The organism is Dactylosporangium sp. NPDC050588, assembly GCF_040654975.1.
GTDB lineage: Bacteria > Actinomycetota > Actinomycetes > Mycobacteriales > Micromonosporaceae > Dactylosporangium > Dactylosporangium maewongense.
The window spans coordinates 1-56,978 of the sequence record NZ_JBFAJA010000060.1 but is presented as its reverse complement, the minus strand read 5'-3'; the positions used below and the strand labels follow the sequence as shown (position 1 = coordinate 56,978).

The following is a 56,978-nucleotide window of genomic DNA, read 5'->3' as shown; positions in this document are numbered from 1 at the left end:
TAGGCGAGGGCCTGGCCGTGGTTGCCGGAGGAGTGGGTGACCACGCCGGCGCGGCGGTGGTCGAGGTCGAGGCGGTGCAGGGCGTTGGTGGCGCCGCGGAGCTTGAACGCGCCGATCGGCTGGAGGCTTTCGGGCTTCAGCCACAGTTCGTCGGCCCAGGGGCACGGCAGGAGCGGGGTGCGAACCACGAGGCCGGAGATCCGCGCGGCGGCGTCGCGGATGTCGTCCAGCCGGACGAGGTGTTGAGCGGTGGCGGTCACGGGGTCATCTTGACAGCCCACGGGCATGATCACCCTCCTCGCATCCGGCGAATGAGAGATCCATAACGTCGATGGTCAGCCGCTGCCGTAGAACCGCGCGGCGCCGGGGTGTAGCGGTACAGGATCGGTGGTCACAGCGCCCGCTTTGTCGTAATTGGCGCCCTCAGGATGTACGCGGCTCAACTCGACCTGATAGTCGAACAGGATCTTGGTGAGGTCGTACGCGAGCTGGTCGGGCATGTCGGGCGACACCAGCAGGAGGTTGCCGATGACGATCGTGTCGACGTCCACCGGCGTGTCGTAGGTGGACTTGGGGAGCTTGCCCGCCCCGTACACCGTGCCGTAGCGGAACGAGAGCGGCTTGAGCAGCTCGTCGAGCGGGAGCAGGGAGAACTGCCCGGGGGCGCTGGCCAGCAGGTCGGCGATGCCGGGCGTGGGCAGGCCACCGGTGAAGATCAGCGCGTCGGTGGTGCCGGCCAGCATGCCCTTGGTCGTCTCCGGCAGGGACAGGCGCTGACGGACGATGTCGGTGTCGGGGTTGATCCCGCCGGCGAAGAGCAGCCGGCCGGCGAAGACGTCGGCACCGGAGCCGGCGGAGCCGGTGGAGATCCGCTTGCCGCGCAGGTCGGCGAACTTCGTGACGCGCAGGTTGTTGCGGACCACGACCTGGGCGTAGCTGCGGTACAGCCGCCCCAGCGCCACGACCTTCTGCGGCCGGCCCTCGAAGGCGCCCTTGCCGGTCACGGCGTCGGCGGCGGTGTCGGCGATGCTGAACGCGACGTCCATGTCACCGGTCGCGACGCGCGTGATGTTCTCGCCGGAGGCGCCGGTCGCCTCGGCGCGCGCCTCGTAGCCGGGCACGTGCTTGGTGATGAGGTCGGCGTAGCCGCCGCCGAACTGGTAGTACACGCCGGTCGTGTTGCCGGTGGCGATGTAGATCCGCCCGCCGTGCCACAGGCCCGTGCCGGCGCGGGGTGGCGCCGTCGAGCCGCAGCCGGCCAGGAGGGCGCACACCAGCAGGACAGCCGCGAGCCGCCTCACCGGAGCATCGCATCCCGCGGGAGGGGGTCGAGCGCGTCGGCGACCCGGTGGACGAGCATGGCCGTCTCGTAGCCGACCTGGCCGAGGTCGCAGCCGGGGGCGGCGAGCACGCCGAGCAGTGCGCGGTCGCCGACGGCCATGACGATCATGACGCCGCCGTCCATGTCGACGATGGTCTGGCGGACCTGGCCGGCCTGCATCACGCGGGCGGCGCCGAAGGTGAGGCTGGCCAGCCCGCTGATGACGGCGGAGAGGTGGTCGGCCTGGTCCACCGGCAGGTCGGCGGAGCAGGCCAGGCGCAGCCCGTCGCCGGAGACGGTGATCGCGTGCGCGACATCGGGGACCTGCCGGGCGAAGCTGGCCATGAGCCAGTCGAGCTGGCCCGCGCCGGTCGGGTTCTGAGCGTCTGGCATCGCCATCATCGGTCCTTCTGTCCAAAGGTTGCGCTGTGGGTCGCGCTGTTGAGGCCGCCCGCGCTGGTTCGGCGGGCAGCGGCCGAGACACCTTCCGCGAACGCCGACAGCCGGGACCGGACGGCGTCCGGGTCGACCGCGTTGCTGCGGGTGGTTTGCGGCTCCGGGTCGGTCACTCCTGGTGCGAGCTGCGCTCCCGGGCGGCGGCGGGGCAGGCCGTCCCCGGTGGAGCCCGGGCCGCCGAGGGGGCTGGACGGGCCCCCCGGCCGTGGTGGCCAGGCACCCGGGGAAGGCGGTGGCGGGACGGACGGGACGGGTGGCCTGGGGGTGTCGCCACCGCTGCTGAGATAGGGGCGGAACCATGGTGCGGGCGCCCCGGACGGAGCCGGCTGGTGTTGCTGCGGTACGCGGGGCCGCCCCAGCGGCGCACCGACCGTCGAGGGCACGACGACCGGCGGCGGCCCGGGGCGGGGCGAGGCGGAGACGGGCACGCCCGAGATCGGCGCCGCCGACACCGGCGCAGGAGACACCGGCGCAGGAGACACCGGCGCGGGCACAGCGGACGAAACGGACGCGACGACGGCCGGCGCGGAGAAGACCGGCGAGACCGGTGGAAACGGCGGAAGTGCCGCAAGCGGCGGAGCCGGCGGAACGGCGGCGGGCGCGGACACGGCGGCGGCAGCGGCTGAGGAAGCGGCGGCCGGTGTCAGCGCCGGCATCCGCTCCAGGGCCCGGTGCGGCAGTGCCACGTAGGCGACGGTGCCGCTGCCGGTGGCGTGCAGCTCCACCCGGATCCGGTGCCGGGCGGCCAGGTGCGACACCACGTGCAGCCCCATCGTGCCGGCCGCCGCGCTGCTCAGCGTCGTCGGCGTCGCCAGCCGCGAGTTGATCTCCGCGAGCCGGCGCGGCGCGATGCCGATCCCGCTGTCGTGGACGCGGATGATGGCGCCGTCGACCGTGGGCCGGGCGTCGACCCGGACCTGCTGTGTCGGCGGCGAGAAGGTCGTGGCGTTTTCGAGCAGCTCCGCCAGGAGGTGGACGAGGTCACCGACGACCGGCCCCGTGATCGCCAGGTCGGTGGGCTGGACCTCGACCCGCTGGAAGTCCTCGATCTCCGACGCGGCGGCCGTGATGACCGCGCCGATGCCGACCGCCTGGGTCGCCGGCCGGCCCGGCTCGCCGCCGGAGAGGACCAGCAGGTTCTCGCCGTTGCGGCGCAGGCGGGCCGCGATGTGGTCGAGGGCGAAGAGGCGGGCGAGCACGTCAGGGTCGGTCTCGTCGCGCTCGAACTCGTCGAGGAGCCGCAGCTGGCGGGTGATGAGGGTGCGGATGCGCCGGGCCAGCACCTCGGCCATCCGTGACACGTCGACGCGCAGCTCGGCCTGCTCGCCGGCGAGGCGCAGCGCGGTGCGGTGGACGGTGGCGAACGCGTCGGCGACCTGGCCGATCTCGTCGTTGGTGGCGGCGATGCTCCGGGTGGCGGCGGCGGCCGAGGTGCCGGTCGGCATCGGTGCGCCGGCCGCGACGGAGTGGATCACGTCGGGCAGCTCCTGCCGGGCGACCGTCAGGGCCGCGGCACGCAGCCGCCGGAGGCGCCGGGCCGTCCGCACGGCCAGGGTGATCGCGATCGCGAGGGCGGCGAGACCGATCACGGCGGTGCCGACGAGGGTCGCCCACGCGCGCCGCTGGGCGGTGACGGCGATCTGCTCGGCGCGCCCGTCGAGCCGGTCCGACAGGTCGAGGCTGACGATGTTGAGCCGGCGGATGACGCCGGACTGCGCCACGAACCACGTGTCGGCGTCGACCTTCAGCCCGGCCGGGTCCTTCTCGGCGTCACGGGCGGCGGCGCTGAGCTTGTCGGCCTTGTCGACGTCGAGGCCGCGGATCTCCTGGTCGTACACGGTGCGCCCGGCGCTGGTCGCGGCCCGCTGGAACTCGGCGGCCCGCTGGGCGCGCGCGCCCCGCAGCTCCGACATGGCGCCCAGGTCGCCGGGCTCGACGGCGCCGCGGGAGAACACCGCGCGCAGCAGGTCCCGTTCGAGGGCGGCGTAGTGCTCGACGGCCGCGACGGCGGCGACGGCCCGGGCGGCGTTGGCGAGCTCGATGTCGGCGATCAGCGCCGGCACGGCGTCCGCGATCGCCAGCAGGGCCTCGGCGAGCGGCCGGTACACGGGGTCGGTCATCAGCGTGATCGCGGGGTTCGTGTCGGCGGCCTCACGGGTGGCGCCGAGGCGGCTGTAGATCTCGTTGACGGCCCGGACGGACCGGTCGAGGTCGGGCACGGCCTTGACCGCCGCGCGACTGTCGGCGAGGTATCGGGCCGCGGCCTGGTCGGTCCGGCCGCGCTGGGCGACGACGAGCGCCATGCCGGCCTTGCCGCCTCGTTGCCGCAGTGCCGCGGTCTCGGCGACCTCGCGCTCCAGCTCGTGCACGAAGCTGACCGCGCTGGTCGCGGTGGATGCCAATGTACGAGCTCGCGCCGCGTCCCCGGCGGCGGACGTGGCGGTGGCGGCCTGGGCGGTGCTGAGGACGGCGAGCCCGATCATCGCGACGACGATGGGGGCGAGCAGCTGCGTGCGGACCGATCGCAACCGGCTGGGCCGGGTCGCGCCGCCGCGCCGGTGCCCGGCGACCGAGGTGTCAGGCGCGCCCGACCGGCGCTGCCGACCGCCGCCGCCGATCGCGCGGGGCGAGTCGGTGCCGGTCGCTCGGGAGGGGCTGCTGCCTGCCAACCGTCATCCCCTATCGGTGGCGGAGGAGCACGCTGTGGCCGGAAGCCTCGTTAAGGAACACGAAAGGGCACGCTACTGGAAAGGTGCTTCCCCGATAAGCCTTCATTCGCCGAACGGCGGCCGTCACAAGCCAAACGGCCCGCCGTTCGCGACTACGCGTGACGGCGCCGTCGCAGTACGAGGAAGGCGACCGCTCCGGCGATCACGACGACGACGCCGAGGCCGATCCACCCGGTCGACCGGCGGCTGGTCTCGGTGGTCGCGGCGGGGCTCGGGCTTGAGGTTGCGCTGACGCTCGGCGCGGGCTCCCCCGGCGTGCCGGCGGCGGCGGTCGCGGACGGCGCGATGGACCGGCCGGTCGGTTCGCGGAGCGTCGGCAGGTCGCTCAGCGCCGGCAGCGTCGAGGGCGGCGCGCCCGGCTCGATGACCGCCGGCGGCCCTGGCAGCGGCGGCCCGGGTGGCGGCGACGGCTTGCCGGTCGCCCCGGCCAGCAGCGCGACCAGCAGCAGCCCGGTGGCGGTGAACGCCCGATGATGCCTCACATCGGACAAAACGGCACCGACCGCCCAGCCTTGAGGCTTTTCGGTGATCCGGTAGACCCGCGCGAGGTCTACCGGATCATGGAAACGGTCAGGCAGGCCGGACGAAGACCGAGACGGTCCGGCCGGGGACGGTGAACGTGCCGTGGGCGCTGTCGAACGTGGCCTGGCGGGCGAGCGGGTCCGCCGAGGCGGCCTGCACCGGATGGAGCACGAACCGCCCACCCGCGTAGGCGCCGACCGTCTGCGTCACGGCGGCCGGGCCGGCGTTGAAGACCACCACGATCGTCTGGAACCGCGGGTCGAGGCCGCGGGCGTCCAGCGTCATCGTGATCACGCCGGGCGTCGCGGACGCGCCGGACAGCGGGAACGCCATCCGCTGCTGGACCTGCGCCGCGGTGCCCAGCGAGAACGCCGGCGAGCTCGCCCGGATCGTCAGCAGCTCCTGGAAGCGGGCGGCGGCGAGGTCGACGGCGGCGCAGTCGGGGACCAGCGCCGGGTTGGCCAGCAGCGGCTGGGCGTAGGTCCACTTGTCCTGGTTGTCGGCGGCGGGTGGCAGGCCGGCGCCGAAGCCGTTGCCGGCCGCGCAGTCCCAGCGGATCTGGTTGAACCAGTCGCCGGAGTTGAACGAGTTGCGGTCCAGGGACTTGGAGCGCAGCCGGTCGGAGCCGGTGGTGACGAACCCGGTCCCCTGGCCGAGGACGGTCGTGGACAGGGCGAGCACCTGCAGCCTCGCCCGCTGCTCGGCGGTCGTGCCGGTCGGCAGCTTGTAGGCGAGGGCGTCGTAGAGGATCTCGTTGTCGTGGGCGTCGACGTACGTGACCCCCTCGGCGGGCAGGCGCGTGTAGCCGGCGGGTGAGCCGTTGTAGTCGACCTGCGCGCCGGTGACCCGATGGCCGGTGGAGTCGACGAACTCGTAGGCGGCGAGGTTGCCGGTGAGCCCGACCTGGATCAGGTCCTGGTAGTGCAGGAGCCTGGCCCGCTGCTCGGCCGTGGTGCCGTTGGCCGGGTCGCCGTTGGGCGCGGTGTACAGGCCGGACGCGAACCCCTGGATGCGCGGGTCGCCGTCGAACGGGCCGCCGCCGCGGACCGCGTCGCGGAGCCGGTCGTTGAAGGTGCCGATGCCGGTGCCGGCCATGTTGGCCTGGGTCGCCTGGACGAACCGGGCGTTGTCGGCGACCTCGCCGAAGTTCCAGCCCTCGCCGTAGATGAGGATCTTCTTGCCGTCGACGCCGTCCTTGCCGAGGGTCAGCTGGTCCAGCGCGGCGCGCACGGCGAGGATGTTGGCCTTCGGGTGGTGGCCCATGAGGTCGAAGCGGAAGCCGTCGACCTTGTACTGCTTGGCCCACAGCACGACCGAGTCGACGACGAGCTTGCCCATCATCGCGTTCTCCGGCGCGGTGTTGGCGCAGCAGGTGGAGTTGGCGACGGTGCCGTCGTCGAGCAGCCGGTGGTAGTAGCCGGGCACGATCTGGTCGAGGACCGAGTGCGGGTCGGTGCCGGCGGCGGTGGTGTGGTTGTAGACGACGTCGACGACGACCCGCAGGCCGGCGCCGTTGAGCCCGGCGACCATCTGGCGGAACTGGCTGATCCGCGGGGTGCCCTGCGGGTCGGTCGCGTAGGAGCCTTCGGGCGTGGAGTAGTGGAACGGGTCGTAGCCCCAGTTGTAGCCGTCCTGCTCCGCGATCTGGGCGATGCACGCCTGCTGCTGGCTGGAGTCCGGCGGCAGCGTGGTCAGGTCGCACGGCGGCTGCTGCTGGTCGGCCCGCCGCTCGGGGATCGTGGAGATGTCGAAGACCGGCAGCAGGTGCACGTAGGACGTGCCTGCTTTGGCGAGGTCCCGCAGGTGGGTCATGCCGGCCGACTGGGCCTGGGCGAAGGCGAGGTACGTGCCGCGCTGCTGTGCCGGCACGGTGGTGTCGGCGATGGAGAAGTCGCGGACGTGCAGCTCCTGGATCTGCGGCCGGGCCGGCACCGGCGGCTTCTTGACCGCGGACCAGCCGGGCGGCTGCAGGGCGGCGTCGGACAGGTCGACGATCTGGCTGTGGGTGGAGTCGGCGGCGAGCGACACCGAGTAGGGGTCGGTCACCGACGCCGTCGTCACGCCCCGGACCGCGGGCTGCCAGGCGGTGACCCGGAACCGGTAGTAGCGGCCCTTCCAGCCGCGGTCGCCGGTCGCCGTCCAGACGCCGGTGTGCTCGTCGCGCTTCATCGCCGCCAGTACCGGCTGCGCTGACGGATCGTCGAAGAGCTCCAGCGCGACGTTCTGCGCGGTCGGCGCCCACACGCTGACCGAGACGCGCCCGCCCTCGAAGTGCGGGCCGAGCTTCGCGCCGACGGCGCCGACGTAGAGGTCGTCGAGCGCCCCGGCGACCTGCACGGCGCTGGCCTCGGTGACGGCGCCGGCGGCGTCGCGCTCGACGACGACGACCTGCCCGCGCAGCGCGGTGGCCACGGCGGCGCGGTCGCCGGTGACGTGGAACGCCTGATATGCCCACAGGTGCGGGAACTTCGCCCGCTGCGGCTCGGACAGGCCGCCGCTCGCGCGCATCGGCAGGGCCTTCGCGACGCCGACGACCTGCCCGCCGACCACCGACAGGCCGCCGTTGGGCGCGGACAGCAGCTCGTAGGAGTGCCCGTCGGTCGGCCCGGACCGCCACGCGATGGTGTCGTGGTCGACCCACACCGCCTTCGCCTTGGTCAGGTCCGTGTCGGGGGTGCCCTGCGGCGGGATCGGCAGCAGGTAGCGCTCCTGCCCGGACAGGATCCAGACCTCGTGCCCGACGGTGACGAGGTCGAGCGCCTGGTCGGCGGGCAGGTCCTTGGTGTCGCCGTTGTGCAGGATGTAGTTGAGCGTCGTGGCGTTGTCCGCCAGCGGCACCCGGAACCGCGCGCCGAACGCGTCGCTGCCCTCTGGGAGCAGCGGGGCGCCCCAGTCGGTGGGGGTCGCCGCGCCGGTCCAGACGTGCAGCCCCCAGCCGGTGTAGTCGCCGGCCGGGCGGCGGTAGTGCAGCACGGCGGTGTGCTCGGCGGCGGCGCGGGTCGGGTGGACGGTCGCCTCGCCGGAGCGGACCCAGGCCTCGCTCTGCCGGCTCGGCAGGACGGACTGGTCGACGCCGGGGTCCTTCACGTCGCCCTTGTGGACGATGAAGTTGACCGGCTTGCCCGGGTCGGTCACCGGCACGTGCCAGAAGGCGCCGTAGCTGTCGGTGCCGTCGGGCGGGCGCGGCGCGGACCAGTCGGTGCCGGTGCCGGGCGCGAGACCGTCGCCCCACAGGTGCAGGCCCCAGCCGGTGTAGTCGCCGTCGGGCCGCCCGTAGTGCACGGCGACGGTGCCGGTGGCCGCGGCCTGTGAGGTGTAGATGGTCGCGTCTCCTTGCTTGAGCCAGATCTCCGGCGTCTTCGTCGGGTCGAGCGAGCGGTCGGCGGCGACGTCCTTCACCCCGCTCGAGTCGACCACGAGGAAGCCGACGTTCGCCGCCCCCGGCTTCAGCTTGACCCATGCGAAGCGCCCGAACGAGTCCTCACCGGCGAACGGGGCGCCGGCCGGCCACGTCATCGGCGTCTCGATGTCGCCCCACGCGTAGAGGCTCCACGGCTCATAACCGCCGGTCGGGCGCTGGTAGTGCACGACCGCGTAGTCGGGCGCGGCGGCGCTCGGCGGCGTGCCGACCTTCGCGGTGATTCTCGTCTCCGCGGTGCGGCCGGAGCCGTCGCGCACGACCGCCTTGTACTCCAGCGCCGTGCCGGCGGGCAGCCCGTCGAGGTCGTGGGTGACGCTGTACGGCGCGGCGTGGTCGGTGCCGAGCAGCTTCCACGGGCCGTTGCCGACCTTCGCGGCGAACGTGACCGTGGCGAGGGGGTCGCCGGTGACCTCAGCCTTGACCTCGGCGGGCCCGGGGACGGGCTGCCCGGCGGCGGGCGCGACCAGCGTGACGGTGGGCTTCGCGGCCGGCTTCGCGATCGCGCCGCGGGCCTTGAACACCACGGTGCTCAGCGGCGGCACGTCCAGCTGCAGCCGGCCGTCCCCGGCGGAGGCGGCGATCGCGCCGGTGGACGGGTAGATCCGGTCGAAGGTGGTGCTCGCCATGGCCGTCGGGACGGTGACGGTCTGCGTGGTGGTGGCGTTGTTGGTGGCGACCAGGTACTCGACGCGCTGCTGAGGGTCGATCCGGGAGAACGCGAACACGCCCGCGCCCTGCGCCGCGTACCGGGTCACCTGCACGCCCTGCTTGAGCGCCGGATGTGCCTGCCGCAGCTGGGCCAGGCCGGCGATCGTGCGGTAGACCGGGTGGCTCTCGTCGTAGTGCGCGACCGCGTGGGTGGTGTCGGTGCCGAGCAGGTCGTCGTCGAGGTAGTCGGGGGTGACGCTCGGGAACATGTCCTGCCGGGCGTCCTTGTCGCCGCCGGCGCCGGTGAAGCCCTGCTCGTCGCCGGAGTAGACGACCGGCTGCCCGCGGGTCAGGAACATCAGCTCGTGGGCGAGCTGGTCGCGGCGCAGGTGCGTGGCGGGGTCGGTGCCGCCGCCGGCGACGAACATGCCGATGCGGCCCATGTCGTGGTTGCCCAGGAACGTCGGCAGGGTGCCCGCGGTGGTGCCGGCCGAGGTGTACAGGTCGTCCTGCGCGTACACGCCGGCGAGCCCGGCCGCGGAGCCGCCGCGGGCCACGTAGTCGGTCGCGGCCTGCTGGAACGGGAAGTCCAGGGTCGCCGGCAGCCGCCCCTTGCGCACGTAGGTCGAGTCGAACCGCGGGTCGGCGTCGTACACCTCGCCGAACATGAAGAAGTCCCGCTTGGCGACCTTGTCGACGCCCTCGACGAACTGCGGCCAGAACTCCATGTTGACGTGCTTGGTGGTGTCGATCCGGTAGCCGTCGATCCCGGTGTCCTTGACCCAGTCGGCGTAGATCTTCGTCATCCCGCGGACGACCTCCGGGCGCTCGGTCCACAGGTCGTCGAGGCCGAAGAAGTCGCCGTACTCGCTGTTCTCGCCGCTGAACGTGGAGTCGCCGCGGTTGTGGTACATGAGCGGGTCGTTGAGCCACGCCGGCTTCTTGGCGGTCTTGTCCGCCTCGCTGCCGAAGACCGGGGTGTACGGGAAGGACTGCGCGTTGACCGGCGGGAAGCCGCGCCGCCCGTCGGCGAAGGCGCGGTCGTCGAACCTGTTGCCGGAGGCGTCCTTGTACGGGTAGTCCGTCTTGCTCCGGTAGGAGTACTGGTCCTGCGCGTACCGGATGACGTCGGCGGTGTGGTTGGTGATGACGTCGAGGTAGACCTTGATGCCCCGGCGGTGCGCGAGGTCGACAAGTCGCTGCAGGTCGGCCTTCGTGCCGAAGTGGGGGTCGATCTGGGTGAAGTCGGTGGTCCAGTAGCCGTGGTAGCCGGCCGAGACGTCGGCGCCGCTGCCCTGCACCGGCCGGTTCTTCAACACGGGGGCGAGCCAGATCGCGGTGGTGCCGAGGTGCTCGATGTAGTCGAGCCGGTCGATGACGCCCTTGAGGTCGCCGCCGTGGTAGAAGCCCTTGTCGGTGGGGTCGTAGCCCGAACTCAGCCGGCCGCCGGACAGGCCGCCGGTGTTGTTGGACGGGTCGCCGTCGGCGAACCGGTCGGGCAGCACGAAGTAGAACTGTTCGGCGTGCTGCTGGGTGCCGCCGGCGAGGAGGCTGGCGATCGACGGCTCGTTCTCCCACTGGGGCACGCCGCCGGCGTAGCCGCTCGGTGTCCTCGCCTGCTCGGGCAGCGTCGGCACGCTGCCCTGCACCGCGGCCAGCGTGGCCACGGCGAAGGCCGCGGCGGCGATGGTTTGCGTGAGTTTCAGGCGCTTCATGGCGGGGCCCCCATCTCGCGGCAGGCCGTGAACGTATCGACACGCAATGATCGACACAAGGCGCAGTGCCCCGCCGGGGGTACTTCAGGGGGTTCCTTGAGGGCGTTACTTGAGGGCGTTTACTTGAGCGAGGCCGTGATCGCTTCGCTGATCTTGCGCAGCTGCTCCACCTGCTCCTCGGTGAGGGCGTCGAACAGGTGCTTGCGCACCGTCTCCACGTGACCGGGCGCGGCCGCCTCGATGGCGGCGAAGCCGACGTCGGTCAGGTCGGCGAACTGCCCGCGCTTGTCGTCGTCGCAGTCGCGCCGGCGGACCCAGCCGCGGGCCTCGAGCTTGGTGACGGCGTGGCTGAGCCGGCTGCGCGAGGACCGGGTGAGGTCGGCGAGCTCACTCATCCGCCGGGTGCGTCCCGGCGACTCCGACAGCACGACGAGGATCTCGTAGTAAGCGTGCGGCATGCCCGCGTCGTGCTGCAGCTCGCGGTCGAGCCGGTCGATCAGCTGCGTCGCGGCGGAGTAGAAAGCACGCCAGGCGAGTTGTTCCTCGGCGTCGAGCCAGCGGGTCGGTGCGCTCACATCGCTCCCTCCAGGACTGCGTGCCTGCTCGAAAAGTCTTACTGATCATGCTGGAGAGTGCCAGCTTTTCCGGACGGGGGCGCCTTGAACACCTACGATGGCCTGGTCAACGACTATCTCCACGCGGTCGAGCAGGCGCTGCAGAACGTGCCCGCCGGCCGCCGCGCCGAACTGCTCGCCGACCTGAGCGACCACATCGCCGGCAAGCTCGCCGAGACCCGGCCCGCCGAGCCGCACCCCGGGTCGGACGGCCGCCCCCACGCGCCCGAGGACGAGGTCCGCTCGATCCTGGACCTGCTCGGCGACCCGGCGGAGGTCGCGGCCGAGCTGGAGGCCGCCGAGCTCCCACCCGCCCGCATCGACATCAACCCCGGCCGCAAGCTAGGCGCCCTCATCTGGGTCCTCATCACCGTGGCCATGGTGTCCCTGCTCTGCATCGGCGTCGTCCTCGCCGGCGTCTTCCTCCTCTACACCGACCGCCACTGACCCCCGCACCCCTCCCCCGACCGCCACAACCCCGGGCATTGACCAACGCCTGCCCAGGCAAGGCCGCTCCGGGCAGGACCGCTCCGGACAGGACCGCTCTGGCCGGAACCGAAGACGCCACTTGACCGGACGCCGGAGCTGACCAACCCGCCGAACCGGCCGACCGCGACATCTTGCCAAAACGCCACGAACCCGGGCATTGACCAACATCTGCCCAGACGGCGCCGATCCAGACGAGGCCGTTCCGGGCGGGACCGCTCCAAGCAACGCTGCTCCAGCCCGGACCCGAAGAGGCCACTCGACCGGACGCCGGAATCGACCAACCCGCCGAACTGGCCGGACGCGACCCCCTCCCCCAAACGCCGCAGACCCGAGCATTGACCAACGTCAGTCGAGGAGGGTCGATCTGGCCAGCGTCGATCCAGACGGTGCCGATCCAGGCTGCGCTGATCCAGACGGTGCCGATCGGGGCCGATCCAGACGGTGCCGAACGGGCAGGCCGGTCCACGCCGGAACTGAAGACGGCATACCGCCGGGTGTTGAGCGGCGCGTGCGTGAGGCACAGAGCGTCGCCCCTGGTGCGGGGATCGACGGAAGTCGACCGGTGCGGGCGTCGTGAACCGAGCCGTGCAGCAGCGTCGGCCAGACGGTGGACGGTCGCGGGGTCCGGCGAGACCCCGCGACCGCGGCTTGTCACCGACGCCGCCGGGCGGGACGCGCATTGCTGCGCGATCCGCCCGGCAGACCACCCGTCTGCACCCTCCCCCTTGCTCCCCCAAGGCGAGGCAGACGTGCCGTTGGCTTCTGCTGGAACTGCCGGTGCGCGGCCACGCACCTGCTGCTCCAGACACCCCCCGTTGTAGCCTCTGGCCGGCGGGTCCAGATAAGCGTATCTAGACGTCTAGGTTCGCGCAATTGTTGATTCGAGGAAAAGTGGTCTAGATTTGCCGGGTGCGTGGCCGGCTTCTCCCAGTCGCCGATGGCTGGTATGAGTGGCGTCAGGAGCCGCCCCTGGCGCAGAGCGTCCGGGTGCGGGTCGGCGTCGCTGATGGTGGTCGGCTGGTGCTGACGGGGTTGCACATCGACGGCTCGCCGAGTGCGGACCTGCTCCGGGCGATCCCCGTCGGGCGGATCGAGGCCGCCGCCAACGCGCAGCTCGCGGTCGTCCACGAGGCGGTCGACACGCCGCCGGTGCTCAATCCGCGGGCGCGGCCGGTCGCGCCGCCCGTCGCCGGTGACACCGGTTGGGAGATGGTCGAGCCGGCGCTGGCGGTCGCCCGGACGTCGCCCGCCGCGGCGAACCCGTCACGGGGGCGGCCGGACGTCTTCTACCGCGAGGTCGCCGACGTCTACCTCGACTTCGCGCAGGACTCGCCCCGGCCCGCCTGCGACCTGGCCGACCGGCACGGGGTGCCGGTCAGCACCGCGCACCGCTGGGTCAAGGAGGCCCGCCGCCGCGGCTTCCTGCCCCCCGGGCGCCCCGGCAAGTCCGGGTGACCCCGGGTGACCGGGTGGCGCCGGGTGACCGGGTGACCGGGCGGTCATTCGATAGGGTGACAGGCGTGTCGATCGACGACGCCGTGCGCATCCGGGTGCACCGCCTGCTCACCGGCTATCTCGGCGGGCAGGCGGTGCCCGCCGACCTGAGCGCCACCCCGGCCGCGATCCGCAGCGGCACCGCCGTGGTCTACCTGCGCCTGATCGCCAACGATCCGCCGTTCGTGCGGGTCTTCTCGCCGCTGCTGCGCCGGCTGGAGTGCTCGCCGCGGCTGCTGACGGAGCTCAACGAGCTCAACGGCCGGCTCAACTTCGTCCGGCTGTTCTGGCGCGACGACTCGGTCATCGCGTCCTACGAGCTGATGGCCGAGACGCTCGACGCGACCGAGCTGAGCAACGCCTGCGACTGGGTGGCCGACGCCGCCGACTACTACGACGTCCGGCTGCACGACCAGTTCGGCGGCGAGCTCGCGTTCGCCCCGCCGCCCACGTCCCAGCACCCGGCCGACACACCCCACGGCACGGCCGACAGCACCGGCTGACCAAAGGCAGCCGAGAGACGAAGCACGGCAAGATGGGGGCATGAGCAGCCTCCTCGTCTCCACCGTCGGCGGCAGACCCCTCGACGCGCCCGGCGACGCCCGCTTCCGGTCCGTCGACCCAGCCCACCTCGACCAGGTCGTCGCCGAGGTCGCCCTCGCCGACGCCGACACGTTCGTCGCCGCCTGCCGCTCCGCCCGCCGTGCGCAGCGGGACTGGGCCGACGTGCCGGCCCCGGTCCGCGGCCGGGTGATCGCCAACCTCGGCCGGCTCGTCGAGGCCAACTTCGAGGCCCTCGCGGCGCTCGTGACGCGGGAGGTCGGCAAGACGACCGCCGAGGCCCGCGGCGAGGTCCAGGAGATCGTCGACACCTGCGACTTCTTCCTCGGCGAGGGCCGCCGCCTCTACGGGCAGACGGTGCCGAGCGAGATGCCCGACAAGCAGCTGTTCACGTTCCGCGTGCCGGTCGGGGTCGCCGCGATCATCACGGCCGGCAACTTCCCGGTCGCGGTCCCCAGCTGGTACCTGGTGCCGGCCCTGCTGTGCGGCAACGCCGTCGTGTGGAAGCCGGCCGAGTACTCCGCCGCCTGCGCCGACGCGTTCGCCCAGCTCATCCGGCGCTCGGGGGTGCCCGACGGGGTCTTCGACGTGGTGTTCGCCGACGGGGCGACCACGTTCGAGGGCCTGGACCGGGCGCTGGAGGCGGGGCTGGTCGACAAGGTCGGGTTCACCGGCTCGTCGGAGGTCGGCGCGCGGATCGGCGAGCTCGCCGGCCGGCACCTGCAGAGCGCCTGCCTGGAGCTCGGCGGCAAGAACCCGATGGTCGTCACCGAGGACGCCGACCTGGATCTCGCGGTGCACGGCGCGCTCTTCGCCGGGTTCGGCACGGCGGGCCAGCGCTGCACGTCGCTCGGCACGCTGATCGTGCAGGAGAGCGTCCTCGAACCGTTCACCGCGAGGCTGGAGGAGGCGATCGCCGGCGCGCGCGTCGGCGACCCCACCGACCCGTCGGTGCTCTACGGCCCGCTGATGACCGACCGCTTCGCCGCGCGCTTCGAGGAGTTCCTCGGCTGGATCGAGGACCACCACCGGCCGGCGGGCCCGACCGGCAGGATCAGCGCCGCCAACCCGCGCGAGGGCTTCGTCGGCGACCCGGAGCAGGGCCTGTTCTACCATCCGGCGCTGGTCCACGGTGTACGGCCGGAAGACAAGATCTTCCAGCAGGAGACCTTCGGTCCGCTGGTCGGTGTCACCTCCTACGGCACGCTGGACGAGGCGGTCGAGCTGGCCGACGCGCCCGGCTACGGGCTGTCCGCCGCGATCTACACCACCGACCCGCGCAAGGCGTTCACGTTCCGCCGCCGCACCCGCGCCGGGATGGTCAGCGTCAACAACTCCACCTCCGGCGCGGAGGCGCACCTGCCCTTCGGCGGCAACGGCAGGTCCGGCAACGGCAGCCGCCAGTCGGGCGTCTGGGTGCTCGACCAGTTCACCCGCTGGCAGTCGATGAACTGGGACTACTCCGGCCGGCTCCAGCGCGCCCAGATGGACACGCTGGAGATCACGCCCGACCTGGGCTTCCGTCTCTAAGCGGCAACCGCGACCGGCGCGGGCGTCACGACCCCGCGCCGGGCGCGCAACAGCAGCAGCGACAGGCCGGCCGCGGCGATCGACAGCCCACCCGCGACGTACCAGGCCAGGTCGTAGTTGCCGAGCCGGTCGCGCAGCAGGCCGGTGCCCGTCGCCGCGATCGCCGCGCCGAACTGGTGCGACGCGAAGACCCAGCCGAACACCACCGGGCCGGACGCGCCGAAGTACTCGCGGCACAGCGCGACCGTCGGCGGGACCGTCGCCACCCAGTCGAGGCCGTAGAAGAGGATGAAGACGACCATGCTCGGCCGCACCGTGGCGGCGAACAGCGCCGGGAGCACCAGCAGCGACGCGCCGCGCAGGGCGTAGTACCAGCCGAGCAGGACGCGGCTGTCCATCCGGTCGGTGAGCCAGCCGGACGCGATCGTGCCGACGATGTCGAACAGGCCGACCAGCGCCAGCAGCGACGCCGCGACCGGCTCGGTCATGCCGTGGTCGTGCGCGGCGGGGATGAAGTGGGTGCCGATCAGCCCGTTGGTGGTGGCGCCGCAGATCGCGAACCCGCCCGCGAGCAGCCAGAACGCGGGCACCCTGGCGGCACCGCGCAACGCGCCCAGGGCCCGCCGCGCCGCGCCGCCCGTCACCGGCGGTACCGGCGCCGCATCGGCATCGGTGGCGCCATAGGCCGTCACGCCCAGGTCCGCCGGGTGGTCGCGCAGCCGCCAGAGGACGAGGGGCACCACGACCAGCGCCGCACCGGCCACCGTCAGCGCGGCGGCGCGCCACCCGTGGCTGTCGACCAGGAGCGCGAGCAGCGGCAGGAACACCAGCTGGCCGGCCGCGCCGCCGGCGGTGAGCACGCCGGTGACCAGGCCGCGCCGCTTGACGAACCAGCGGCCGGTGACCGTCGCGACGAACGCGAGCGCCATCGAGCCGGTGCCGAGGCCGACGAGCACGCCCCACAGCGCGATGAGCTCCCAGCTGTGCCGCATGAAGACCGTCAGCCCGCTGCCGGCGGAGACGAGCAGCAGCGCGTACGCCACGACCCGCCGGATCCCGAAGCGCTCCATGAGCGCGGCGGCGAAGGGCGCGGTGAGGCCGAACAGGAGCAGGTTGATCGACACCGCGAGGGAGATGGTCCCCAGCGACCAGCCGAACTCCTCGTGCAGCGGGTGCAGCATGACGCCGGGGGTGGCCCGGAAGCCCGCCGCGCCGACCAGCGCGACGAACGCGACCGCGGCGACCAGCCAGGCAGGGTGGAATCGTTTCACGGTCATCATCCTTCTGGCTCCGGTACGCGCGGACGAGTGGCCCGGAAGCCATAGTGCGCAAGAATTGGGCCATGGGTAGGCATCTGGTGGCCGTCATCGCGCTCGACGGGGTCGTGGCGTTCGACCTCGGCACCCCGTCGCAGATCTTCGGCGCCGCCCGTGGTGACGACGGCCTCCGCAAGTACAAGATCCAGGTCTGCACGCCGGGTGGGCTGCCGGTGCGTAGCGCGGCCGGCTTCCAGGTGCTGCCCGAGCACGGGCTGGAGATCACCGAGCGGGCCGGCACCGTCGTCGTGGCCGGAATTCACCGCGGCGGGCCGGTCGAGGACGCCACCCTCGACCCGTCCGTCGCGGCGGCGCTGTTCGCCGCGCACGCCCGCGGGGCCCGGGTCATGTCGATCTGCACCGGGGCGTTCGTGCTCGCCGCCGCCGGCCTGCTCGACGACCGCCCGGCGACCACGCACTGGGGGTGGGCCGAGCAGTTCCGGGCGCTGTACCCGCAGGTCAAGCTCGACCCGGACGTGCTGTTCATCGACGACGGCGACGTGCTCACCTCCGCCGGGGTCGGCGCCGGGGTCGACCTGTGCCTGCACGTGGTGCGCACCGACTTCGGCAGCGAGGTCGCCAACCGGGCGGCGCGGCGCAGCGTCGTGCCGCCGTGGCGGGAGGGCGGGCAGGCGCAGTACATCGAGCGACCCCTGCCGCGGGTCACCGACACCACCACCGCACCCACCCGCGAGTGGGCGTTGCGGCGACTCGCCGAGCCGCTGACGCTGCAGGACATGGCCGCGTACGCCACGATGAGTGTGCGCACGTTCACCCGGCGTTTCCGCGAGGAGACCGGGGTGAGCCCGGCCCGGTGGTTGCTGCAGCAGCGGGTCGACCACGCCCGCGGGCTGCTGGAGAGCACCGACCTGGCGGTGGAGCAGATCGCCCGCCGGTCGGGGCTCGGCACGGCCGCGTCGCTGCGCCAGCACCTGCAGACCACGATCGGCGTCGCTCCGAGCGCGTACCGCCGCACGTTCCGGGTTGTGCCCGACGCCCAGGGGCGGTAGGCAGGAGGAGCGATCGCCGTCGATCCTCCGGGAGGCACCATGCGTAGGCTGCTGTTGATCCCCCTTCTCCTCGTGCCCCTGGTGGGCGGACCCGCGGCACCCACCCTTGCCTCGCCCACCGGCCCCACCGCGACCGGGTACGGCGGCGCGGTGACCTCGGTCGACCCGACGGCCACCGCGGTCGGGCTGGACGTGCTGCGCCGCGGCGGCAACGCGGTCGACGCCGCCGTCGCGGTCGCGGCGACCCTCGGCGTGACCGAGCCGTTCTCCGCGGGCATCGGCGGCGGCGGGTTCTTCGTGTACTACGACGCCCGCAGCGGCAAGGTGTCCACCCTCGACGGCCGCGAGACCGCGCCGCAGTCGATGACGTCCACGGCGTTCGTCGACCCGGCGACCGGCCAGCCGTACGCCTTCCAGGAGGCGCGGGTCAGCGGCATCTCCGCCGGCGTCCCCGGCACCCTCGCCACGTGGGACACCGCGCTGCGCCGGTGGGGCAAGCGGTCCCTCGCCACCAACCTGCGCCCCGCCGGCGAGGTCGCGCGCCGCGGCTTCACCGTCGACCAGACGTTCGCGACCCAGGTCAGCGACAACAAGGCGGCGTTCGCACAGTTCACGCCGACGGCGGCGCTGTTCCTGCCGGGCGGGCAGCCGCCGGCGGTCGGCAGCACGCTGCGCAACCCCGACCTCGCCGCGACCTACGACCTGGTCGCGCGCCGCGGCATCGACGCGTTCTACGGCGGCGAGGTGGGCCGCGACATCGTGGCGGCCGTCCAGCACCCGCCGGTCGCGGCGAACCCGTCGGTGCCGTGGCAGTACCAGATCCGCCCCGGCGGCATGACCCTCGCCGACCTGCGCGCCTACGAGGTCCGCCGCCCCGCGCCGACGCACATGGTGTACCGCGGCTACGACGTCTACGGCATGGCCACCCCCTCCTCGGGCGGCTCCACCGTCGGCGAGGCCCTGAACATCCTGGAGCGCTCCGACCTGGGCCGGCTCGACGGCACCCAGGCCCTGCACCGCTACCTGGAGGCCAGCGCGCTCGCCTTCGCCGACCGCAACCGCTACGTCGGTGACTACACCCCGCGCCCGCTGCTCGAGTCGCTGCTGACCAACGACTTCGCGGCCTCCCGCGCCTGCCGGATCGACCCGCTGCACGCCGCCACGAAGCCGGTGCCGCCCGGTGTACCGGGTGCCTCCTGCGCGACCACGGCGGGCGGAGCAACGGCGGACTTCGGCAAGTCGACGACCAACCTGACCGTCGCCGACAAGTGGGGCAACGTCGTGGAGTACACGCTCACGATCGAGCAGATCGGCGGCAACGGCATCGTCGTCCCCGGCCGCGGCTTCCTGCTCAACAACGAGCTGACCGACTTCAACTTCACCAACACCCAGGCGCCGGCCGACGACCCGAACCTCCCCGGCCCCGGCAAGCGCCCGCGCAGCTCGATGGCCCCGACGATCGTCCTGCAGCACGGCCGCCCGTTCCTGGCCCTCGGCTCCCCCGGCGGCTCGACCATCATCACCACCGTCCTGCAGATCCTGATCAACCGGATCGACCTGGGCATGACGCTCCCGCAGGCCCTGGCCGCGCCCCGCGCCACCCAGCGCAACACCGCGGCCGTGGTCGCCGAGCCCGCCTTCATCGCCGGCCCCGGCGTGCCGCTCGGCACCCTCGGCCACACGTTCACCCCCATGGCCGAGATCGGCGCCGCGACGGCGATCGAGTTCCTCCCCCGCGGCAAGCTCCTCGCCTGCGCGGAGCCCGTCCGCCGGGGCACCGGCTCCGCCGGCACCGTCCACTGAGTCCGCGACGGCGGCGCCGCCCTCATACGGGGCCCTCATACAGGGCGGCGCCGCCGTGGGATCGTTGTTCTCCGTGAGTGTCGGGGTCGAGGAGGAGCTGCGGCGGCTGGCGCCGCAGGTGCTCGGGGTGCTGGTCCGGCGGCACGGGCAGTTCGACGCCTGCGAGGACGCCGTGCAGGAGGCGTTGCTGGCGGCGGCGCTGCAGTGGCCCCGCGAGGGGGTGCCCGAGCAGCCGCGCGGGTGGCTGATCACGGTCGCCTCGCGGCGGCTGACCGATCAGTTCCGCAGCGAGGACGCGCGGCGCAGGCGTGAGTTGTCCATCGCCGTTTCACATGAAACATCGGACGCACCTGATATTTCCGACAAAGATGACACGTTGCTGCTGCTGTTCCTGTGCTGCCACCCGTCGCTGACGAGCGCGTCGCAGCTGGCGCTGACGCTGCGGGCCGTGGGCGGGCTGACGACCGCGCAGATCGCGCACGCGCTGTTCGTGCCGGAGGCGACGCTCGCGCAGCGCATCAGCCGGGCCAAGCAGAAGATCCGGGCCGCGGGTGCGCGGTTCAGCATGCCGCCGCCCGCCGAACGCGCGGGCCGCCTCCAGGTCGTGCTGCAGGTGCTCTACCTGATCTTCAACGAGGGGTACACCGCCAGCTCCGGCGACGACCTGCACCGGCCCGAGCTGACCACCGAGGCGATCCGCCTGACGCGGGAGGTGCACCGGCTCCTGCCAGACGACGGCGAGGTGGCCGGGCTGCTCGCGCTGATGCTGCTCACCGACGCCCGCCGGCCGGCGCGCGCCCTGCCGGACGGCACGCTGGTGCCGCTCGCCGAGCAGGACCGCGCGCTGTGGCACCGGCCCGCGGTGGCCGAAGGCGTCGAGCTGATCACGCGGACGCTGCCGAAGGGGCCACCCGGCCCGTACCAGCTGCAGGCCGCGATCGCCGCGATCCACGACGAGGCCGGGTCGGCGGCGGACACCGACTGGCCGCAGATCCTCGCCCTGTACCAGCTGCTGGAGCGGGTCGCGCCGAACCCGATGGTGACGCTCAACCGGGCCGTGGCGGTGGCGATGGTGCAGGGGCCGGGTGCGGGGCTGCGCCTGCTGGAGTCGCTCGACGCCGACGAGCGCCTCGCGAGGCATCACCGGCTCGCCGCGGTCCGCGCGCACCTGCTGGAGATGTCCGGCAACGCGGTGGCGGCGCGCTCGTCGTACGAGCTGGCGGCCCGCCGCACGACGAGCCTCCCCGAGCGGCGCTACCTGCTGTCGAAGGCCGCCACGCTGTCAAACGGGTAGCGGCCGGGCCTTGTCGGTGGCGAGCTTGACCGCGATCAAGCCGAGCAGCGTGCCCGTCACGTACCGCTGCAGCCGCAGCCACACGGGGCGCTTGGCCAGGAAGACCGCGATGCCGCCGGCGGCCAGGACGATGCCCGCGTTGACCACCATGCTCACCGCGATCTGCACCCCGCCGAGCATGAACCCCTGCGCCATCAGGTGCCCGGCGCGCGGGTCGACGAACTGCGGGATCAGCGACGCGTACATGATCGCGGCCTTGGGGTTGAGCAGGTTGGTCATCAGCCCCATCGTGAGCAGCTTGCGCGTCGAGTCCGGCGGCAGCTCGACCTGCGTGAACACCGACGTGCCGCCGGGCCGGACCGCCTGCCACGCGAGGTAGGCGAGGTAGGCCGCCCCGGCCAGCTTCACCGTCGTGTACAGCGCGGGGACCGTCGAGAACACCACCGACAGCCCGGCTGAGGCGAGCGTCAGGTAGACGAGGAACCCGGCGGCGACCCCGGCGAGCGAGATCATGCCGGCCCTGCGGCCCTGGGAGATGCTGCGGGAGACGAGGTACATCATGTTGGGCCCCGGCGTGAGCACCATCCCCAACGCCACCAGCGCGACCCCTGCCGCCGCCCCCACCGTGATCATGTTCCTCACGGTGTCAGGCCCGGGCGGTGCGGGTCGAGAGCCAATCGGCGGTCAGAGGCTCTTCACCCAGCGTCGCCACTCCTCCTGCGGCGCGTAGCCGGCCGCCGCCCACACCTGGTGCGCGAGCGTGTTGTCCTCCAGGACCATCGCGTCGGCCCGCCAGGCGCCGAACCCGCGGAAGCGATCCTCCGCCGCGGCGAGCAGGCGCGCCCCGATCCCCTGCCGGCGCCGTTCGGGGTGCACCGCGAAGCGGTACAGGTGACACCGCCACCCGTCGAATCCCGCGATGAGCGACCCGACGATCTCGCCGTCCGCCACCGCCAGCAGCAGCGCCGACGGGTCCCGCGAGAGCAGCGCCTCGACGGCCGCGGTGTCGTCACCGCCGCGGTTCGTGCCCTCCGCCGCGATCTTCCAGAAGGCCAGCACCGCCGGAACGTCCTCGGCGGCGGCGCTACGCAGTTCGATGTCCACGCCGCCGACCGTACTGGCTGACGGTCGCCGGCCGGCGACCGTTTCTCACGCGGAGCCGGCAGCCGGCTGCCGGTCGTTCTCAGGCGGAGCCGGCGGCCGGCTGCCGGTCGTTGAGGATGCGCTGGAACAGCAGTGCGTCCCGCCAGGCGCCGTCGAGGAACAGGTAGTCGCGGGCCGCGCCGATCCGCTCGAAGCCGTTCCTGGCCAGGACCCGCTGCGACGCGAGGTTGTCCACGTTGGTGCTGGCCTCGATGCGGTGCAGGCCGAGGTGCTCGTCGGCGAGGCGGCAGGCCGCGGCGACCGCCGCCGAGGTGAGCCCCTTGCCCTGTTCGGCCGCGTCGATCCAGTAGCCGAGGCTGGTGCTGCGGAACGGGCCGCGCACGATGCCGCTGAGCGTCACACAGCCGAGGATCCGGCCGTCGCGGACGATCGCGCAGCCGAGGGCCTCGCCGGCCAGGTTGCGCCCGACCTGCGTCTCGAGCCGGTCGCGCTGACCGTCGAGCGTCCAGAAGGAGTCGGGCTGCATCGGCGTCGCGCGCCGGAGATGCTCGCGGTTTCGCTCCTGTACGTCCAGCAAGGCCGCGGCGTCCGTCAGCTCGAGCGGGCGCAGCGTCGCGCCGCCGGGCAGCGGGACCGGCGCCGGCAGCGGCACAGCATCGACCATGGCGCCACCCTACAGCCCCTCATTCTGAGAATTTTTGTCAGCACACGTTGAGGTTTGTTGATTCAGGCGCTGGGACAGCCTTGACGCGGTAGGTGGTTCTGTTCAATATTTACCGAACATGTGGGAACCGCCACGCCGCCCGCGCCCGCCAGCGCGTCACCGTCGGAGCCGCCACCGATGTTCACCGCAGCCAGACGCTCTGCCACCCTGACCGCCGTCCTGACCGCCGCCGCCCTGCTCGGCAGCGCGCTCGCGCCCGTCGCGGCCGCCGCCGCGATCCCCGACTACACGACCGCCGAGGCGGGCAACCCGATCGTCGACGGGTGGTACGCCGACCCTGACGTCGCGGTCTACAACAACACGTTCTGGGTGTACCCGACGACGTCCAAGTCGTACGACGAGCAGACCTACCTCGACGCGTTCTCCTCCACCGACCTGGTCAACTGGACCAGGCACCCCAACGTGCTCACCAAGGCCAACGTGTCGTGGGCCACCAGGGCGATGTGGGCGCCCGCGCCGATCCAGCGCAACGGGAAGTACTACCTGTACTTCGGCGCCAACGACATCCAGAACAACTCGCAGCTCGGCGGGATCGGCGTCGCCGTGGCCGACAACCCGGCCGGGCCCTACCGGGACGCGATCGGCCGGCCGCTGATCGGGCAGTTCTCCAACGGGGCGCAGCCGATCGACCAGGACGTGTTCATCGACGACGACGGCCAGGCGTACATCTACTACGGCGGCTGGGGCCACGCGAACGTCGCCAGGCTCAACGCCGACATGACCAGTCTCGGCACGTTCAGCGACGGCAGCACGTTCAAGGAGATCACGCCGTCGGGGTACACCGAGGGCCCGCAGATGTTCAAGCGCAACGGCAAGTACTACCTGATGTGGTCCGAGGGCGGCTGGACCGGCCCGGACTACTCGGTGTCCTACGCGATCGCGAACTCGCCGACCGGCCCGTTCACCAAGCTGGACAGGGTCCTCACCCAGGACGCCGCCGTCGCCCGCGGGTCCGGGCACAACTCGGTGATCAACGTGCCCGGCACCGACACCTGGTACATCCTCTACCACCGCCGGCCGCTGAGCGAGACCGACGGCAACCACCGGCAGCTCGCCTACGACCGGATGACGTTCAACGCCGACGGCACCATCCAGCGGGTCACCATGCGGGTGAAGGACAACTTCGCCGACGGCAACGCGCTGGGCTGGAAGACGTACGGCGGCGCGTTCTCGGTCTCCGGCGGCAGGTATCAGGCCGGCAGCTCGCTCGGCGGCAAGGCGCAGCTGGACACCAACTTCGGCGACCTCTCCTACGACGCCGACGTGACCGTCACGTCCGGCGGCGGCGACGCGGGCCTGACGTTCCGGGTCAGCAACGCGGCCACCGGCGCCGACAGTTACAACGGCTACTACGCCGGCATCAGCCCCGCCGGGCGGGTCGTGCTCGGCCGCGCCGCCAACAACTGGACCCAGCTGGGCACCGAGAACCTGACCGTCACCGCCGGCACCAGCTACCACCTGCGGGTCACCGCGATCGGATCGTCGATCAAGGTGTACGTGGACGACATGACCAACCCGCGGATCAGCGTCACGGACGGCACGTTCGCGTCCGGCAGCGACGGGGTGCGGGTGTACAATGCGGCCGCGGCGTTCGACAACGTGGTGGTCGGGGCGCCGGTCGGCGCCGGGGTCAACGTCGCGCAGGGCCGGCCCGCGACCGGCAGCACGCCGTGCGCGGCGTCGGAGGGGCCGGAGAAGGCCGTCAACGGCAGCGTCAGCGGCGGCAACTCCGACAAGTTCTGCTCGTCGGGCGCCGGCGCGTGGCTGCAGGTCGACCTGGGCTCGACGCGTTCGCTGAGCCGCTTCGAGCTGGCGCACGCGCAGGCCGGCGGCGAGGCCGCGAGCATGAACACGAAGGCGTTCACGATCTCCGTGTCCAACGACGGCACCACCTGGACGCAGGTCGTGAACGTCACCGCCAACACCGCGGCGAACACCAGCCACCCCGTCAGCGGCGTCTCCGGCCGGTACGTGCGGCTCAACGTCGTGACGCCCACCCAGACGACCGAGGTCGCCACCCGGATCTACGAGCTGCGGGTCTTCTGAGCTTCCCGGGCGTCCATCGACGTCTAGGCTTCCCGGGTGTTCATCGACGTCGAAGACGGTTATCTCCACGCGCAGATCCGCGGCGAAGGCCCGGACGTGGTCCTGCTCAACGCCGGCGCCGCGGATCTGCGGATGTGGGACTCGACGGTCCCGTGGCTGGCCGGGTTCGCCCGGGTCATCACCTTCGACCACCGCGACATGGGCCTGTCGTCGCACGCCACGAGGCCCTACAGCGAGCTGGACGACCTCGCCGCCGTGCTCGACGCGTTCGCCGTGGATGCCGCGGTGCTGGTCGGCGTGTCCGACGGGGCGCGTCGCGCGCTCGCCTTCGCCCACCGGTACCCGCAACGGGTGCGGCACGTGGTGGCGGCCGGCGGCGCGTTCGGCGACTTCCCCGACCCGAGCCCCGCGGAGTCCGCGGCGTACGCGGTCATGCGGGAGCACTTCGCCGGCATCATCGGTGAGGCCGACATCCATGCCTACGCCGCCCGCGACATCGGCGCGTGGGGCGCCGCCCTCGACGAGCCCGACCGGCGCCTGATGGTCGGGCTGCAGGTCGCGAACGCCTACTGGATCCGGCTGCCGGAGTCGCTCGGCACCGAGCTGGACCCGCCGGTGAAGCACCGCCTCCACGAGATCACCACGCCGGTCAGCGTCGTCGTGGGCGGCCACGACTTCGCCGCCACCCAGCTGTGGGCCGAGCGGATCGCGTCGCAGACGCCCGGGGCGACCCTCACGGTCATCCCCCGGGCGGACCACTTCCCGATGCTGTCGGCCCCCGACCCTTTCCGGCGGATCGTGGCCGCCGCGGTGGGCTAGCTTCTGCGCTGCGCTGCGCTTTGCGTGGCCGCTAGCGCGACGTGCGGTCGTCGCGGTCCGGGGTGTAGTAGTAGTCGCCCTGGTCGGCGTCGTCGTGCTCCGGGGTGGGTGCACCGGCGAGCTCGTGCTGGAGGGCGGTGAGGTCGGTCGGCGGGGTGAAGTACTTCAGCTCCCGGGCGATCCGCGTCTGCTTGGCCTTGGCCCGTCCACGTCCCATGTCGGCTCCCCGTTTCCCGCGCTCCGGGAGGCGGTGGCAGTGCCGCGCCCGGGCGTCGTGACAACTTGAATTCGTCCTCGTGCCCGACACGGTACATCCCCGTCGCAGGTGTCGTCTGCCGGCGATGAGACAAGAGTCCGACGACACTGCGGGTTTACGGGTGCCGTCGCACGGTCAGGCGGCCCCGCCGTTGACGTAGATCGTCTGGCCGTTGACCCAGCGGGCGGGCCCTGCCAGGGAAGACACGACTTCGGCGATGTCCTCGGGGGTGCCGAGGCGCTCCATCGGGTTCATCTTCGCCATGCGCTCGACCGTGGCGTCGTCCTTGCCGTCGAGGAACAGGTCGGTGGCGGTCGGCCCGGGCGCGACGGCGTTGACGGTGACGTCGCGGCCGCGCAGCTCCTTGGCGAGGATGGGGCTGATCGCCTCGACGGCGGCCTTGCTCGCGGCGTACGCGGCGTAGGTCGGCAGCGACAGCCGCGTGATCGACGTCGAGAAGTTGATGATCGCGCCGCCGCGGCGCACCCGGCGGGCGGCCTCCCGGCCGACGACGAACGTGCCGCGGATGTTGGTGCGGTGCACGCGGTCCAGGTCGTCGAGGTCGAGCTCGGCCAGCGGCGCCAGGACCATGATCCCGGCCGCGTTGACGACCACGTCGACGCCGCCGAGCTGCCGTTCCGCGGTGTCGAACAGTGCGGCGACGGCGCTCTCGTCCGCGACGTCCGCCTGCACCGCCAGCGCCCGCCCACCCTTGTCGGTGATCTCGGTGACGACGCTGTCCGCGGCGGCGGGCGCGTGCCCGTAGGCGACGACGACGGCCTGCCCGTCCTGCGCCAGCCGCAGCGCGACGGCCCGCCCGATCCCGCGCGACCCTCCGGTGACGACGGCAACCCTGTCCATGACGACCTCCCTGTTATCACTGCTAACAACTTCACGTTAGCATTCACTCGATAACATGCAAGTGTTAGCGTTGTTACCGTGACCACTACCCGCGAAAAGATCGTCGAAGCCGCCGCGACCCTGCTGAACGAGGGTGGCCGCGAGGCGATCTCGACGCGCGCGGTCAGCGCCGCCGCCGGCGTGCAGGCCCCGACCATCTACCGGCTCTTCGGCGACAAGCAGGGCCTGCTGGACGCCGTCGCGAGCCACGGTTTTGTGTCGTACCTGGGTGGGAAGATGGGGCTGCCGGAGACGGGGGATCCTGTGGAGGATCTGCGGAGGGGGTGGGATCTGCACGTCGCGTTCGGACTGGAGCACCCCGCCGTCTATACGCTGATCTACGGCGAGCCACGGCCCGGCGTCGAGTCGCCCGCGGCGCGCGCGGCGGCCGAGGTGCTGGCGGGGCAGGTGAAGCGGATCGCGGCGGCCGGCCGGCTGCGGGTGAGCGAGGAGCGGGCCGCGCACCTGATCCACGCGGCGGGATGCGGCATGACGCTGACGCTGATCGCGCTGCCACCGCAGGCCCGCGACCCCGCACTGTCGGTCCTCGCCCGCGAGTCGATCATCGCGGCCGTCACGGCCTCACGGGCGGGCGACGGCGACGGCGATGCCAGCCTGGCGGGCGCCGCGGGGGCGCTACGGGCGGCGCTGCCAGGGGTCACGGCCCTGACCGGCGCCGAGCGCGCCCTGCTCGACGAGTGGCTGACCCGCCTCGCCGACTCGGGCCACAGCGCGGACACCCGCCCCGGCGACCACGCGCCCGCCTGACCCGAAGCACAGCGCGGACACCCAGCCAGGGGCGCAACGCCGACACCCGACCCGCAGGCAACACGGCAGCCTGACCAGAGACGCAACGCGGACACCCAGCCAGGGGCGCAACGCGGACACCCGACCCGCAGGCAACACGGCAACCTGACCAGAGACGCAACGCGGACACCCAGCCAGGGGCGCAACGCGGACACCCGACCCGCAGGCAACACGGCAACCTGACCAGAGACGCAACGCGGACACCCAGCCAGGGGCGCAACGCGGACACCCGACCCGCAGGCAACACGGCAGCCTGACCAGAGACGCAACGTGGACGCCTGACCTTGCTGGTCGCGAGGACACCTGACCCGAGGCCATGCGGACGGGCACCCCAGAGCCGCACGGCAGCTGACCTCACAGCTGGACGGATGCCTGGCCTGAGGCCGCACGGGCAGCCGACCCGGGGCTCAGCACCCGCCCAGCTTGCGGGCCACGCGAGCGCCTGACCCGAGGCCACGCGAGCGCCCAGCCCCGGGACCGCGGACGCCTCCCTGGAGACCACACGGAGGGCCGCCCCAGAGCCGCGCGGCAGCCGACCTGAGACGACCAGGCCACCCCAGGCCACCGTGTCGACGTTCGTCCCGGCACGGCAGGCGACCGGGGGCGGCTCGCCGAGGGTGGCGCAGACAGCGTCGAGGACGGCCGTCTTGAGGTCGGGCTCGGGGACGTCGGTGAGCATGGCCGTGCAGTCGCTGAGGCCGCCGACCGCGACGATCGCCCGGGTCCGCTGGGCGAGGGTCGGGGCAGGGCCGCGCCGCCGAGCCCGCGCCCCGCGACCCGGCCGCGCAGCGGCGGCTGCTGCGCGACGTCTGCGTCGGCCTCGGCTGGGAGGTGCCGCGCCTGCTGGAGCCCCTGGACGCCGCCGACGACTTCTACCTCGACTCGGTCAGCCAGATCCGGCTGCCATCCTGGTCCCAGGGGCGGATCACCCTCGCGGGCGATGTGCCGGGGTTCGCGGCATACGAGCGGGCCATGGCCGACGCGGTCGCGGCCAGCCGCACGATCGGCCCCTCGGTCCTCGGCACCCTGATCCCGCGCAGCGAGCCGCAGGTCTGGACGATGGCCCGGGCGCTGCGCGTGCTGCCCCGGCTGCCCGGCTTCGTGCGGCGCGAGCTCACCTCGTTCGGGGGCGGGCCGGCGGCGATGCTCAACGGGGTGCGGCTGCGCGACCCTCTAGTGTTGCGGGCATGAACCGGGTGGTCGCCGCCGACGCGGCCGGGCTGCGCCGCGCCGCCGAGCTGCTGCGGCAGGAGTCCGTCTGCGCGTTCCCGACCGAGACGGTCTACGGGCTCGGCGCGCACGCGTTCTCCGCCCGGGCCGTCGCCGAGGTGTACCGGTTGAAGCACCGCCCCTCGTGGAACCCGCTCATCGTGCACGTCGCGACGACCGCGGAGGCCGAGGCGCTCGCGCACGAGTGGCCTCCGGCGGCGCGCCTGCTCGCCGAGCGGTTCTGGCCCGGGCCGCTCAGCCTCGTCGTGGAGCGCGCCCACCACCTGCCGGCGAACGGCGGGCCGCCCACCATCGCGATCCGGGTCCCGGCCCACCCGGTCGCGCTGGCCCTGCTGCGCGAGTGCGGGCTGCCCCTGGCGGCGCCGAGCGCGAACCGGTCCGAGAGCATCTCGCCGACGACCGCGGAGCACGTGATCCGCAGCCTGCCGGACGTGCCGCTGGTCCTGGACGGCGGCGCGTGCCGGCTCGGCATCGAGTCCACGGTCGTCGACGTGACCGTGTCGCCGCCGCGGCTGCTGCGTCCGGGCGCGCTGAGCCTGCGGGCGATCCGCGACGTGGTCGGCGCGCTGCAGTTGCCCGGCTCCGCAGAGGCCGCTCCGGAGGTACGGTCGCCCGGCCTCGCGCACCGGCACTACGCGCCGCGGGCCCGGCTCCAGCTCGTCGACGACCCAGCCGCGCTGGCGGAAGGGTCCGACCCGGGGACCGTCGGCATCCTCACGCACCTGCCGGCGGCCGCCGAGGGGGCGCACGTCGAGCTGCTGTCCGCGGACCCGCTCGAGTACGGCGCCGACCTGTACGCCGCCCTGCACCGCCTCGACGACGCCGGCGTGGCGACGATCCTGGCCCAGCACCCGCCCCACGGCGACGACTGGCTGGCGATCCGCGACCGGCTGACCCGGGCGTCCGCCCAGTAGGTCCGAGCGGGACGGCGACCCCCCGTCTGAGTCGCCGGCCCGTCCCGACCGCCGAAATGCTGCCGGTTCCCACTGCCGTGCCGCTGCCGGTATGCTGCCGTCCGACCGTCTGCGGCACTGACCAGCAGCTTTCTGCCGGACCACAGCACGAGGGATTGGATGGACGGCGGATTCCGCTTCGAGATCCTCGGCCCGCTGCGGGCCTGGGCCGGCGAGCGACCGGTCAACCTCGGCCCCGCCAAGCAGCGCGCCGTCCTCGGCGTCCTGCTCCTGCAGCCCGGCCGCCCCGTGCCGCCCGCTCAGATCATCGACGCCGTCTGGCCGCACGACCTCCCTGACAACGCGCTTCCGGAGAACGCGACCAACGTCCTGCAGAAGTACGTCGCCGCGCTGCGCCGCCTGCTGGAGCCGGACCGGTCGCCGCGGACCCCGTCGCGCCTGCTGACCCTCGACGAGGGCGGCTACCGGCTGGCGATCGAGCCGGCCGCCGTCGACGTGACCGAGTTCGAGGCGCACGTCGACGCGGCCACCGCCGCGCACGCCGCCGGCCGCGACGACGACGCCGCCGACGGCTTCCGGGCCGGGCTGCGGCTGTGGAAGGGCGAGCCGTTCGCGGGGCTCGGCGGGCCGGCGTTCGAGGCGGTGCGGGTGCGGCTCGGCGAGCGGCGCGTGTCGGCGTCCGAGGCGCTCGCGGAGATCCGGCTGCGCCGCGGCGAGCACCGGGAGCTCGTCGCCGACCTGACCGCCCTCGTCGAGGAGTTCCCCCTGCACGAGCGGCTCCGCCAGCTGCTCATGCTGTCGCTGTACCGCAGCGGCCGCCCCACGGACGCGCTGCAGACCTTCCGGGAGCTGCGGTCACGGCTGGACGACCAGCACGGCATCGAGCCCGGCGAGCCGCTGCAGGACCTCCAGCGGCGCATCCTGCGCTCCGACCCCACCCTGGCGCTGCCGTCGTCGCCGGTACCGCCGACGCACACCGCACCGTCGTCGTCCTCCGCCGCGCCGATCTCCGCGGCGTCGTGGGAGCCGGTCAGCCCGGCGCCGGTGGAGTCCTCCGTCAGCCCCGCACCGTTCCTGGCCGCTCCCGGGCCCCCGCCCCCTCCGCCGGTGCTGTTCCCGATGCCGATGCTGGTGGCGGCGCCGGTGGGGATGCGGCGCTGGCCACCTTTCGCCGTCGGGGTCGACCCGTACTTCGGCCACGAGTTCAACCGGCAGCCGTGGATCACCTGGATCGAGACGCTGGTCGGCATCGTCCTCAGCGCCTGCACGCTGTCCACGTTCGCCTGGGTGCCGTTTCTGTACCACGGTGCCCGCCGGCGCAGCCGTCCGCTGCTCGCCGTCGCTCTCGGGTACCTCGCCGTGGCGGTGACGTACTGGACCGTCGAGATCATCTACCTCGAGGACGACCTGTCGCAGCCACCGCTGGCGGAGGCGGTCGCGATGCTGTCGCTCTTCAGCGTCTCGCTCGGCGCGCCCGTCCACGTCCTGCTGATCAACGAGCACCTGCGGCACCTGTGGCGGCGCCGCCGCAGCGGCCCGCTCGAGCGGCGCGAGCGGGCCCGGCAGCTGCTGGTCACCAGCCCGGTGGCCCGGTTCGCGCTCGCGATCGGCCGGCCCGACCTGCCCCGCCGGCACAACGACGGCGGCCTCATCGACGTCAACGCCGTGCCCGACCACGTGCTGCTCGACATCAGGGGCATGCGCCCGGCCGTGGCGCACCGGGTCATCGCGGACCGCGCCGCCCGCGGCCCGTTCGTGTCGATGCTGGACCTGGCGCTGCGCTGCGGCGTGAGCCCCGACGACACCGACGCCTACAACGACCGCCTGCTGTTCCTGCCGCCCCCTCCCGTCCTGCGGCAGCCACCGGTGATGCAGGGCTGACCCCGAGCGCCCGGCTCCGCCCGTACCGACGCCGCGAAACGGAAACAGAGAAGGGCGGGCGCCCCCGAAGCGCCCGCCCTTCCCGGCCTTACCGAGTTACCGGTGTGCTGTTACCACGGCTGAGGCGCCGGGGGCACGACGACCGGCGGGCGGTCGTCGCAGGTGATGGTGTTCGGCAGCTCCCACGACGCGAGCCACGGGCCCGTGGTGCCGCCGCCGTCGTTGCCGCCCTTGTCGACGACCGAGAACTCGGAGCCGGCCGGGGTGAAGTGGAACGTGCCGCAGTTGTTGATGCCGACGGCGCCGACGTTGCGGGCGTCCACGTTCTCGAACGAGGCGGAGCCGGCGACCCGGGCGCTGAGCACCGAGGTGCCCGTGCCGTCGACCCGGATGTCCTTGAACTTCACGCCGTTGATGGAGTAGAGGTCCTTCACCGGCCAGTCCGAGACCATCATGATCGCGTTGTAGGTGTTGTCGAGGAAGTGGTCCCCGGTGACCTGGATGTCGGCGTCGATGCTCTTGTCGAGCGCCATGAACCAGATGGCGCCGAGGCCGATGTTCCAGTTCAGCTCGTACGTGCCGGCACGGACCGTCGTGTTGTCGGTGACCTTCACGTAGCCGGTGAACGCCTCCGCGCCGAAGCGGGAGCCGATGTGGATCGCGCTGCCCTCACGGATCGGGTCCGCGACGAGGTTGTTGGACACCGTGGTGTCCTTGCCGCCGTAGATCGCGATGCCGTTGGCGAGGACCGGGGTCTGCACCGTGTTGTGGTCGAACGTGTTGCCCGCGTTCGCCGTCTTCTCCGACCACATGGCCAGGCCGTCGTCGCCGGAGTTGCGGACGAAGTTGTTGGACACGCTGGAGTTGGTGACGCCGGTGTGGAAGTTGAGGCCGTCCGCGATCTGGTCGACGATCACGTTGTTGGTGATCTTCGTGTTGGACATCGGGCCGTCGAACCACAGGCCGACCTTGGTGTGCTGGATGTACAGGCCGTCGATCGTCGAGTCGCTCATCGCGCCGCCGACGCCGTTGACCTGGTCGGTGTCGATGCGCTCGCGCACGTCACCGATGATCGAGAAGCCGGACAGGTGGACGTTCTTGCTGCCGCCGTCCTGGGCGTACTTGCCGTAGAACCCGACACCCGTGTGGATCGAGTTGTCCGGCGCCGGCGTGCTCAGGGCGACCTCTTTGCCCTTGATGATGGTGTACCAGTTGCCGGCGCCCTCGATCGTGACGTCGTCGACGAGGATGTGGCGGTTCACCTGGTACGTGCCCGGCGGGATGTAGACCTTCAGGTGCGTCTTCTTGGCGAACGCGATGGCCTTGTCGATCGCGTCGGCCGAGTCACGCCGGCCCGACGGATCCGCGCCGAACAGCAGCACGTTCGCCGCGATGATGCTGATCTTCGGGGCACCGACGAGCTCGGAGTCGAGCAGGTCGATGACCGTCCACGCGGCGCTGTTCTTCGGCGCGGTCAGCCGCACCGTGTCGCCGGCCTTGTACGTCTTGCCCAGCAGCAGCCGCTGCTCGTCGTAGAAGTGGTTCGGCCGGAACGGGGTGGTGATCGTCGGCGCGGGCGTGGTGGCGGCCGGCACGCAGGCGCACTCGGTGATCCACCAGTCGGGGTGCAGCAGGCCCGCGTTCGGGTCGTTCGAGAACGGGTACTGGTTGTACAGCCACGAGTACTGCGACGTGAGCGTCATCGTGGTCTTCTTGCCGCCGTTGACCGTCACGTCCAGCGGCGAGGTGATGCCGCCGCCGTTGGGCGCGTCGGGGATGCTGTAGCGCACGTTGATCGCGTTGGCGCTCTTCGGCAGCGTGAACTCGACGTACTGGCCGGGGAGCAGCTTCACCGCGCTGCGGCCCGACGCCTCGGCGGGCAGCGTGTAGGCCGTGCGGTCCGGCCCGATGACGGTGCCGTTCGTCTTGGCCTTCTCGGCCTCCTGCTCGACGAACGCGACGCTGGCGCCGCGGCCCGCGCTCAACGCCGGGTCGATGGCGGCGCGGGTCACCGCCGGTGCGGCTCCAGGGTTTCCGGCGACGGCCGGGCCGGCACCGGTGACCACGACACCGACGCCGACCGCCGCGGCTGTCGCCGCCGCGGCCCAGCGCGGTAAGGGTCCAATGCTGCGTGACATCGACGACTCGATTCTCTCGGGAGGAGGGCGGACGCCCGAGACGCTCTACGGCGGGGCGGCGCCATGAGGATGAGGGTGAGGTGACATTAGGACCCTCATCCCGCACTCCACAAGGTCCTGCGAAATATTTACGCAACGTTGCAGCCAGATCTGTCGTCGCCTTGTCGGTTCTTTGCAGCAAACTGACGCGGTGTTTGCGGTACACGGGCATGCAAAAGCGGCGGAATCCGGCACCCGGATCCCGCCGCTCGGTTTGTCCGCGGCCCTACGCCGGCGTGCCGATGTTGACCATCCACGGGATGCCGAACTGGTCGACGCAGGCGCCGAACTCGTCGCCCCACATCTGCTTCTCCAGCGGGACGCTCACCTTCCCGCTCGCGGACAGCTTCTCCCAGTACCCCCGAAGCTCCGCGGCATCGTCACCACTGAGGCTGACCGTGATGTGGTCACCCGGGTTGTGCGCCATCTCCGGCGGCGTGTCGGACCCCATGATCGTGTAGCCGCTCGCGGTCTCCAGCTGCCCGTGCATGACCTGGTCCGCGATCGGCCCGGCCTCGGGGTTGAACTCGCCGAACGTGTTGAGCCGCAGCGTCCCGCCGAAGACGCTCTGGTAGAACTCCATCGCCTGGCGGGCGTTGCCACGAAAACTCAGGTACGGATTGAGCCGAGAGGTCATCACAAACTCCCTTGGTCGCGATGGACGCCGTCGACCCGACCCTAGGCCCCCGCCACTCCCACCGGCCCCGATTCGCTCTTTCCCCCACGGCCGGTTCGCCTCTCCCACGGCTTGCCCGCCGCCAGCACCGCCGACACGATCAGCACCGCCGACAGCGGCGCGAACATGGCGCCCCCGACGAAGCCCATCGCCGGATACGCCACGTCCTTGTCCACGACCCCGCTCAGCCCCGCGACCCCGAGCGCCAGCAACACCACGTCACTGCCCAGCCACCCCACCGCCGTGACGACACGCAGCGTCTGCACGGCCTTCCGCCACCACGGCGTGAACCTCATCCCCCCACCCTGCCGCACGCCGCGCCACCGGTCGTCGACCCAGCGCGGTAATCCCGCCTACTCCCACCGTCGTACACGCCCCCTCCCGGCACCCAAGGTTCGTCCGCCGGGCACCTCGTGGTGACACGGGCCGGACAGACTCGGTGGCGTGTACGTCGACTCGTACTGCGAGCGGACGGCGCCGGGCCTGTGGAACGAGCCACTCAACGCCGTCAGCAACGCCGCGTTCCTGGTCGCCGCGCTGCTGCTGTTCCTGGCGCTGCGGCGGGCCGGCGCGGCGCCGCGCGGCGTCAGGGTGCTGCCGGGACTGATCGCGCTGGTGGGCGTGTGCAGCTGGATCTTCCACATGGCGGCGACGGCCCCGACGGCGGCGCTGGACAGCCTGTCGATCCTGGTGTTCATCCTGGTCACGGTGACCGTCCTGGTCCACCGGCGGTGGGGTGTGCGCTGGGCCCTCGCCTGGCTCGCCGCACCCGCGTTCGTGCTCTTCGCCGCCGCCGTCACCTGGGCGCTGTCCGCCGGCGCCGGCACGACGCTCGGCGGGTACCCGCCGGCGCTGCTCGCGCTCGTCGGCTTCGGCGTCGCGGCCCGCGGCGCCGCCGGCCGGGTCCTGCTCGCGGCCGCCGGCGTGTTCGCGGTCTCGCTGACGCTCCGCACCGTCGACGGCCCGCTGTGCGGCGCGATCCCGACCGGCACCCACTTCCTGTGGCACTGCCTGAACGCCGCCGTCCTGTTCCTGGCCGGCTACGCGACGCTGCTGAGCGCACCGGGCACCGGCCGGACGCCGGTGACGGCCGGCTGACGGCGGCGGCGGCCGGTGCGGGGGTCCGGTCCGACACGAACGGGTGCGAATCCGCAACATCGTGAATGGCTCGGCCTGGTCCGGGGTACGGGTCCCGCTTGACGACGCGCCGGCAGACGGCCGGACGCACCCGGCAGGGGCGGCAGGACAGCGTCAGTCGGGTGCCACGGTGGCGCGACCGCGACGGTGGTCGCACCCGTCGCCGGTCACCGTCCACAGGCGGTGGCCCGGGACGATCGCACCGGAGGAGCCCCGCATGCATCGGCACACCCCGCAGACCGTCGTGGCAGGCCTGACGGCCGCCGCGCTCGGCACCGCAGTCATGGCAGCACCGGCGGACGGGTCCGACGGGCAGCGCAGGTCGTCCCGCATCGTCACGCGCAGCGGCGGCGTGATGCGGCTGGCGCAGTTCTGATCGATTCGAGCCCATCCCATGTGCGCCACTGACCGATGCCGTACGTTTCCTGCCACCTCGTGATGGTCACACCACGGCTGGTCGCCGAGGGGGAGGTTGACGCGTGTCGCGGTCAGCCGCGCCATATGCTGCTCCGTCGGCAGCCCTCTGCCGTGCGCCGAGGACGCCGCACGCACATCGCGGCGGGCAACGCCGGCCAGTTCGACAAGTGCCAGCAGACTGAACATGCTGGGGCCCGGCGGCCATGATGGCTCACCGGGCCCGCGTCGAACATCGTCAGCAGTGCGGGGTGGAGACCTGACTGGCGACGAGCGAGGAGTGGATGTAGCCGCCGGTCGGGCTATTGACGTAGAACCAGCGGTTCGAGGCGTAGTTGGAGTTGGGCGGGTACACCCACTGCGCGTCGGTGTAGCACACCATCGTCACGCCGGTGCCGTTGCCCCAGAAGCCGTAGGTGCCGCATCCGGTGTTCGGGCAGCTGCGGATGTTGGCGCCGCCGGAGTTCGAGCTGATGTACGGTCCGGCCGCGAACGCCGGCGCGCCCATCAGCGCGACGGCGACTCCCGCGGCCCCCGTGACGGCGGCGAGCCGGGCCAGGCGTCGGCGGGTTGTGGTCCTGTTGGACATGGATCTACTCCCTGCAGATCGGTGGATGCGGTACGGCAACCGAACGCTCGGCATTCGTGCTGATCGATTTTCGGCGATCGGTTCCGCTTCTTCGAGACTCTGCTCTCAGCTCGCCTGCGGGAAGCCGTTGCATGTCGCACGGCCGAAGAGGAAACGCGGAAATCGTCGGTCAGCAGTCTGCGGCAGGTTTGGGCTTGTTGCCGAGCAGCCGCCAGAGGGAGGTCGGTAGCGGGCCGAGCACGGAGGCCACGAAGGCTTGGCCGAACAGGTCGGTGCTGCGCCCGACGGCGCTGGGTGCGGCGCGACGCACCTGGTGGAAGATCCGGTTCGCCTCCGCGGAGTGCCCGGTCAGCTTCAGGTTGATCGCGAGGTTGAGCTGGGAACGGAGCGTGTGCGGGTGTTCCGGGCCGAGCACGTCGCGCTGGCCCTCGTACGCCCGGCGGAAGTGGCCGGTGGCGTCCTCGCTGTGGCCGCACTGCGCGGCCGCATAGCCCAGCACCACCTGGGACCGCAGCAGAACCGGATCGAGGAGGGGTAGCCGGTCGGTCAGGTCCGCCTCGACGGCCTCGACGGCCCGTCGCGCCTCGCCGGGTTTGCCGAGGGCGATCAGCGCCTCGGCGTGGGCGACGGCGACGCTGAGGGTGAGATGGTTGCGGGGCCCGTGCGTGCGGTTGTAGGTGTCGCGCAACGTGCGAAGGTCCTCGGCAGCGTCCCGCCAGACCTGTGGATCGGTGCGGAGATCCCAGAAGGCCAGGCTCAGTCGGGTGTCGGCGAAGAGCCTGGCTGCCTCGACGGCGTGCAAGTGGGTGTGCAGGCCTCGGGCCTCGTAGGCCGCCATCACTGCCCGGGCCCGCTTGCGTGCCGACGACTGCGCGTCGGTCTCCATCTCTGCTCTGCCCAGCTCCAGCTGCGCGGCCTGGAGGTCGTGAAATCGGTCCGGTTCGGCCAGCAATTCGGCGATGAGGGCTTCGAGTGCCCGGCGGGCGTCGGTGTGCTTGCCACGCAGGCGCAGCGCCCGGCACCGAGCGATCGAGTGCGGGTTCAGATCGGCCCAGAGCTGGTCGGCCTCGGCGTATCTGGTCTGAGCGTCGAGCGCCTCCGCGAGGAGCTGACGGTTTCGTGGGGTCGGATCGACCGCCACTGCACGGGAGCCGTGCTCCTCCGCCTGGGTGAACTCCCCGCTGCGGAGCAGACACCGCGACGCGGCCGCCAGGACGTCGCTGTCCGCGGGCAGCAGCGAGGCCAAGCGGACGTGGAACGGCATGCCGAGGACCGCCTCACCCCGGTCGTCGTAATGCTCGGTGACCCGGCGGAGCAGCGCCTCGACGACGGCCGAGCCGAGGCCGGGCCGGGCCGACAGGTGACCGGCGTGCTGCACGAGCCGCGACTCCGTGGAGGGACTGAGGCCGGACGCGGCCAGCAGGGCCAGCACTGCGTCGGCGGTTTCTGCAGCGACGGTGTCCAACGACGTAGACGAGGGGGCGGACGGCAGCAGTTCCGCGGCCGTGTCTCGGGCCAGGCTGTGAATCTGCCAGGCGTCGTCCGCCGGAGTACCGATCAAGCCCAGACGCAGCGCGGTGACCGCGGCCTCCGCATCGGTGCCCAGTATCCGTTGCAACAGGACGGTCGGCACGGCCGCGGGCGAGCACACGAGTGACAGCCATAAGGCCCGCTTGCCGGCACCGTCGAGCATGGCGATTCGGTCCCGCAGCAACGCTCGTACCGGAGCCATCGCAGTTGCGTCGCCGTCGAGCCGCTGCTGAAACTGCGGATAGGACAGGATCCCGCCCAGGTCCCGCAGTTGACGACCGGCCAGTTTGAGCGCCATCGGGTGCCCATCGAGCCTCGTCGCGAGGGCTTCCACCTCGGCGTCGCTGCCGGACCGGTATCGTCGCAGCACCTCCACTGAGTCCGTCAGTGTCATCGGCCCGATCTCGATCGGGGTCGCCGGCCCGTCGAAGGCAGCCTTGTCGGTGACCAGCACGGTGTGCAGGCGGCTGCCGGCCGGCACCGCCAGTTCGTCGCCGAGCGCGACGCCGGGGAAGTCGTCCACGACGAGCAGACTCGGCTCCGCCTTCGCCACCACGAGCTCGGCGAACATGCCACGCACATGGTCCGGTCCTGCCTGGCCGACATCGAGCCCGACCTGGGCGAGCAGCGACCGGAGCGCGTCGACGAACCGTGCGGAGACGGCGGCGGGGTCGGCCGGACTGCCGGCCAGGGAGATCCAGTACACCCCGCCCAGGTGCGCCGCGCCGAAATGCCACGCATATGCGGCCGCCAGCTCCGACTTCCCGATGCCGGGGATGCCGATCAGCATCGCCAGCGGGCCGGACGAGGCGTACTGCGTCAGGCCGAACCGCTGCCGATGCAGGGCGGAATGTAGCAGCCACAGCTCGCGATACCGCCCGACGAACTCATATGAACCCCTCCCGCCGCCCGTACCACCTGGGACGTTGCGCGAACGGCACCCCACCGATACAACCGTCCAGGGGCTTGACCCTGGACACGATCAAGGTCGCTACCTTCGCCATCGTAGTGGCGTCGTGTGGTGCGGGAAGCCGGTCGAACTTGTCCTCGGCCAGTTCCACCGGGAGCAGATGATCGGTTTCTTCGTGCGGGTTGAGCACCAGGACCCGCTTGGTCGGGTCGCCTTCCCGCTGGCCGGCCAGGAACGCCGCGGTCAGCTCGTACTGGCACGCGGTCCGGCTGGTGAAATGCCTCGAGTAGTACGCCACCAGCGCCTTCGAATGGTGGAGCGCCCGCTCGATCTCGGCGGTGATGCCGTGATACTCCCGGATCTCCAGTTCGTCGATGAAGACGGTCAGGCCCGCACTGGTCAGTGCGGCATACAACCGCCGGACAGCGTCCCGGTCCGGCCCGGCAAGCGACAGGAACACGTCATACCGTTTGGCGCTCATCAACAACTCCTGACGCCCGCTTGCGGGCGGACTGCCGGGGAACGGGACGGTAGCCGGTGTGCAGGGTGTGGGCCTGGTCCACGAGCAGCGCCGCGTGCTGAGCCCTGCCGGCGGCCGCCTCGACGCCGGCTATCCCGCAGAGTGCCCTGGCTTGCTCGAAGGTGCTGCCGACGTTCCGGCCCAGCCGGCGCGCGGCACGGAAGTGCTTCGCCGACCGCGCCAGCTCCGACATCTGTGAGAAGACCTCGCCGATGCAGTTGAGCGTCATCACCTCGTCCAGCATCAGGTCTGCGGCTGAGAAGATCTCCCGAGCCCGGTACAGATGGCCGAGCGCCGCATCGAACTCGCGGTCTGCGGCCTCGGCGAGCGCCACGGTCCGCAGGGTGATGGCCGCGTTGCGGTTCACATCGTGGCGCTCGTAGAACCGCAGCGCCTCCAGGCCCAGCCGGATCGCCGTCGGCTGGTGACCGAGACAGTGCGCCAGCCAGGCCTGGTGGCCGATGGTGTTGGCCGCGCCGTAGCCGTCGTCGAGGTTGACGAAGATCTCTAGCGCTCTCGCGTACTGCGCGGCGGCCAGCTCGAACTGTTCCGTCTCGGCGTATGCCAGACCGAGGTTGTTGCAGGTGACGGCAATCGCCCACGCGTCGTCGCACCGCGTGGCCGCGTCGAGCGCCAGTACGTGGGTGCGCACCCACGGCGCCGACCGTTTCGTCCGGAAGTAGTAGTCCCGCAGCGCATACGCGAGCCGCCAGCAGATGTCGGGATGATCCACCACGGCGAGTTCGCAGACGCGGACGAATGCGCTCTGCTCGTCGTCGAACCACCGCGTTGCCGCCACCGTGTCCGCGAACGTCGCATACCAGTCGGCCGGCCCCGGTTGCACCTTCGCCGCGCGGAACCGGCTCGGGGTGACGATGAGGTCGGCGTGCTGGGCCATCTGCAGGTACCCCTGCAAGAACCGGTCCTTGGCACCCTCGGGTGGTAGCGCCCGGGCGAGCTCCGCCGCGAAGAGCCGCACCAGATCGTGGAATGCGAACCTGCCGGCATACCGCCGTTCGAGCAGGCACGCATCGATCAGCCCTTCCAGCAGGCGGGCTACGTCGTGGCCGGGCGCCGTGCTGGCCCCGGTGAGCAGCGCCGCCGACCGCTCATCGAACTCGCGTCCGGGATACAGCGACAGATGAGCGAGTGCGTGAGCGACCTCGGTCGGCAGTGCCGCCACGGCCGATGCGAACGCCGCGCCGACGCTGCGGGTGCCGTCGTCGAGCACGCTGAGCCGTGGCGCCTCGTCGAGCTGCACCGCAAGCCGGTGCAGGCCGTCATCCGATCCGCCCCGCACCCGAGCCGCCGCGACCCGGACCGCCAGCGGGAGGAACCCGCACTGCGCGGCGATCCGGTCCACCTGCTTGCTGCGCGCCGGGTCGTCAAGGGCGGCATCGATGCCGGTGACACTCGCGAACAGCCGGCGGGCGGCCGTCGGGTCGAGCTCGCCGACCTGGATGTGCTCCGCCTCATCGAGCGCGGACAGCCGGATGCGGCTGGTGACGATGACGTCGGAGCGGCCGCCCGGCGGCAGCAGCGGGCTGACCTGGGAAACGCCGCCGGCGTTGTCGAGCACCAGCAGCAGCCGGTGATCACGGACCGTGCTCCGGTACAACGCGGTCTGCTCGTCGGCGTCGTGCGGGATCAGCTCACCGGGCAGGCCCAAGCGACGCAGCACCTTGTTCATCACGTCGTCTGTTGCGAGCGGCCCCTGGTCGCCGCGCAGGTCGACGAAGAGGCAGCCGTCATATGCGTCGAGCAGGTGCGTGGCGATCTGAACGGCCAACTCGGTCTTGCCCGCGCCGGGGAGACCGAACAACGCAATGACCGACGCGCGAGGGCGTTCCGAGCCGAACAATGCGACGATCCGGGCCAGTTCGGCGTCACGGCCGTAGAACCAGGTCGATGCGGGCGGCAGGTCGACGATTCGGATCACCGGCATCTGGCGTCGCCGGCGGACGGCGGGCTGGCCCTGCACGAGCCGCAGCAGGGCGCCCCCGGCACCGACAGCTTCGTCGCATCGCTGCGCGATTTCCCGGCTCAGCGGCTTGAGACCGTTCTCGATCTTACTGAGATATCCCCTGCTGTAGTGCGTCTTGCCGGCCAGGTCGGCCAGGGACATCCGTGCGTCGATCCGGAAGCGGCGAAGATGATCTCCCGGCGAGTCTTTCGGGATCTTGCCATCGGAAGGTGCGGTCATGAGCTGTTTCCTCTTCTTGTCGGCAACAAGGAAACACTGGCAGCGGCACTTGAGGGGCGCCACGATTGCCTGATCAACGGCCCTTCCGAAGCCAATATCAGGCACGTTACCAAAGTACCCATCAGCGCGACAGGGATGAAATCGAAATCCTTGTATTAGACCTGAGGAACGGTGATGTCGATGACCATCGAGCCAATTTCACAGATGCCGGGCACCAGCCTCGAAGACCTCAGCGAGGTCGCTGCCGGAATGCGTGATTACATCGGCCAGGCCAACGCGGAGTCGCGGCAGGCGGCACTCGAGGCCGCGAACCGGCGCGGTCTCTGGCAGCGCATGTTCCCTACCCAGTTCGAACGGGAGCGCCAGCGCATCGGTGTGCAGAACCTGCGCCAGCTCAGCGACTCCCGGCGGGAGCTGCTGGAGGTCTACACCCGGACCCAGATCGAGATCGCCCGGAAGCGGGCCGACGCGCTCATCGCCGCACAGGGCATGCACATGCAGACGGAGCTGACCCGCTTCGCCAACGAGAAGATCACGTTGCTCAACACGGCGGTCAACGAGGGACGGGAGCGGTTTCTCAACGCCATGGCGCCGCAGCTCGACATGATTGAGCAGTTCCGCGGTCGCCCCGAACTTTACGAACCCGCGTACAAGTCGGTCAATCAGCAGATCAAAGTGTATTTCGAAAGCACCGACATGCTGCTGAACGGTTTCGCGCAGTCCTTGAGCGCTCGCGTCGGCCAGGTACGGCAGTAACCGATGCAGCGGTCCTTTCTCTGGCTGTCGGGCGCGGACGAAGATGTCCTGAGAAACTGCGCCACACTTCACAGATCCGAACGCATGAGGTTCGCCGGAATCGGCGCGCTCGTGCTGGTTCCCGCCATTCTCGGCAGCCTCGGAATGGCGTACGCACTGTCGTTGATCACAGACCTGGCATCCTTGTGCCTCGGAGGCGGCACCGTCTGGGGGTTGATCGTCCTGGCGATCGACCGGTACCTGGTCTCGACGATGCACAAATCCGAGGTCCGGCACTGGGTCAGCACCACGGTGACGGCGCTCCTGCGGCTCATCTTCGCGCTGGTCGTCGGGACCGCAGTCGCGCACCCGCTGTCACTGCTGTGGTTCGAGGACAGCATCACCCAGACGATCGACGAGCACCGCAGGACCACCGTCGCAACCCGGGTAGACCTCGCCGACGCGGATGTCGACGCGGTGCCGGAGGTCGAGTCGACGGCCGCACCCCTGCAGGAGGCGCGCGACAAGCAGGTCGCGCAGAAGGAATGCCTGGTCAAATTGCAGACCTACGAGCAGAGCAACGCACTGAGCAAGGAGACCGGGTGCGGCATCTCATCCGGGCGGGCGGGCTGCGGGAGCAACTGTGTGCGGCTCGGCACACGAATCGACGACGTCCAGCAGGAAATCAGGATCCTTGACGAAAAGATCGCCGCGGCACAGAAGGTCGACGCCGCAGCGGAGCTGATCCGGCAGCAGAGGATCGAAGAGATCCGTGGACGGTCGAAGGCCGACATCGCCGCGATCGAGGCCACGTTCAGCGATGACTACCTGGCCAGAGTCGCCGCCCTCGCGGAGTTGGAGCGCAAGGACCCGCAGGTACGGCTGGTATCGCTATTTCTGATCGGGCTGTTCGTGCTCGTCGACGTCATGCCGATGACGATGAAATTGGCTACCCCCATGGGACAGTACGAACGGGTCCGGGACACCGCCGTCATGCGCGGCATCCACGCGGAACAGGCGAAGCGGGAGGCGATCCCGCAGATCGAGCTGGCCGTCGCCGAGTTGTACGCCGACGCCGAGAAGCTGATGACCGAGATGAACGTGCTGACCCGGGTCTCGGTCGACGTGCTCGGCGCCTGGCAGCAGCACTGCGCAGCGGTCGAGGAGCAGGTTCGGCTGGTCCGTCAGCGCACCCCGAGCGGCCAGGAACTTGCCGCCGAGGGGAGGATCCTTGACATCCGCAAGGTTGACGAGCAAGCCTGGAATTCGATCGTTGCCCATACCATGGCGTTCGTGAGACGCCCATGAACGACGTGCCGGGACACATCGTCCTCGACCCGTTTGCGGCGGCTGCGTGGCTCGACACTACCCCCGATGCCACCGATCCTCTGGTCGTGGTAGCAACCGCACGTAACCAGCAACCAGCGTGGCAGCGCCTGACCGAGTACTACCTACGCGCTGCCGAACGAGCTGATACGGCGATCACTCCGGACCGGTACCGGATGCCGCTCGATCTGGCGCACAACCATGCGGTGCCGGACGAACTCAGCGACTACCGCGTAGCACTGCAGTGGCTGAACCGTGAGCGCGGCAACCTCGTCTCCGTATGCCTGGCCGCGCAGCGGCACGGCCTGGACGCCAGGTGCTGGCAACTCGCCTACACCCTGCGAGGCTACTACTATCTGGCCAAGCCGATGTGTGACTGGCTCACCACCCATTGGGCCGCGCTGGCCGCCACCCGACGGATCGGCGACGCGAGGGCCGAGGCGTCCACCCGTACGAACCTCGGCCTGGCGTACCTGGAGCTCGGCAGGCTCGACGCAGCGGGCCGGCAGTACCGGACAGCAATTGGCCTGGCCGCAGGCGCGGGCGACCACCACGGCGCGGCGACCGCCCAGGCCAACCATGCCTGGCTGCGGTTCTCGCAGGGCCGGTTCGCCCAATTCCTCATTGAGATCGCGCCGTCGCATGCCTTCTACACGCAGCACGGGCTGCGCCGGAACGCGGCCATAACCCTGCGCGGCATCGGCTTGGCAGAGGGGCACCTCGGCCGACTCGACGACGCGGTCACCCACCTGCACGAAGCATTGACCGAGTTCGTCGAACTCGATCTGCGGCTCGACACAGCGATGACGCTCAACGCCCTGGGCGACTCCTACCGCCAGGCCGGCGCCATGACCGAGGCGGCAGCTGCGTACCGACTGGCAACCGCCGCCGCCCACACCTGCGGCAGCGCCTACGAGCAGGCACGAGGCAAACGCGGACTGATGAGCGTCACCACGCGCTGACAACCTGCCGACGCAATCACGGGGGCCGGAACTCGCCGGAGTCCCGGCCCACCGGACGAGTTCGACGGCGCGGGCGCGGCGGCGTTGGTTGAGGGCGTCGACCTCGCGGAGGAAGGCGACGGCCTGGCTGACGCCGAGCTCGCCTGCGGATCGATGGAAGGGTGGTCCGGCAGATGTTGAGGAATCGTTGGGTGAGGTAGGACGGGTGCAACGGCCGGCCGTCAACGCGGGTGAACACGTAGCCGCTGGCCTGCCAGGCTCTGCCGGCGGCGAGTCGTTCGAGGCGTTGTCGGCGGGCGTGCTCGCGGAGCGCTCGGACAGTGTGCCGGTCCAGGGCAACGACCCGGCGGCTGGCAGCGCTCTTCGGCGGACCTTGGAGAATCCTGTAGGCCGACGCAGGTGAGCTGCTGGGCGATGGTCATCGTGCCGTGCTCGAGGTCGACGTCGCGCCAGCGCAGCCCGAACACCCTGATCGAGGACATCCGCCGCAACGGGCATGAGGGCATCGGCCGGCGCGCGTTCCGACTCCGGTGGGCTGCGGCCGGCGGACCTGTGCCACCGCGGGCGCCGTGCCAGGTCACGGCGGACGGTGCGCCGGGCCGGGCTCTGAGGCGCGCGCTCACGGAGGCGATGGAAGCCTTGTGGCACAGGCACGCTGACGCACTGCGAGGAGCAAGCGTGTCGAGTGCGGCCGTGACGAACAGTTAGGCCCAGTGACGGGTCTTGAGGGGGTGCGGGTGGAGCGCAGCTCCCCCGATGGGGAGCACGGCGGAGCCGTGCGCGGGGCACAGCGCGAAAACTGGTGTCGGTGGTTTGGGGCGGTCCGCTACAACGGTCAGGTGCTGCGCAAGTATCCGAGAACGCCTCACCTGCAGGGGTCCCGTCTGCAGCCGGGCGACCATGACCTGGCCCAGGTGCCGTTCGCGGAGCTGGTGGGGCGGGAGCTCGTCGTGGAGGAGAAGCTCGACGGGGCGAACTGTGCGGTCAGCTTCGATGCCAGTGGGGAGATGTTGCTGCAGTCCCGTGGGCACTACCTCACCGGCGGGCCGCGGGAGAAGCAGTTCGGGCCGTTGAAGGCGTGGGCCGCGACCGTCCGGTTCCTGTTGCAGCCGGTCCTGACCGACCGGTACGTCATGTACGGCGAGTGGCTCTACGCCAAGCACACCGTCTTCTACGACGCGCTGCCGCACCACTTCTGCGAGTTCGACGTGTTCGACCGGGAGACGGAGACGTTCCTGTCGACCGTGCGGCGCCGTGAGCTGCTCGAAGGGCTGCCCGTCAGCTCCGTGCCCGTGCTGCGCACCGGCCGCTTCGGCAAGCTCGCCGAGCTGACCGCGCTCGTCGGGCCCTCGACCTGCCGCACGCCGGGGTGGCGTGACGCGCTGCGCGAGGCCGCGGTCGCCGGCGGTGCCGACCCCGACCAGGTCGTCAAGGAGACCGACATGTCCGAGGACATGGAGGGGCTGTACCTGAAGCTGGAGTCCGCCGACGCGGTGCTCGGCCGGTACAAGTGGGTGCGGCCGAGCTTCCACACCGCGATCCTCGACTCCGGCAGCCACTGGCAGGACCGGCCGATCGTCGCCAACCGGGTCGGCGCGTGAACGGCTTCGAGCGGCTGTGCCCGGACGGTCCCGGGTGGACGGTGCCGTGGGACGCGGTCCGCGCCGAGTTCGACTGGGTCCGGCGGATGGACGGTGTGCCGCAGGACGCCGTGCACCACGCGGAGGGTGACGTCGCCACCCACACGCGGCTGGCGTGCGAGGCCCTCGCCGCGCTGCCGGCGTGGCGGGAGCGCCCGCGGGACGAGCGGGTCCGGCTCTTCGCCGCGGTCCTGCTGCACGACGCGGCGAAGCCGTTCTGCACCCAGGTCGAGGAGGACGGGCGGATCACCGCCCACGGCCACTCGCGGCGCGGCGACCTCATCGCGCGGCGGGTGTTGTGGGAGGCGGGCGTGCCGATCGCCTGGCGGGAGCATGTCGCCGCGCTGATCCGCCACCACCAGGTGCCGTTCTGGGCCCTGGAGCGGCCGCGCGGCGAGCTCGACCGGATCGTCCACCGGGTCAGCCTGCTGGCCCGCAACGACGACCTGGGGCTGCTGGCCACCGCCGACATCCTCGGCCGCGTCTGCGCCGACCAGGCCGGGATGCTCGACAACGTCGGGCTCTTCCTCCAGTACACCGGCGACGACGACTGCCTGGACAAGCCCCGGAGCTTCCCGTCGGACCACGCCCGCTTCACCTACTTCCGCAATCCGCTGCGGGAGGCGGACTACGCGGCCTACGACGACACCAGGGTGACCGTCACCGTCATGTCGGGGCTGCCCGGCTCCGGCAAGGACCACTGGATCGCGGCGAACCGTCCGGGCATGGCCGTCGTCAGCCTCGACGACTGGCGCGAGCGGCTCGGCGTCCAGCCCACCGGCGACCAGGGCCCGGTGATCGCCGCCGCGACCGACCAGGCCAAGGTGCTGCTGCGGGCGGGCACGCCGTTCGTCTGGAACGCCACCAACCTCACCCGCCAGCTGCGTGCCCGCTGCATCGGGCTGGTCGCCGACTACGGCGGCCGGGTCGAGATCGTCAGCGTCGAGGCGCCGCCCGACGTGATGCGCCGCCGCAACCGGGCCCGCCCGCGTCCGGTGCCGGACGGCGTGATCGACCGGATGGTGGGGCGCTGGGAGCTGCCCGACCCCACTGAGGCGCACCGGGTCGACTGGGTGCTCAACGCCTGATGTTGGATGCCGAGGTGATGCGCTGGCGCTGCATCGCGAGGGCCTGCAGGGCGGAGGAGCGCACCAGCAGCAGCGGGTTGAGCGGCTCGTTGGCCGCGATGGGCTGGGCGTAGGGGCGGTTCCCCACCGACCAGCCGTCGTGCAGGTCGTACTCGACGGAGAAGCTGCGGTCGCGGGCCTTCGAGTAGTCCAGCAGGATGCCGGGGCCGAGCGCCCGGGTCGCGACCTCGCCGGCCATGTGCGGGATCGGCGAGAAGAAGAACGCGACCTTCGGGATCGGCTGGAACAGGTCCACGTCGATCAGGTCGAAGATGCCGACGGGCTGGTACATGCCGTGCGTGTCATGGATGCACAGGCCGGCGCCGAGCTCCATCCGCCCGGTGTTGTCGATCTCCATGTGGCCGGCCGGCCCGCCCGGTGTCACGATGCCGGCGCCGTCGTTGCCGGAGACCGTGAGGACGCTGCCCAGCGGCGCCGGGTAGTTGTGCGTCGGCACGATCTTCGTGCTCGGTGCCATGCCCTGGTGGCGCGCCGTGAACATGGAGTAGGTCTCCTGCCACGTCAGTTCGAGGTGGCGTTCGAGGTAGTGGACCGAGAGCCAGATCGTGGGGACGCCGCTCGCCGAGGTGGCGATCGCGTGGAGGCCGAAGAGCGCGAAGTGGTGGTCGCGCAGCTGATCGATCGTGGCCTCGTTCATGTCGATCGTGAGTTTGTGCTGCTCCACGGCAGTCCTCCAAGGTCCGGCGGCGGTTGGTCCTCAGTGTGGAGCGGCTGCGTTGCACAATCGGGGCAATTCGCGAAATAGCTACGCGTTTTGCGCGGCGGTGATAACGACTCGGGCGGCCTGCTCCAGTTCGGCCCGGTCGGGCGCGAAGGCGTCGGCGATGTCCGGGTGAAGGCTCGATTTCGCGACCTCCAGCAACCGGGCGGCGACCTCGTCGGCGGACTCGCCGTGGTAGTCCTGCTCGACGATCTCGGCGGCGCGCTGCAACGCCGAGCTCAGCTGGGCTTCGAGAGGCTCCTGCAGCTTCTGCGCCGCCGGGCTGAGCTGAGCGTCGTCCAGAGAGACGTGAAGTTCCTGCATGCCCGCGCGTTACCCATGTCGCTCGATTTTCACGCGCTGCGCGTCAGCAGCGGCATCGACCTGGGTGCGTTGCGCCGGACGGGGTAGGTCGAACGGACCATCGCCAGCGCCCACGCCATCCGCGCGACGGCGGTGTCCGGGTGGTCGCCGAACTCGCCCGCGACCTGCGTCGCGCAGCCCTGGATGCCGACCCGCCGCAGCGTGGTCGCCACCGCGGTGCGGATCTCGTCCCGCCTGGGTGCCTGGGAGCACTGCAGGTTGGAAACGAACAGTGCCTCGGCTCGTACTGCCTCGAATGTCGTGGTTGCCATCTCGACCCCTTGAAGGTGTGTTCCTGATAACACCAACGCTAGAAGCGAACAGGGGGTTCAGGCTCCCGGATTTATGCCACGGTCGCGGAATTGTCACCGTACGTGTGCTGGTGCGGCGGGGTTGGTGCTGTGACAGGGTGATCCAGTGTCGTTGACCCCATCAGGTCCGGTCCGCCTGCACCGCGCCGCGCGCATCGAGGACGCCTTCCACGACGTGCTGGAGCGGCGGCTCCGGCTGCGCGGGTGGAAGGTCGCCGTCACCCCGTACACCGGCTACGGCGGCCCAGGCTGGGTCCGCGTCCTCGGCCGGGTCCTGCTGGCCCGCCTGGACCCGAAGCCCGGCAGGCGCCTCAAGAAGTTGCGTGGCTGGCGCTCGTTCACCGCCGTCTCCGTGGCCGACGCGCCCGTGCGGATCACGGCCGGGGGGCGCACCTGCGAGGTCCGCTGCGACCGTGGCGGCTTCATCGACACCGTCATCGAGGCCGACCTGGCCCCGGGCTGGGCGACGGTCACGCTGGAGAGCGAGGACAGCGCCCCGGTCGAGGCGCCGGTGAGGATCATCGACCCCTCCGTCCGCTTCGGCATCGTGTCCGACGTCGACGACACCGTCATGGTCACGACGCTGCCCCGCCCGCTGCTCGCCGCGTGGAACACGTTCGTCCTCGACGAGCACGCCCGGGCCTCCGTGCCGGGGATGGCCGTCCTGTACGAGCGGCTGGTCAACGCCAACCCCGGCGCTCCGGTCTTCTACCTCTCCACCGGCGCCTGGAACGTGGCGGCGACGCTCACCCGGTTCCTGTCCCGGCACCTGTACCCGGCGGGCCCGCTCCTGCTGACCGACTGGGGGCCGCAGCCCGACCGGTTCTTCCGCAGCGGCCAGGCGCACAAGCGGGCGTCGCTGGCGCGGCTCGCCTCGGAGTTCCCCGACATCCGGTGGCTGCTCGTCGGCGACGACGGGCAGCACGACCCCGAGATCTACGCGGAGTTCGTCGCCGAGCACCCCGACAGCGTCGCGGCGGTCGCGATCCGGCACCTCTCGCCGACCCAGGCCGTCCTCGCCGGCGGCCTCCCGACCCCGGTCGGCAGCACCCGCCGCCTGCCCTCCTCCGCGGACGCCGCGCAGCGCTGGCTGCGCGCCCCCGACGGCGCCGGCCTGTGGCGCCTGCTGCGCGACACGGAGCTGCTGTAGTTAGTAGCCATGGCTACTATTGCCATGTACAGTTTCTGGCATGAGTCCTACACCCGGGTTCCTGGTCTGGCGGCTGTCCATGAAGTGGAAGGTCGCCGTGGACCGGGCACTGGCACCGCTGGGGCTCACGCACGCGCAGTATTCGCTGCTGGCCACCCTGTATGGCCTGCAGCACGACCCGCGCAGCGCCGAGCTGCCCAGCCAGCGGCGGCTCGCCGACCACACCGGCCTCGAGGCGCTGTACGTCTCGAAGCTCGCCCGGACCCTGGAGTCGGCCGGCCTGCTCGACCGGCTCCCCGACCCCGCGGACACCCGCGCCGTGCAGCTGCGGCTCACCGACCGCGGCCGCTCGGTCAGCGCCGAGGCCGTCGGCATCGTCCGTGAGCTCATGGCGGAGCTGCTCGCGCCGCTGCCCGCCGATCGCCAGGCCGCGTTCGTCGCGGACCTGCAAGCCCTCCTTCTGGAAAGAGGTCCGTCATGACCACCCTCAACGGGCGCATCCTCGGCCAGGCCGAGCGCGCCACCCGCGCCGTCCTCGACAGCCTGCTCGCCCGCTCCGGCACCACCTTCGAGCAGTGGGTCGCCGTCAACCTCACCGCCACCGGCCCGCTGACCCGCGACGAGCTGCTCGCGCAGATGTCGGCCGGCCTCCGGACCGACCCCGCCGGCCACGTCGACGCGGCGTTCGCGGCCGGCCTGCTGACCGGCGACGTCGCCCTCACCGACCTGGGCCGTTCGCGGTACGAGGAGATCAGCGCCGGGATCAACGCCATCACCGTGCAGATTTATGGTGATTTATCGCCAGAAGACCTCGACACGGCCGGTCGGGTCCTGCTGCACGTCACCGAGCGCGCCAACGCCCTGGTCTAGTTGCTCAGTTCCAGTTGCTCAGTGCCGCGGCGCGCGGAGCGCCGACCTTCGCGATGATGTCGGCCAGGACCCGCTCGGACTCGTCGTGCGGGACCTGGCAGGTGCCGGCCGCGAGGTGGCCGCCACCGCCGTACTGCAGCATCACCGAGCCGATGTCGGTCGGTGACGTGCGGTCGAGGATCGACTTACCCACCGCGAAGACGGTGTTGAGCTTCTGCTTGCCCCAGATCACGTGGATGGAGACCCGCGACTCGGGGAACAGCGCGTACACCATGAACCGGTTGCCGGCGTAGATCACCTCCTCGCCCCGGAGGTCCACGACGACAACGTCGCCCTCCAGGTGGCTCACCCGCCGCAGCTGGTCGACGAAGAGCTCCTGCTGCTCGCGGAACAGCTCCGCGCGCTCCGCCACGTCCGGCAGCGCCAGGATCTCCTCGACGTCCTGGTGGTCGATGCACGCGTCGATGAGCTGCATCATCAGCTGGTAGTTGGAGATCCGGAACTGCCGGAACCGGCCCAGTCCCGTGCGGCTGTCCATGAGGAAGTTCATCAGCGTCCAGCCGACCGGCTGCAGGATGTCGGTGATGTCGTACTGGGCGGAGTCCGCCTTGTCGACCGCTTCCATCAGCTCGTCGGACACGTTCGGGAACCGCGCGGCGCCGCCGAAGTGGTCGTAGATGACGCGGGCCGCCGACGGGGCCTCCGCGTCGATGATGTGGTTGGTCCGGTCGTCGCCCGCGTTGCGCAGCGTCTCCGAGTGGTGGTGGTCGAAGACGAGGTGTGCGCCGGGCGCGTAGGGCAGGTTCGTCAGGATGTCGTCGGGGCCGATGTCGACCGTGCCGTCCTGGACGTCTTTGGGGTGCACGAAGGTGATGTCGCCGATGAGGTCCAGGTGACGCAGCAGGACGGCGCACACCAGGCCGTCGAAGTCGCTGCGCGTCACGAGTCGGTGCTTCACTTCGGATCCCCTCACCCTGCGTCGGCCGGTCGACGGTTGCCCTATCGGCCGGCCGTACGCAGACGTGAGGTCTTGGCGGTGCTTACAGGAGCGAGAGGTGCACGTGGTTGGTGTGGTCGCTGGAGGGGTCTCCGCCCACGCCGCTGTAGTGGTGCCAGCCGACCGCGGGTGTCCACACCTGTTTGAACCAGATGACGTACATGACGCCGAGCCGGTCCGCGTTCTTCACGAAGTACGTCGCCAGGTTGGCCCCGTAGACCTTGTCCTCACCGGCGGCGACGCCACCGAAGCCCGACTTGGCCTGCACCGAGAAGTCGCACGCGCGGCCCTTCGGGTGCTCGTACGGCCCGCTCGGCCGGTAGCAGGACACGAACCGCTTGAAGCCCGCCGCCTGCGCCTGCTGCATCGCGTGCAGCGTGCGCATCGTGATGCAGCCGCTCGTGGTCGGGTCCTTCTGCTTGCACGACTCCGAGGACCAGCCGCCGCTGGCGTTGCGCGGCGACGGCTGCGCGAGCGGCAGGTTGGCCGACACGAAGCCGTTGCTCGGCCCGCCCGCCTGGGCCAGTCCCTTCTCGGCTTCCTTCTTCTTCGCGGCCATGACGGCGACCTGCTCCTGCTGGAGCTTGACCTCGCCCTCGAGCGCCGTCTTCTGCGCCGCCTGGTCCCGCTTCAGCTGGTTGAGCTCGCGCAGCAGGTTGTCGTTGTGGTGGGCGATCTCGTCGATCGAGCCGGCCCGCTCCGCGAAGCCGGTGGGGCTCCCGGAGTCCATCAGCACCACGAACGTGGTGAGCGGCCCCGTCCGGTACGCCGCGACGGCGATCGCCGACACCTGCTCGGTGACCCTGGCGAGGTTGGCCTCGGTCTGGGCGAGCTTGGCGGTCAGGTCCGCCTGGTTCTTCACCGAGGCGTCGTACTTGTCCTTGGCCTCGATCCACGCGCGCGTGCTCTCGTCGAGGACCTGGGCGAGGGACGCGTTGGATCCCTCGTCGCCCGTGTCGTCTCCCGGCTCGGCGGCGGCCGGAGTGGCGGCCATCCCGAAGAGGACGGCGGCCGTCATCAGGACGGCGATGATCCGCCGACCGGGATGTCGTGATGACATCTGGCTCGTTGTTCCTTCCGTCGGCCGCCGACCGGGTTAGCTGACGGGTTCGGGACGGAACGACCCCTACCGCGGTTGCCCGCGGATTCACCCCACTGTGCGGTTGGGTCCCCGATTCGCCGGTGTCGAGCCGGCGATTGGGCGGCAGTCGCGCCCGGCGCCGCGGGGGGCGGCGCCATGTCGGACGAGACCGACGGCCAGCCTACCCAGGGCGATCAGACCGCGCAGCGTACTGCCTGTCCGCCGCTGTGACGCACCTCTCGAAACCGCGCCGTCCAAGCAGGTCGCCTAAGCTTGCCGAAAGAATCTCGCGTGACGGAAATCACTCAACTGGCCTCACCCCGCCGGCAACGTTCTCGCCCGGGCGATTGTTTTACGCCACCCCGCGGTCACCCGGTGTCACCCCGAGTCACCTCAGAAAGGTGAGGTTAGGAGAACCGTAAAGATTCTTCATAAATCGATGTGATTGCTCCTGTACCGCGGTGGCGGCTGGTCGGATGGGGGCTCAGCGTCGATCTGAACGGAAGTGATCTGGTGTCCAGAGTGCGCCTGTGGGCGGGGCTCGCCGCGACCGCCGTCGTCGGTGGCGTCGTCGCCGTCTTCAACATGCTGCCGGCGTCGGCGGCCACCTGTGCGCCGGCGTGGCAGGCGTCGGCCGTGTACACCGGGGGTGCCACGGTGTCGCGGAACGGGCACAACTTCCTCGCCAAGTGGTGGACGCAGAACGAGGCGCCGCCCGGGAACACCGGCGTGTGGCAGGACCAGGGGTCGTGCGGCGGGAGCACGCCGCAGCCGCCGACGCAGACCGGGTCCGCGGGCGGGTGCAGCTTCCCGGCGTGGGTGCAGGGTCGCAACTACGTGACCGGTGACATCGTGAAGTTCACCGACGGTAAGTACTACATCGCCGAGCACGACAACCCGGGGTACAGCCCGACGATCAGCACCTGGTACTGGGACCCGTACACCTGCAACGGCGGAGGGGGCGGCACGACGCCGCCGCCGAACCCGACCACGAACCCGCCGTCGAACGGGGCGTTCGTCGTCAGCGAGGCCCAGTTCAACCAGATGTTCCCGAACCGGAACCCCTTCTACACGTACAACGGCCTGGTCGCGGCGCTGAACGCCTACCCGGCGTTCGCGAAGACGGGATCGGACGCCCAGCGCAAGCAGGAGGCGGCGGCGTTCCTCGCGAACGTGAACCACGAGACCGGCGGCCTGGTGTACATCGTGGAGCAGAACACCGCGAACTACCCGCACTACTGCGACACGAGCCAGCCGTACGGCTGCCCCGCCGGGCAGGCCGCGTACTACGGCCGCGGGCCGATCCAGCTCAGCTGGAACTTCAACTACAAGGCCGCCGGTGACGCGCTCGGCATCGACCTGCTGCGCAACCCGAACCTGGTGCAGACCGACCCGGCCGTGGCGATGAAGACCGCGCTCTGGTACTGGAACACGCAGACCGGCCCGGGCACGATGACGCCGCACAACGCGATGGTCAACGGCGCCGGGTTCGGCGAGACGATCCGCAGCATCAACGGCAGCCTCGAGTGCGGCGGGCGCAACCCGGCGCAGGTGCAGAGCCGGGTCGCGGCGTACCAGCGCTTCGTCGGCATCCTCGGCGTGGGCGTCGGAGCCGGCTCGCTCAGCTGCTAGTCGCCGAAGACCAGGAGGGCGCCCCGGGGAGTGGGGCGCCCTTCTCTTTTGTCCAAACGGTCACGGCAGGTGCTGGCGGTACTCCTGCAGCGCGCGGCGGGCGAAGACCTGCTGGAACGTGGCGACCCGCTCCGAGCGGCCGCGGCCGATGAAGCTGACGAACCAGTGCAGCACCGCGGTGACCCGGTTCTTGAAGCCGACCAGGTAGAGCAGGTGCACGGCGAGCCACATGAGCCAGCCGACGATCCCGGAGAAGTGCAGCTTGCCGACGCTCGCCACCGCCGAGAAGCGCGAGATCGTGGCCATGCTGCCCTTGTCGAAGTACTTGAACGGCTGACCGGTCGCCTCGCCGGCGAGCCGCTTCTTGATCTGGCCGGCGGCGTGGCGGCCGCTCTGGATCGCGACCTGCGCGACGCCCGGCAGCCGGTTGAGCGACATCATGTCGCCGATCGCGAAGATCTCCGGGTGGCCCGGCACGGTGCAGTCCGGCTCGACCTCCAGCCGTCCGGCCCGGTCGGTCGAGGCGCCCGTCGCCTTCGCCAGCTGCGTCGACAGCGACGGCGCGGCCACGCCCGCCGCCCAGATCTTCGTCATCGACTCGATCCGCTGCCGGCCGTTGCGCGTCTCGACCTCGATGCCGGTCTCGTCGACGTCGACGACCTTCGTGCCGAGCTCGACCTCGACGCCCATGGTGTGCAGCTGCCGCAGCGCCTTCGTCGACAGGTGGTCGCCGAAGCTCGACAGGACCGTGTCGAGCGCGTCGATCAGGATGATCCGCGCGTGCTTCGGGTCGATGTTGCGGTACTGCCCCGGCAGGTGCCGGTGGGCGAGCTCGGCGATCTGGCCGGCCATCTCGACGCCGGTCGGACCGGCGCCGACCACGACGAACGTCAGCCACCGCTCGATCGCGGCCGGGTCGGTCTCCAGCTCGGCGAGCTCGAACGCGCCGAAGATCCGCCCGCGCAGCTCCAGCGCGTCGTCGATGCTCTTCATGCCGGGCGCGTGCTCGGCGAACGCGTCGTTGCCGAAGTAGGACTGCGACGCGCCGGCGGCGACGATCAGCGAGTCGTACGGCACGGTGTAGCTGGTCCCGGGCGCGACCGCCGTGACGGTCCTCGCCTCCGGGTCGATCTCGGTGACGGTGCCGAGCAGCACCTTCGCGTTGTCCTGCCGCTTGAGGATCTCCCGGATCGGCGGCGCGATCTCGCCCTCCGACAGGATGCCGGTCGCCACCTGGTACAGCAGCGGCTGGAACAGGTGGTAGGCGGTGCCGTTGATCAGGGTGACGTCGACCGGCGCGTTCTTGAGCGCCTTGGTGGCGAACAGTCCGCCGAAGCCGGCGCCGACGATCACGACGCGGTGGCGTCCTTGTGCACGCTCGTCCATCTGTATCTCCCGATTGGGGTGTGGATCGTGCAGATCAAGTACACCACTCCCGGCGGGTGATGGCCGTGTGTCCTCCATGACGTTTCACGGCCCTCTGTCAGGGAATCAGTCCCCTCACGTAGGCCGCCTGGCCCACGTGCTGGGCGTCGTCGTCGAGGACGCTGACCAGCCGCACCCCGAGCGTCACCGGCGGGTCCCATCGCTCGTCGACGATCTGGTCGAGATCCTCTTCCGTGAGCTTCTCCAGCCACGCGATGGTCCGTGCCGACACCGCCTCGAAGTATTCGATCAACACGTCGGCGCTTTCCGGCTGTACCGCCTGGACCTGCGCGGCCGTGTGGCCGTAGCCGGTGTCGTGCTGGTCCTGCCGCAGCCCGAAGCGCGGGGCCCAGTCGCCGGTCACCCACAGCTGCTCGGCGCCGTTGATGCGCTCCGCGATGTGCTCGTCCTGGACCCGCGTCAGGTGCCAGACCAGCCACCCGACCGTGTTCGCGCCGGGCGCCGGCGCCCACCGCAGCTGCTCCGGGCTGAGCCCTTCGACCGCGGCCCTGACCAGATCAGGCAGTCGCCCGTACCCCTCGACGAGCAGTTCGTTCACCCGCACAGCAAGCTTCCCCTCGTGGCACGTTTCCGGGAGTTGACCTTCGACGAACGTCCGTAGTGTTCAGCACATCGCAAGAACGCAGCGAACACCACATAAACTTCCACAAAGGAGAACGACATGAGCGAGTACGGCGAGTTCGAGACCGGCGACCAGCACGAGTCCCTCGACCAGCTGCACGAGGTCGACGCCAACGAGAGCAACTACGACTCGCAGTTCGGCGTCTACGAGCAGGACCACGCGTCGGCCGAGAACACCAGCTTCGACCAGGGCCACCACATGTCCTACACCGACCCGAGCGGCGCGCAGTACGAGG

The 56,978-nt window shown here is 71.3% G+C and carries 50 protein-coding genes, 2 pseudogenes and 1 riboswitch (1 of these 53 running past the window's edge); of the genes and pseudogenes, 25 read left to right on the top strand and 27 right to left on the bottom strand.

The genetic code is table 11. From position 1 onward, the window contains the following. The 7 genes from AB0I21_RS35805 to AB0I21_RS35775 all read right to left on the bottom strand — a co-directional run. Positions 1-260: the 5' portion of a threonine/serine dehydratase gene (locus AB0I21_RS35805; protein WP_360567901.1), read on the bottom strand. 700 nt of this gene lie to the left of the window's left edge; only the first 260 of its 960 coding nucleotides appear in the window; it begins with the start codon at positions 258-260; its stop codon lies beyond the left edge, outside the window. 75 nt (positions 261-335) lie between these two features. Beyond that, positions 336-1,301, bottom strand: a complete 966-nt coding sequence (locus tag AB0I21_RS35800) for a TAXI family TRAP transporter solute-binding subunit (RefSeq protein WP_360567899.1) — start codon at positions 1,299-1,301, stop codon at positions 336-338. Further along, the gene (locus AB0I21_RS35795; protein WP_344501174.1) at positions 1,298-1,714 is read right to left on the bottom strand and encodes a roadblock/LC7 domain-containing protein; all 417 of its coding nucleotides are present in this window, start codon (positions 1,712-1,714) and stop codon (positions 1,298-1,300) included. The genes AB0I21_RS35800 and AB0I21_RS35795 overlap by 4 nt, the downstream gene beginning before the upstream one ends. Positions 1,715-1,719: 5 nt before the next feature. Then, positions 1,720-4,446 carry a sensor histidine kinase gene (locus AB0I21_RS35790; RefSeq protein WP_360567897.1) on the bottom strand — a complete coding sequence of 909 codons (2,727 nt, stop codon included), beginning with the start codon at positions 4,444-4,446 and terminating at the stop codon, positions 1,720-1,722. Between the two features lie 152 nt (positions 4,447-4,598). Then, positions 4,599-4,997, bottom strand: a complete 399-nt coding sequence (locus AB0I21_RS35785; RefSeq protein ID WP_360567895.1) for a hypothetical protein — start codon at positions 4,995-4,997, stop codon at positions 4,599-4,601. Between the two features lie 79 nt (positions 4,998-5,076). Beyond that, positions 5,077-10,812 carry a pullulanase-type alpha-1,6-glucosidase gene (pulA, locus tag AB0I21_RS35780; RefSeq protein WP_360567893.1) on the bottom strand — a complete coding sequence of 1,912 codons (5,736 nt, stop codon included), beginning with the start codon at positions 10,810-10,812 and terminating at the stop codon, positions 5,077-5,079. A 119-nt stretch (positions 10,813-10,931) separates the two neighbouring features. After that, positions 10,932-11,387, bottom strand: coding sequence for a MarR family winged helix-turn-helix transcriptional regulator (locus AB0I21_RS35775; protein ID WP_344501170.1), 456 nt, complete (start codon positions 11,385-11,387; stop codon positions 10,932-10,934). An 84-nt stretch (positions 11,388-11,471) separates the two neighbouring features. Between AB0I21_RS35775 and AB0I21_RS35770 the strand changes: the two genes are divergently transcribed. The 4 genes from AB0I21_RS35770 (at position 11,472) to AB0I21_RS35755 (ending at position 15,500) form a co-directional block, all read left to right on the top strand. Then, entirely contained in the window at positions 11,472-11,873 is a 402-nt protein-coding gene (locus AB0I21_RS35770) for a hypothetical protein (RefSeq protein WP_360567890.1), read from the top strand. A 951-nt stretch (positions 11,874-12,824) separates the two neighbouring features. Continuing rightward, entirely contained in the window at positions 12,825-13,370 is a 546-nt protein-coding gene (locus AB0I21_RS35765; protein ID WP_360567888.1) for a hypothetical protein, read from the top strand. 65 nt (positions 13,371-13,435) lie between these two features. Continuing rightward, positions 13,436-13,912 (top strand): hypothetical protein, encoded by a 477-nt coding sequence (locus AB0I21_RS35760; protein WP_360567886.1) that lies wholly within the window; start codon positions 13,436-13,438, stop codon positions 13,910-13,912. A gap of 40 nt (positions 13,913-13,952) precedes the next feature. Further along, positions 13,953-15,500, top strand: a complete 1,548-nt coding sequence (locus AB0I21_RS35755) for an aldehyde dehydrogenase family protein (RefSeq protein WP_360567884.1) — start codon at positions 13,953-13,955, stop codon at positions 15,498-15,500. Here the strand turns inward: AB0I21_RS35755 and AB0I21_RS35750 are convergent. Beyond that, positions 15,497-16,777 (bottom strand): MFS transporter, encoded by a 1,281-nt coding sequence (locus AB0I21_RS35750; protein ID WP_360567882.1) that lies wholly within the window; start codon positions 16,775-16,777, stop codon positions 15,497-15,499. The two genes, AB0I21_RS35755 and AB0I21_RS35750, sit on opposite strands and share 4 nt — an antisense overlap. 65 nt (positions 16,778-16,842) lie before the next feature. Between AB0I21_RS35750 and AB0I21_RS35745 the strand changes: the two genes are divergently transcribed. From AB0I21_RS35745 to AB0I21_RS35735, 3 genes are all read left to right on the top strand, one after another. Then, the gene (locus tag AB0I21_RS35745; protein ID WP_360567880.1) at positions 16,843-17,826 is read left to right on the top strand and encodes a helix-turn-helix domain-containing protein; all 984 of its coding nucleotides are present in this window, start codon (positions 16,843-16,845) and stop codon (positions 17,824-17,826) included. A 39-nt stretch (positions 17,827-17,865) separates the two neighbouring features. Further along, positions 17,866-19,629 (top strand): gamma-glutamyltransferase, encoded by a 1,764-nt coding sequence (gene ggt / locus AB0I21_RS35740; RefSeq protein ID WP_360567878.1) that lies wholly within the window; start codon positions 17,866-17,868, stop codon positions 19,627-19,629. A gap of 73 nt (positions 19,630-19,702) precedes the next feature. Then, positions 19,703-20,923 carry a DUF6596 domain-containing protein gene (locus AB0I21_RS35735; protein WP_360567876.1) on the top strand — a complete coding sequence of 407 codons (1,221 nt, stop codon included), beginning with the start codon at positions 19,703-19,705 and terminating at the stop codon, positions 20,921-20,923. Here the strand turns inward: AB0I21_RS35735 and AB0I21_RS35730 are convergent. From AB0I21_RS35730 to AB0I21_RS35720, 3 genes and pseudogenes are all read right to left on the bottom strand, one after another. Beyond that, positions 20,912-21,556 (bottom strand): LysE family translocator, encoded by a 645-nt coding sequence (locus AB0I21_RS35730; protein ID WP_344501161.1) that lies wholly within the window; start codon positions 21,554-21,556, stop codon positions 20,912-20,914. The two genes, AB0I21_RS35735 and AB0I21_RS35730, sit on opposite strands and share 12 nt — an antisense overlap. A 51-nt stretch (positions 21,557-21,607) precedes the next feature. Continuing rightward, a pseudogene (locus AB0I21_RS35725) lies at positions 21,608-22,036 on the bottom strand (GNAT family N-acetyltransferase); the annotation flags it as partial. Between the two features lie 70 nt (positions 22,037-22,106). Next, positions 22,107-22,691: a GNAT family protein gene (locus tag AB0I21_RS35720; protein WP_360567874.1), complete on the bottom strand. Its 585-nt coding sequence runs from the start codon at positions 22,689-22,691 to the stop codon at positions 22,107-22,109. Positions 22,692-23,006: 315 nt separating this feature from the next. Here AB0I21_RS35720 and AB0I21_RS35715 point away from each other — a divergent pair. Both AB0I21_RS35715 and AB0I21_RS35710 read left to right on the top strand, forming a co-directional pair. Then, a pseudogene (locus AB0I21_RS35715) lies at positions 23,007-24,797 on the top strand (family 43 glycosylhydrolase); the annotation flags it as partial. 36 nt (positions 24,798-24,833) lie between these two features. Continuing rightward, positions 24,834-25,616 carry an alpha/beta hydrolase gene (locus AB0I21_RS35710; RefSeq protein WP_360567872.1) on the top strand — a complete coding sequence of 261 codons (783 nt, stop codon included), beginning with the start codon at positions 24,834-24,836 and terminating at the stop codon, positions 25,614-25,616. Between the two features lie 31 nt (positions 25,617-25,647). Here the strand turns inward: AB0I21_RS35710 and AB0I21_RS35705 are convergent, their stop codons facing one another. Continuing rightward, positions 25,648-25,833, bottom strand: a complete 186-nt coding sequence (locus AB0I21_RS35705) for a DUF3073 domain-containing protein (RefSeq protein WP_344501158.1) — start codon at positions 25,831-25,833, stop codon at positions 25,648-25,650. 174 nt (positions 25,834-26,007) lie between these two features. Next, positions 26,008-26,733, bottom strand: coding sequence for an SDR family oxidoreductase (locus AB0I21_RS35700; protein WP_344501157.1), 726 nt, complete (start codon positions 26,731-26,733; stop codon positions 26,008-26,010). Positions 26,734-26,811: 78 nt separating this feature from the next. On the opposite strand from AB0I21_RS35700, the gene AB0I21_RS35695 reads away from it, so the two are divergent. The 4 genes from AB0I21_RS35695 (at position 26,812) to AB0I21_RS35680 (ending at position 31,604) form a co-directional block, all read left to right on the top strand. Next, positions 26,812-27,540 (top strand): TetR/AcrR family transcriptional regulator, encoded by a 729-nt coding sequence (locus AB0I21_RS35695; protein ID WP_360567870.1) that lies wholly within the window; start codon positions 26,812-26,814, stop codon positions 27,538-27,540. 870 nt (positions 27,541-28,410) lie between these two features. After that, entirely contained in the window at positions 28,411-28,770 is a 360-nt protein-coding gene (locus tag AB0I21_RS35690) for a hypothetical protein (RefSeq protein ID WP_360567868.1), read from the top strand. Beyond that, positions 28,767-29,723: an L-threonylcarbamoyladenylate synthase gene (locus AB0I21_RS35685; RefSeq protein ID WP_360567866.1), complete on the top strand. Its 957-nt coding sequence runs from the start codon at positions 28,767-28,769 to the stop codon at positions 29,721-29,723. Before AB0I21_RS35690 ends, AB0I21_RS35685 begins: the two co-directional genes overlap by 4 nt. A 159-nt stretch (positions 29,724-29,882) precedes the next feature. Next, positions 29,883-31,604, top strand: coding sequence for a BTAD domain-containing putative transcriptional regulator (locus AB0I21_RS35680; protein ID WP_360567864.1), 1,722 nt, complete (start codon positions 29,883-29,885; stop codon positions 31,602-31,604). A 110-nt stretch (positions 31,605-31,714) separates the two neighbouring features. Here the strand turns inward: AB0I21_RS35680 and AB0I21_RS35675 are convergent, their stop codons facing one another. From AB0I21_RS35675 to AB0I21_RS35665, 3 genes are all read right to left on the bottom strand, one after another. After that, positions 31,715-33,742: a glycosyl hydrolase family 28-related protein gene (locus AB0I21_RS35675; protein ID WP_360567862.1), complete on the bottom strand. Its 2,028-nt coding sequence runs from the start codon at positions 33,740-33,742 to the stop codon at positions 31,715-31,717. Between the two features lie 265 nt (positions 33,743-34,007). After that, positions 34,008-34,418 carry a VOC family protein gene (locus AB0I21_RS35670; RefSeq protein WP_360567860.1) on the bottom strand — a complete coding sequence of 137 codons (411 nt, stop codon included), beginning with the start codon at positions 34,416-34,418 and terminating at the stop codon, positions 34,008-34,010. A gap of 41 nt (positions 34,419-34,459) precedes the next feature. Beyond that, positions 34,460-34,753 (bottom strand): hypothetical protein, encoded by a 294-nt coding sequence (locus AB0I21_RS35665; RefSeq protein WP_360567858.1) that lies wholly within the window; start codon positions 34,751-34,753, stop codon positions 34,460-34,462. 148 nt (positions 34,754-34,901) lie between these two features. Here AB0I21_RS35665 and AB0I21_RS35660 point away from each other — a divergent pair, with 148 nt between their 5' ends. Both AB0I21_RS35660 and AB0I21_RS35655 read left to right on the top strand, forming a co-directional pair. Beyond that, a complete protein-coding gene (locus AB0I21_RS35660) occupies positions 34,902-35,555 on the top strand; it encodes a ceramidase domain-containing protein (RefSeq protein ID WP_360567857.1) in 654 nt (217 codons plus the stop codon). A 256-nt stretch (positions 35,556-35,811) separates the two neighbouring features. Continuing rightward, positions 35,812-35,970, top strand: a complete 159-nt coding sequence (locus AB0I21_RS35655) for a hypothetical protein (RefSeq protein WP_360567855.1) — start codon at positions 35,812-35,814, stop codon at positions 35,968-35,970. 276 nt (positions 35,971-36,246) lie between these two features. On the opposite strand, the gene AB0I21_RS35650 is transcribed toward AB0I21_RS35655, so the two are convergent. The 4 genes from AB0I21_RS35650 to AB0I21_RS35635 all read right to left on the bottom strand — a co-directional run bounded on the left by AB0I21_RS35650 (position 36,247) and on the right by AB0I21_RS35635 (position 41,760). Then, positions 36,247-36,597 carry a hypothetical protein gene (locus AB0I21_RS35650; protein ID WP_360567854.1) on the bottom strand — a complete coding sequence of 117 codons (351 nt, stop codon included), beginning with the start codon at positions 36,595-36,597 and terminating at the stop codon, positions 36,247-36,249. 169 nt (positions 36,598-36,766) lie between these two features. After that, complete coding sequence (locus tag AB0I21_RS35645; RefSeq protein WP_360567852.1) at positions 36,767-38,650, bottom strand: tetratricopeptide repeat protein; 1,884 nt, start codon at positions 38,648-38,650, stop codon at positions 36,767-36,769. A gap of 364 nt (positions 38,651-39,014) precedes the next feature. Next, positions 39,015-39,518, bottom strand: a complete 504-nt coding sequence (locus AB0I21_RS35640) for a toll/interleukin-1 receptor domain-containing protein (protein WP_360567850.1) — start codon at positions 39,516-39,518, stop codon at positions 39,015-39,017. Next, complete coding sequence (locus AB0I21_RS35635; RefSeq protein ID WP_360567849.1) at positions 39,499-41,760, bottom strand: tetratricopeptide repeat protein; 2,262 nt, start codon at positions 41,758-41,760, stop codon at positions 39,499-39,501. The genes AB0I21_RS35640 and AB0I21_RS35635 overlap by 20 nt, the downstream gene beginning before the upstream one ends. A 180-nt stretch (positions 41,761-41,940) precedes the next feature. On the opposite strand from AB0I21_RS35635, the gene AB0I21_RS35630 reads away from it, so the two are divergent. The 5 genes from AB0I21_RS35630 (at position 41,941) to AB0I21_RS35610 (ending at position 47,511) form a co-directional block, all read left to right on the top strand. Continuing rightward, positions 41,941-42,516 (top strand): hypothetical protein, encoded by a 576-nt coding sequence (locus AB0I21_RS35630; RefSeq protein ID WP_360567848.1) that lies wholly within the window; start codon positions 41,941-41,943, stop codon positions 42,514-42,516. Between the two features lie 3 nt (positions 42,517-42,519). Next, complete coding sequence (locus tag AB0I21_RS35625) at positions 42,520-43,803, top strand: DUF4407 domain-containing protein (RefSeq protein WP_360567846.1); 1,284 nt, start codon at positions 42,520-42,522, stop codon at positions 43,801-43,803. Continuing rightward, positions 43,800-44,783: a tetratricopeptide repeat protein gene (locus AB0I21_RS35620; RefSeq protein WP_360567845.1), complete on the top strand. Its 984-nt coding sequence runs from the start codon at positions 43,800-43,802 to the stop codon at positions 44,781-44,783. The genes AB0I21_RS35625 and AB0I21_RS35620 overlap by 4 nt, the downstream gene beginning before the upstream one ends. Before the next feature lie 839 nt (positions 44,784-45,622). Then, a complete protein-coding gene (locus tag AB0I21_RS35615) occupies positions 45,623-46,384 on the top strand; it encodes an RNA ligase family protein (RefSeq protein ID WP_360567844.1) in 762 nt (253 codons plus the stop codon). Further along, on the top strand, positions 46,381-47,511 hold the full coding sequence (locus AB0I21_RS35610) for an AAA family ATPase (RefSeq protein ID WP_360567842.1): 1,131 nt from the start codon (positions 46,381-46,383) through the stop codon (positions 47,509-47,511). Before AB0I21_RS35615 ends, AB0I21_RS35610 begins: the two co-directional genes overlap by 4 nt. Here AB0I21_RS35610 and AB0I21_RS35605 read toward each other — a convergent pair. The 3 genes from AB0I21_RS35605 to AB0I21_RS35595 all read right to left on the bottom strand — a co-directional run bounded on the left by AB0I21_RS35605 (position 47,501) and on the right by AB0I21_RS35595 (position 48,906). Next, on the bottom strand, positions 47,501-48,235 hold the full coding sequence (locus tag AB0I21_RS35605; RefSeq protein ID WP_360567841.1) for a hypothetical protein: 735 nt from the start codon (positions 48,233-48,235) through the stop codon (positions 47,501-47,503). The genes AB0I21_RS35610 and AB0I21_RS35605 overlap by 11 nt on opposite strands. 81 nt (positions 48,236-48,316) lie before the next feature. Then, on the bottom strand, positions 48,317-48,595 hold the full coding sequence (locus AB0I21_RS35600; RefSeq protein ID WP_360567840.1) for a hypothetical protein: 279 nt from the start codon (positions 48,593-48,595) through the stop codon (positions 48,317-48,319). A gap of 29 nt (positions 48,596-48,624) precedes the next feature. Continuing rightward, complete coding sequence (locus AB0I21_RS35595) at positions 48,625-48,906, bottom strand: hypothetical protein (RefSeq protein ID WP_360567839.1); 282 nt, start codon at positions 48,904-48,906, stop codon at positions 48,625-48,627. A 145-nt stretch (positions 48,907-49,051) separates the two neighbouring features. On the opposite strand from AB0I21_RS35595, the gene AB0I21_RS35590 reads away from it, so the two are divergent. The 3 genes from AB0I21_RS35590 to AB0I21_RS35580 are packed head-to-tail and all read left to right on the top strand — an operon-like array spanning position 49,052 to position 50,965. After that, positions 49,052-50,095, top strand: a complete 1,044-nt coding sequence (locus AB0I21_RS35590) for a phosphatase domain-containing protein (RefSeq protein WP_360567837.1) — start codon at positions 49,052-49,054, stop codon at positions 50,093-50,095. A gap of 40 nt (positions 50,096-50,135) precedes the next feature. Next, positions 50,136-50,576 carry a MarR family transcriptional regulator gene (locus tag AB0I21_RS35585; protein ID WP_344501099.1) on the top strand — a complete coding sequence of 147 codons (441 nt, stop codon included), beginning with the start codon at positions 50,136-50,138 and terminating at the stop codon, positions 50,574-50,576. Then, positions 50,573-50,965 (top strand): hypothetical protein, encoded by a 393-nt coding sequence (locus AB0I21_RS35580; protein ID WP_360567835.1) that lies wholly within the window; start codon positions 50,573-50,575, stop codon positions 50,963-50,965. Before AB0I21_RS35585 ends, AB0I21_RS35580 begins: the two co-directional genes overlap by 4 nt. A 4-nt stretch (positions 50,966-50,969) precedes the next feature. Here AB0I21_RS35580 and AB0I21_RS35575 read toward each other — a convergent pair whose 3' ends face one another. Then, positions 50,970-51,908, bottom strand: a complete 939-nt coding sequence (locus AB0I21_RS35575) for an exopolyphosphatase (protein ID WP_360567833.1) — start codon at positions 51,906-51,908, stop codon at positions 50,970-50,972. Between the two features lie 97 nt (positions 51,909-52,005). Then, on the bottom strand, positions 52,006-53,022 hold the full coding sequence (locus AB0I21_RS35570; RefSeq protein ID WP_360567831.1) for a hypothetical protein: 1,017 nt from the start codon (positions 53,020-53,022) through the stop codon (positions 52,006-52,008). Between the two features lie 9 nt (positions 53,023-53,031). Further along, positions 53,032-53,168, bottom strand: a riboswitch (cyclic di-AMP (ydaO/yuaA leader). A gap of 388 nt (positions 53,169-53,556) precedes the next feature. Here AB0I21_RS35570 and AB0I21_RS35565 point away from each other — a divergent pair. Beyond that, positions 53,557-54,675 carry a glycoside hydrolase family 19 protein gene (locus tag AB0I21_RS35565; RefSeq protein ID WP_344501104.1) on the top strand — a complete coding sequence of 373 codons (1,119 nt, stop codon included), beginning with the start codon at positions 53,557-53,559 and terminating at the stop codon, positions 54,673-54,675. Positions 54,676-54,735: 60 nt separating this feature from the next. Here the strand turns inward: AB0I21_RS35565 and AB0I21_RS35560 are convergent, their stop codons facing one another. Together AB0I21_RS35560 and AB0I21_RS35555 are read right to left on the bottom strand one after the other, a co-directional pair. Beyond that, the gene (locus tag AB0I21_RS35560; RefSeq protein ID WP_344501105.1) at positions 54,736-56,061 is read right to left on the bottom strand and encodes an NAD(P)/FAD-dependent oxidoreductase; all 1,326 of its coding nucleotides are present in this window, start codon (positions 56,059-56,061) and stop codon (positions 54,736-54,738) included. 97 nt (positions 56,062-56,158) lie between these two features. Beyond that, positions 56,159-56,665, bottom strand: a complete 507-nt coding sequence (locus AB0I21_RS35555) for a DinB family protein (protein ID WP_360567828.1) — start codon at positions 56,663-56,665, stop codon at positions 56,159-56,161. A 117-nt stretch (positions 56,666-56,782) separates the two neighbouring features. Here AB0I21_RS35555 and AB0I21_RS35550 point away from each other — a divergent pair. Further along, positions 56,783-56,978 (top strand): hypothetical protein (locus tag AB0I21_RS35550; RefSeq protein ID WP_360567827.1); only part of this gene is annotated, 196 nt, incomplete at its 3' end.

Bases quoted from the DNA above. Each gene is read 5' to 3' on its own strand.
- AB0I21_RS35795 (WP_344501174.1), bottom strand. From the start codon at position 1,714: ATGCCAGACGCTCAGAACCCGACCGGCGCGGGCCAGCTCGACTGGCTC.
- AB0I21_RS35685 (WP_360567866.1), top strand. From the start codon at position 28,767: ATGAACCGGGTGGTCGCCGCCGACGCGGCCGGGCTGCGCCGCGCCGCC.
- AB0I21_RS35745 (WP_360567880.1), top strand. From the start codon at position 16,843: ATGGGTAGGCATCTGGTGGCCGTCATCGCGCTCGACGGGGTCGTGGCG.
- AB0I21_RS35580 (WP_360567835.1), top strand. From the start codon at position 50,573: ATGACCACCCTCAACGGGCGCATCCTCGGCCAGGCCGAGCGCGCCACC.
- AB0I21_RS35720 (WP_360567874.1), bottom strand. From the start codon at position 22,691: ATGGTCGATGCTGTGCCGCTGCCGGCGCCGGTCCCGCTGCCCGGCGGC.
- AB0I21_RS35655 (WP_360567855.1), top strand. From the start codon at position 35,812: ATGCATCGGCACACCCCGCAGACCGTCGTGGCAGGCCTGACGGCCGCC.
- AB0I21_RS35700 (WP_344501157.1), bottom strand. From the start codon at position 26,733: ATGGACAGGGTTGCCGTCGTCACCGGAGGGTCGCGCGGGATCGGGCGG.
- AB0I21_RS35755 (WP_360567884.1), top strand. From the start codon at position 13,953: ATGAGCAGCCTCCTCGTCTCCACCGTCGGCGGCAGACCCCTCGACGCG.
- AB0I21_RS35570 (WP_360567831.1), bottom strand. From the start codon at position 53,022: ATGTCATCACGACATCCCGGTCGGCGGATCATCGCCGTCCTGATGACG.
- AB0I21_RS35640 (WP_360567850.1), bottom strand. From the start codon at position 39,518: ATGAGCGCCAAACGGTATGACGTGTTCCTGTCGCTTGCCGGGCCGGAC.
- AB0I21_RS35665 (WP_360567858.1), bottom strand. From the start codon at position 34,753: ATGAGGTTCACGCCGTGGTGGCGGAAGGCCGTGCAGACGCTGCGTGTC.
- AB0I21_RS35750 (WP_360567882.1), bottom strand. From the start codon at position 16,777: ATGACCGTGAAACGATTCCACCCTGCCTGGCTGGTCGCCGCGGTCGCG.
- ggt (WP_360567878.1), top strand. From the start codon at position 17,866: ATGCGTAGGCTGCTGTTGATCCCCCTTCTCCTCGTGCCCCTGGTGGGC.
- AB0I21_RS35675 (WP_360567862.1), bottom strand. From the start codon at position 33,742: ATGTCACGCAGCATTGGACCCTTACCGCGCTGGGCCGCGGCGGCGACA.
- AB0I21_RS35630 (WP_360567848.1), top strand. From the start codon at position 41,941: ATGACCATCGAGCCAATTTCACAGATGCCGGGCACCAGCCTCGAAGAC.
- AB0I21_RS35600 (WP_360567840.1), bottom strand. From the start codon at position 48,595: ATGCAGGAACTTCACGTCTCTCTGGACGACGCTCAGCTCAGCCCGGCG.
- pulA (WP_360567893.1), bottom strand. From the start codon at position 10,812: ATGAAGCGCCTGAAACTCACGCAAACCATCGCCGCCGCGGCCTTCGCC.
- AB0I21_RS35730 (WP_344501161.1), bottom strand. From the start codon at position 21,556: ATGATCACGGTGGGGGCGGCGGCAGGGGTCGCGCTGGTGGCGTTGGGG.
- AB0I21_RS35650 (WP_360567854.1), bottom strand. From the start codon at position 36,597: ATGTCCAACAGGACCACAACCCGCCGACGCCTGGCCCGGCTCGCCGCC.
- AB0I21_RS35625 (WP_360567846.1), top strand. From the start codon at position 42,520: ATGCAGCGGTCCTTTCTCTGGCTGTCGGGCGCGGACGAAGATGTCCTG.
- AB0I21_RS35635 (WP_360567849.1), bottom strand. From the start codon at position 41,760: ATGACCGCACCTTCCGATGGCAAGATCCCGAAAGACTCGCCGGGAGAT.
- AB0I21_RS35680 (WP_360567864.1), top strand. From the start codon at position 29,883: ATGGACGGCGGATTCCGCTTCGAGATCCTCGGCCCGCTGCGGGCCTGG.
- AB0I21_RS35560 (WP_344501105.1), bottom strand. From the start codon at position 56,061: ATGGACGAGCGTGCACAAGGACGCCACCGCGTCGTGATCGTCGGCGCC.
- AB0I21_RS35585 (WP_344501099.1), top strand. From the start codon at position 50,136: ATGAGTCCTACACCCGGGTTCCTGGTCTGGCGGCTGTCCATGAAGTGG.
- AB0I21_RS35670 (WP_360567860.1), bottom strand. From the start codon at position 34,418: ATGACCTCTCGGCTCAATCCGTACCTGAGTTTTCGTGGCAACGCCCGC.
- AB0I21_RS35620 (WP_360567845.1), top strand. From the start codon at position 43,800: ATGAACGACGTGCCGGGACACATCGTCCTCGACCCGTTTGCGGCGGCT.
- AB0I21_RS35705 (WP_344501158.1), bottom strand. From the start codon at position 25,833: ATGGGACGTGGACGGGCCAAGGCCAAGCAGACGCGGATCGCCCGGGAG.
- AB0I21_RS35595 (WP_360567839.1), bottom strand. From the start codon at position 48,906: ATGGCAACCACGACATTCGAGGCAGTACGAGCCGAGGCACTGTTCGTT.